At 48.2% G+C, this 55866-nt stretch carries 60 protein-coding genes, 1 tRNA gene and 1 riboswitch (1 of these 62 cut by a window edge); of the genes, 38 read left to right on the top strand and 23 right to left on the bottom strand.

Annotated features, from left to right (window positions below; genetic code table 11):
- The first annotated feature begins 976 nt into the window (after positions 1-976).
- Positions 977-2092 carry a YibE/F family protein gene (locus FAY32_RS01050; RefSeq protein WP_143461473.1) on the top strand — a complete coding sequence of 372 codons (1116 nt, stop codon included), beginning with the start codon at positions 977-979 and terminating at the stop codon, positions 2090-2092.
- Complete coding sequence (locus FAY32_RS01055; RefSeq protein WP_143461474.1) at positions 2089-2859, top strand: YibE/F family protein; 771 nt, start codon at positions 2089-2091, stop codon at positions 2857-2859. Before FAY32_RS01050 ends, FAY32_RS01055 begins: the two co-directional genes overlap by 4 nt.
- Before the next feature lie 524 nt (positions 2860-3383).
- Here the strand turns inward: FAY32_RS01055 and FAY32_RS01060 are convergent.
- From FAY32_RS01060 to FAY32_RS01070, 3 genes are all read right to left on the bottom strand, one after another.
- Entirely contained in the window at positions 3384-3566 is a 183-nt protein-coding gene (locus FAY32_RS01060) for a PspC domain-containing protein (RefSeq protein WP_143461475.1), read from the bottom strand.
- 230 nt (positions 3567-3796) lie between these two features.
- Positions 3797-4888, bottom strand: a complete 1092-nt coding sequence (locus tag FAY32_RS01065; RefSeq protein ID WP_143461476.1) for a peptidoglycan recognition protein family protein — start codon at positions 4886-4888, stop codon at positions 3797-3799.
- 771 nt (positions 4889-5659) lie between these two features.
- Positions 5660-6148, bottom strand: coding sequence for a Fur family transcriptional regulator (locus FAY32_RS01070; RefSeq protein ID WP_143461477.1), 489 nt, complete (start codon positions 6146-6148; stop codon positions 5660-5662).
- 289 nt (positions 6149-6437) lie between these two features.
- Here FAY32_RS01070 and FAY32_RS01075 point away from each other — a divergent pair, with 289 nt between their 5' ends.
- From FAY32_RS01075 to FAY32_RS14845, 5 genes are all read left to right on the top strand, one after another.
- The gene (locus tag FAY32_RS01075; protein WP_143461478.1) at positions 6438-7124 is read left to right on the top strand and encodes a VIT1/CCC1 transporter family protein; all 687 of its coding nucleotides are present in this window, start codon (positions 6438-6440) and stop codon (positions 7122-7124) included.
- Positions 7125-7137: 13 nt separating this feature from the next.
- The gene (locus tag FAY32_RS01080; RefSeq protein ID WP_143461479.1) at positions 7138-7842 is read left to right on the top strand and encodes a VIT1/CCC1 transporter family protein; all 705 of its coding nucleotides are present in this window, start codon (positions 7138-7140) and stop codon (positions 7840-7842) included.
- 176 nt (positions 7843-8018) lie between these two features.
- Positions 8019-9596, top strand: a complete 1578-nt coding sequence (locus FAY32_RS01085) for an APC family permease (protein ID WP_225428268.1) — start codon at positions 8019-8021, stop codon at positions 9594-9596.
- Positions 9597-9758: 162 nt separating this feature from the next.
- Entirely contained in the window at positions 9759-10664 is a 906-nt protein-coding gene (locus tag FAY32_RS14840; RefSeq protein ID WP_225428262.1) for a hypothetical protein, read from the top strand.
- A 290-nt stretch (positions 10665-10954) separates the two neighbouring features.
- On the top strand, positions 10955-11767 hold the full coding sequence (locus tag FAY32_RS14845; protein WP_225428263.1) for a hypothetical protein: 813 nt from the start codon (positions 10955-10957) through the stop codon (positions 11765-11767).
- A gap of 67 nt (positions 11768-11834) precedes the next feature.
- On the opposite strand, the gene FAY32_RS01100 is transcribed toward FAY32_RS14845, so the two are convergent.
- Positions 11835-12284, bottom strand: coding sequence for a GNAT family N-acetyltransferase (locus FAY32_RS01100; protein WP_143461481.1), 450 nt, complete (start codon positions 12282-12284; stop codon positions 11835-11837).
- A 139-nt stretch (positions 12285-12423) separates the two neighbouring features.
- Between FAY32_RS01100 and FAY32_RS01105 the strand changes: the two genes are divergently transcribed.
- Positions 12424-13464 carry a lactonase family protein gene (locus FAY32_RS01105; RefSeq protein WP_143461482.1) on the top strand — a complete coding sequence of 347 codons (1041 nt, stop codon included), beginning with the start codon at positions 12424-12426 and terminating at the stop codon, positions 13462-13464.
- A 258-nt stretch (positions 13465-13722) separates the two neighbouring features.
- Here FAY32_RS01105 and FAY32_RS01110 read toward each other — a convergent pair whose 3' ends face one another.
- From FAY32_RS01110 to FAY32_RS01120, 3 genes are read right to left on the bottom strand one after another with little or no spacing between them, the layout of a single operon-like run.
- Positions 13723-14640 (bottom strand): sce7725 family protein, encoded by a 918-nt coding sequence (locus tag FAY32_RS01110; protein ID WP_143461483.1) that lies wholly within the window; start codon positions 14638-14640, stop codon positions 13723-13725.
- A complete protein-coding gene (locus tag FAY32_RS01115) occupies positions 14637-15329 on the bottom strand; it encodes a hypothetical protein (RefSeq protein ID WP_143461484.1) in 693 nt (230 codons plus the stop codon). Before FAY32_RS01115 ends, FAY32_RS01110 begins: the two co-directional genes overlap by 4 nt.
- A complete protein-coding gene (locus FAY32_RS01120) occupies positions 15326-17689 on the bottom strand; it encodes an ATP-dependent DNA helicase (RefSeq protein ID WP_143461485.1) in 2364 nt (787 codons plus the stop codon). Before FAY32_RS01120 ends, FAY32_RS01115 begins: the two co-directional genes overlap by 4 nt.
- 219 nt (positions 17690-17908) lie before the next feature.
- On the opposite strand from FAY32_RS01120, the gene FAY32_RS01125 reads away from it, so the two are divergent.
- A complete protein-coding gene (locus FAY32_RS01125) occupies positions 17909-18172 on the top strand; it encodes a PTS sugar transporter (RefSeq protein ID WP_143461486.1) in 264 nt (87 codons plus the stop codon).
- A 742-nt stretch (positions 18173-18914) separates the two neighbouring features.
- Positions 18915-19118, top strand: a complete 204-nt coding sequence (locus FAY32_RS01130) for a hypothetical protein (protein WP_143461487.1) — start codon at positions 18915-18917, stop codon at positions 19116-19118.
- A gap of 134 nt (positions 19119-19252) precedes the next feature.
- Here FAY32_RS01130 and FAY32_RS01135 read toward each other — a convergent pair whose 3' ends face one another.
- Positions 19253-19603, bottom strand: coding sequence for a hypothetical protein (locus FAY32_RS01135; RefSeq protein ID WP_143461488.1), 351 nt, complete (start codon positions 19601-19603; stop codon positions 19253-19255).
- A 281-nt stretch (positions 19604-19884) separates the two neighbouring features.
- On the opposite strand from FAY32_RS01135, the gene FAY32_RS01140 reads away from it, so the two are divergent.
- The 4 genes from FAY32_RS01140 to pstB all read left to right on the top strand — a co-directional run bounded on the left by FAY32_RS01140 (position 19885) and on the right by pstB (position 23506).
- Entirely contained in the window at positions 19885-20778 is an 894-nt protein-coding gene (locus tag FAY32_RS01140) for a phosphate ABC transporter substrate-binding protein PstS family protein (protein WP_143461489.1), read from the top strand.
- Between the two features lie 79 nt (positions 20779-20857).
- Positions 20858-21811, top strand: a complete 954-nt coding sequence (gene pstC, locus FAY32_RS01145) for a phosphate ABC transporter permease subunit PstC (RefSeq protein ID WP_143461490.1) — start codon at positions 20858-20860, stop codon at positions 21809-21811.
- Positions 21801-22688, top strand: a complete 888-nt coding sequence (pstA, locus tag FAY32_RS01150) for a phosphate ABC transporter permease PstA (protein WP_143461491.1) — start codon at positions 21801-21803, stop codon at positions 22686-22688. Before pstC ends, pstA begins: the two co-directional genes overlap by 11 nt.
- A 14-nt stretch (positions 22689-22702) precedes the next feature.
- Positions 22703-23506 carry a phosphate ABC transporter ATP-binding protein PstB gene (pstB, locus tag FAY32_RS01155; protein WP_143461492.1) on the top strand — a complete coding sequence of 268 codons (804 nt, stop codon included), beginning with the start codon at positions 22703-22705 and terminating at the stop codon, positions 23504-23506.
- A 198-nt stretch (positions 23507-23704) separates the two neighbouring features.
- Here the strand turns inward: pstB and FAY32_RS01160 are convergent, their stop codons facing one another.
- The 4 genes from FAY32_RS01160 to FAY32_RS01175 are packed head-to-tail and all read right to left on the bottom strand — an operon-like array spanning position 23705 to position 27486.
- On the bottom strand, positions 23705-24775 hold the full coding sequence (locus tag FAY32_RS01160) for an ABC transporter substrate-binding protein (RefSeq protein WP_143461493.1): 1071 nt from the start codon (positions 24773-24775) through the stop codon (positions 23705-23707).
- On the bottom strand, positions 24772-25575 hold the full coding sequence (locus tag FAY32_RS01165; RefSeq protein ID WP_143461495.1) for an ABC transporter permease: 804 nt from the start codon (positions 25573-25575) through the stop codon (positions 24772-24774). The genes FAY32_RS01160 and FAY32_RS01165 overlap by 4 nt, the downstream gene beginning before the upstream one ends.
- The gene (locus FAY32_RS01170) at positions 25572-26396 is read right to left on the bottom strand and encodes an ABC transporter permease (RefSeq protein WP_048735050.1); all 825 of its coding nucleotides are present in this window, start codon (positions 26394-26396) and stop codon (positions 25572-25574) included. Before FAY32_RS01170 ends, FAY32_RS01165 begins: the two co-directional genes overlap by 4 nt.
- On the bottom strand, positions 26374-27486 hold the full coding sequence (locus FAY32_RS01175) for an ABC transporter ATP-binding protein (protein WP_143461498.1): 1113 nt from the start codon (positions 27484-27486) through the stop codon (positions 26374-26376). The genes FAY32_RS01170 and FAY32_RS01175 overlap by 23 nt, the downstream gene beginning before the upstream one ends.
- A 466-nt stretch (positions 27487-27952) precedes the next feature.
- On the opposite strand from FAY32_RS01175, the gene FAY32_RS01180 reads away from it, so the two are divergent.
- Both FAY32_RS01180 and FAY32_RS01185 read left to right on the top strand, forming a co-directional pair.
- Positions 27953-28516, top strand: coding sequence for an AAA family ATPase (locus FAY32_RS01180; protein ID WP_143461500.1), 564 nt, complete (start codon positions 27953-27955; stop codon positions 28514-28516).
- On the top strand, positions 28485-28814 hold the full coding sequence (locus tag FAY32_RS01185) for an ASCH domain-containing protein (protein WP_191988124.1): 330 nt from the start codon (positions 28485-28487) through the stop codon (positions 28812-28814). Before FAY32_RS01180 ends, FAY32_RS01185 begins: the two co-directional genes overlap by 32 nt.
- A 58-nt stretch (positions 28815-28872) precedes the next feature.
- On the opposite strand, the gene FAY32_RS01190 is transcribed toward FAY32_RS01185, so the two are convergent.
- Complete coding sequence (locus FAY32_RS01190; protein WP_143461501.1) at positions 28873-29595, bottom strand: MIP/aquaporin family protein; 723 nt, start codon at positions 29593-29595, stop codon at positions 28873-28875.
- A gap of 209 nt (positions 29596-29804) precedes the next feature.
- Positions 29805-30224 carry a GNAT family N-acetyltransferase gene (locus FAY32_RS01195; protein ID WP_143461503.1) on the bottom strand — a complete coding sequence of 140 codons (420 nt, stop codon included), beginning with the start codon at positions 30222-30224 and terminating at the stop codon, positions 29805-29807.
- Positions 30225-31077: 853 nt separating this feature from the next.
- Here FAY32_RS01195 and FAY32_RS01200 point away from each other — a divergent pair.
- From FAY32_RS01200 to FAY32_RS01235, 8 genes are all read left to right on the top strand, one after another.
- Positions 31078-31659, top strand: a complete 582-nt coding sequence (locus tag FAY32_RS01200) for a flavodoxin family protein (RefSeq protein WP_143461505.1) — start codon at positions 31078-31080, stop codon at positions 31657-31659.
- A gap of 2 nt (positions 31660-31661) precedes the next feature.
- Complete coding sequence (locus tag FAY32_RS01205) at positions 31662-32315, top strand: NAD(P)H-binding protein (protein WP_143461507.1); 654 nt, start codon at positions 31662-31664, stop codon at positions 32313-32315.
- A gap of 20 nt (positions 32316-32335) precedes the next feature.
- Positions 32336-32764, top strand: coding sequence for a MerR family transcriptional regulator (locus tag FAY32_RS01210; protein WP_057735207.1), 429 nt, complete (start codon positions 32336-32338; stop codon positions 32762-32764).
- 152 nt (positions 32765-32916) lie between these two features.
- Positions 32917-33399, top strand: a complete 483-nt coding sequence (locus FAY32_RS01215) for a flavodoxin family protein (RefSeq protein WP_143461509.1) — start codon at positions 32917-32919, stop codon at positions 33397-33399.
- A gap of 14 nt (positions 33400-33413) precedes the next feature.
- On the top strand, positions 33414-34457 hold the full coding sequence (locus tag FAY32_RS01220; protein WP_143461511.1) for a zinc-dependent alcohol dehydrogenase family protein: 1044 nt from the start codon (positions 33414-33416) through the stop codon (positions 34455-34457).
- A 169-nt stretch (positions 34458-34626) separates the two neighbouring features.
- Positions 34627-35967: an MFS transporter gene (locus tag FAY32_RS01225; RefSeq protein ID WP_143461513.1), complete on the top strand. Its 1341-nt coding sequence runs from the start codon at positions 34627-34629 to the stop codon at positions 35965-35967.
- Positions 35968-36049: 82 nt separating this feature from the next.
- A complete protein-coding gene (locus tag FAY32_RS01230; protein WP_143461515.1) occupies positions 36050-36652 on the top strand; it encodes an NAD(P)H-binding protein in 603 nt (200 codons plus the stop codon).
- Between the two features lie 35 nt (positions 36653-36687).
- Positions 36688-37050 carry a nuclear transport factor 2 family protein gene (locus FAY32_RS01235; RefSeq protein WP_057735211.1) on the top strand — a complete coding sequence of 121 codons (363 nt, stop codon included), beginning with the start codon at positions 36688-36690 and terminating at the stop codon, positions 37048-37050.
- A gap of 925 nt (positions 37051-37975) precedes the next feature.
- On the opposite strand, the gene FAY32_RS01240 is transcribed toward FAY32_RS01235, so the two are convergent.
- Together FAY32_RS01240 and FAY32_RS01245 are read right to left on the bottom strand one after the other, a co-directional pair.
- Positions 37976-39127, bottom strand: a complete 1152-nt coding sequence (locus FAY32_RS01240; protein ID WP_143461517.1) for a site-specific integrase — start codon at positions 39125-39127, stop codon at positions 37976-37978.
- A gap of 59 nt (positions 39128-39186) precedes the next feature.
- Complete coding sequence (locus FAY32_RS01245; protein WP_143461519.1) at positions 39187-39771, bottom strand: helix-turn-helix domain-containing protein; 585 nt, start codon at positions 39769-39771, stop codon at positions 39187-39189.
- A gap of 146 nt (positions 39772-39917) precedes the next feature.
- Between FAY32_RS01245 and FAY32_RS01250 the strand changes: the two genes are divergently transcribed.
- From FAY32_RS01250 to FAY32_RS15045, 9 genes are all read left to right on the top strand, one after another.
- Complete coding sequence (locus FAY32_RS01250) at positions 39918-40106, top strand: helix-turn-helix domain-containing protein (protein ID WP_143461521.1); 189 nt, start codon at positions 39918-39920, stop codon at positions 40104-40106.
- A 15-nt stretch (positions 40107-40121) separates the two neighbouring features.
- On the top strand, positions 40122-40355 hold the full coding sequence (locus FAY32_RS01255; RefSeq protein WP_143461523.1) for a hypothetical protein: 234 nt from the start codon (positions 40122-40124) through the stop codon (positions 40353-40355).
- 17 nt (positions 40356-40372) lie between these two features.
- Positions 40373-41182 (top strand): DUF3102 domain-containing protein, encoded by an 810-nt coding sequence (locus FAY32_RS01260; protein ID WP_143461525.1) that lies wholly within the window; start codon positions 40373-40375, stop codon positions 41180-41182.
- 148 nt (positions 41183-41330) lie between these two features.
- Positions 41331-41618 (top strand): helix-turn-helix domain-containing protein, encoded by a 288-nt coding sequence (locus FAY32_RS01265; RefSeq protein WP_143461526.1) that lies wholly within the window; start codon positions 41331-41333, stop codon positions 41616-41618.
- Positions 41619-42007: 389 nt separating this feature from the next.
- Positions 42008-42268: a hypothetical protein gene (locus tag FAY32_RS01270; protein ID WP_143461528.1), complete on the top strand. Its 261-nt coding sequence runs from the start codon at positions 42008-42010 to the stop codon at positions 42266-42268.
- 16 nt (positions 42269-42284) lie between these two features.
- On the top strand, positions 42285-42740 hold the full coding sequence (locus FAY32_RS01275; protein WP_143461530.1) for a hypothetical protein: 456 nt from the start codon (positions 42285-42287) through the stop codon (positions 42738-42740).
- Positions 42741-43379: 639 nt separating this feature from the next.
- Positions 43380-43514 carry a hypothetical protein gene (locus FAY32_RS14960; protein ID WP_263862536.1) on the top strand — a complete coding sequence of 45 codons (135 nt, stop codon included), beginning with the start codon at positions 43380-43382 and terminating at the stop codon, positions 43512-43514.
- A 1118-nt stretch (positions 43515-44632) separates the two neighbouring features.
- Positions 44633-44998 carry a hypothetical protein gene (locus tag FAY32_RS01280; protein WP_143461532.1) on the top strand — a complete coding sequence of 122 codons (366 nt, stop codon included), beginning with the start codon at positions 44633-44635 and terminating at the stop codon, positions 44996-44998.
- Positions 44999-45629: 631 nt separating this feature from the next.
- On the top strand, positions 45630-45716 hold the full coding sequence (locus FAY32_RS15045) for a type I toxin-antitoxin system Fst family toxin (RefSeq protein ID WP_143461901.1): 87 nt from the start codon (positions 45630-45632) through the stop codon (positions 45714-45716).
- A 355-nt stretch (positions 45717-46071) separates the two neighbouring features.
- Here FAY32_RS15045 and FAY32_RS01290 read toward each other — a convergent pair.
- The 4 genes from FAY32_RS01290 to FAY32_RS01305 all read right to left on the bottom strand — a co-directional run bounded on the left by FAY32_RS01290 (position 46072) and on the right by FAY32_RS01305 (position 49960).
- A tRNA-Ala gene (locus FAY32_RS01290) sits at positions 46072-46144 on the bottom strand.
- 60 nt (positions 46145-46204) lie between these two features.
- Complete coding sequence (locus tag FAY32_RS01295) at positions 46205-47425, bottom strand: ABC transporter permease (RefSeq protein ID WP_143461534.1); 1221 nt, start codon at positions 47423-47425, stop codon at positions 46205-46207.
- Positions 47418-48314: an ABC transporter ATP-binding protein gene (locus FAY32_RS01300; RefSeq protein ID WP_143461536.1), complete on the bottom strand. Its 897-nt coding sequence runs from the start codon at positions 48312-48314 to the stop codon at positions 47418-47420. The genes FAY32_RS01295 and FAY32_RS01300 overlap by 8 nt, the downstream gene beginning before the upstream one ends.
- 329 nt (positions 48315-48643) lie before the next feature.
- A complete protein-coding gene (locus FAY32_RS01305; protein ID WP_143461902.1) occupies positions 48644-49960 on the bottom strand; it encodes a nucleobase:cation symporter-2 family protein in 1317 nt (438 codons plus the stop codon).
- A gap of 187 nt (positions 49961-50147) precedes the next feature.
- Positions 50148-50246, bottom strand: a riboswitch (purine riboswitch).
- 471 nt (positions 50247-50717) lie between these two features.
- Between FAY32_RS01305 and FAY32_RS01310 the strand changes: the two genes are divergently transcribed.
- The 5 genes from FAY32_RS01310 (at position 50718) to FAY32_RS01330 (ending at position 54116) form a co-directional block, all read left to right on the top strand.
- Positions 50718-51695, top strand: a complete 978-nt coding sequence (locus FAY32_RS01310; protein WP_318635481.1) for an asparaginase — start codon at positions 50718-50720, stop codon at positions 51693-51695.
- Positions 51696-51773: 78 nt separating this feature from the next.
- Positions 51774-52937 (top strand): hypothetical protein, encoded by a 1164-nt coding sequence (locus FAY32_RS01315; RefSeq protein WP_143461540.1) that lies wholly within the window; start codon positions 51774-51776, stop codon positions 52935-52937.
- Between the two features lie 54 nt (positions 52938-52991).
- The gene (locus FAY32_RS01320; RefSeq protein ID WP_143461542.1) at positions 52992-53333 is read left to right on the top strand and encodes a hypothetical protein; all 342 of its coding nucleotides are present in this window, start codon (positions 52992-52994) and stop codon (positions 53331-53333) included.
- Between the two features lie 11 nt (positions 53334-53344).
- On the top strand, positions 53345-53596 hold the full coding sequence (locus tag FAY32_RS01325) for a zinc ribbon domain-containing protein (RefSeq protein WP_143461543.1): 252 nt from the start codon (positions 53345-53347) through the stop codon (positions 53594-53596).
- 4 nt (positions 53597-53600) lie between these two features.
- Positions 53601-54116: an O-acetyl-ADP-ribose deacetylase gene (locus FAY32_RS01330; RefSeq protein ID WP_143461545.1), complete on the top strand. Its 516-nt coding sequence runs from the start codon at positions 53601-53603 to the stop codon at positions 54114-54116.
- 77 nt (positions 54117-54193) lie between these two features.
- Here FAY32_RS01330 and FAY32_RS01335 read toward each other — a convergent pair whose 3' ends face one another.
- The 3 genes from FAY32_RS01335 to tenA all read right to left on the bottom strand — a co-directional run.
- Positions 54194-54385: an LBP_cg2779 family protein gene (locus FAY32_RS01335; protein WP_125687897.1), complete on the bottom strand. Its 192-nt coding sequence runs from the start codon at positions 54383-54385 to the stop codon at positions 54194-54196.
- Between the two features lie 739 nt (positions 54386-55124).
- On the bottom strand, positions 55125-55487 hold the full coding sequence (locus tag FAY32_RS01340; protein ID WP_143461547.1) for a hypothetical protein: 363 nt from the start codon (positions 55485-55487) through the stop codon (positions 55125-55127).
- Between the two features lie 44 nt (positions 55488-55531).
- On the bottom strand, positions 55532-55866 hold the final stretch of the coding sequence (tenA, locus tag FAY32_RS01345) for a thiaminase II (protein WP_143461549.1). The gene runs 355 nt beyond the window's last position; the window shows 335 of its 690 coding nt (coding positions 356-690); its start codon lies beyond the right edge, outside the window; it ends in the stop codon at positions 55532-55534.

A 55866-nucleotide genomic window follows, 5' to 3' on the forward strand; every position in this document is an offset into this window, starting at 1 on the left:
TTCACAAGTAGGTTGGAGCGCAATGCTTTGACGACTGCATTATTGTTAAGGATGAACGTCATTTGAGGCGGCTGGTGACGATTGTATTCGAATCAGCTTGGACTATATTTAGTGGGGGGCTAACACCGGCTTGGCAGAGTCGGTAGACGTGTTCAGCTCAAAATAAGCATAAAAAAACACACCGACAGTATCGGTGTGTTTTCAGTCATGGTTTCAGCTTACTTCTTGTTCTTTAACCAACGTTGTAAGTCTGAAATTTCGTCGCGGCGCTTCCGGTCCTTTTTACGGTTAACCTTCCGACGGCCTTGGACGCCATTTGGATGTGCTTTTCTCATTGTAAAAACCCTCGCTTAATTAAAATAACAATCGACTGTAAGTTTACTGGTTTTCCTAGCAAAATGCAAGCTCTATACAGGATTAACTAATTTTAAACCACCCGGAAGCGTTGACAGGGCAACGTTTACTGTGATTTGTTTAAAATTTTTATGGGTCCCCGACCAACCTGTCAGAAAGTGGTATATTGGAATCAATTCGCTAAACGGGCCAACAGCCTGTTGCCTCCTAGTGGTGTCGCTTGCGTCAGTTAACCGGGGCAGTGTGGCACCATTAACCGCAATCTAACGCGGTTAGGACGTGTATCGGGGACGACTCGGAAATGGGTGACCATCGTCATGGTGGGGAAGCTGGTTTCTTGTAAAAACCACGTTCTGTTTTGAATCACCCGATTATCAATTTTAGTGCCAATAGTTTTACATAGGCTTTAGTGCAACCAAACGAAATGTGCGGTATTGAACCCCATTGTGACTTAATATTTAGCTAGGGTCAATGGGGTGTGGTTAGTGACGGAACATCGTTGTTAGCGAGGGCTGACGTGGCGCGTCATTATTGGTTAGTCGCAAGGGCGTGAGGTACGGCTGAATGTTACGTGAATCTAAGGCGCAACTGAATTTAGTATCCAAGGAAAGGGACGGCGGGAATGCAAGTGTTAAAGACGAAACGCGGGTTGCTCTGGGCGTGGCTCATCGCCATGGTCGTGGGGGGCATTTTGGTATGGGGGACCGCGCACGATGCGGCGCTGTACCGTGACCCCATCATGCAGGTGACCCGTGTCAAGACGGGCAAGGCGTCTAAGGAGACCGATGATTTTCACAATGTCGATTACCAGACGAAACAGGTCCTCTCCGGAAAAATTTTAAATGGTAAATATCAAGGGCAACGCCTGACCGTCAGCAATGTGTACTCTTACTCCCAGGCGATGGATCAGAAGTATCATGTGGGAAGCCAACTCTTTGTGGTCGTGCACGACCACGATGGACAACGAGTGACCGCAACAGCTAAGGATAGTAAGCGCGACACCGCGTTAGTCTTTATGGTGTGGTTGGTCGTGGCCCTACTCCTGTTGATCATGCAATTCAGTGGCTTCATGGCCTTCCTGAGTGTGGCGGCGAATGGGGTACTTTTCTTTCTGGCCATCGTGCTCAACGGCTCGACTCAGGGCGCCCAGGTTTTGTGGATCTTCGGCAGTCTCGCCGTGGTCTTTGCGGCGCTAACACTGTGGCTGGTGATTGGGGCCAATCGGCAAATGCTGATCACGCTAGCGACTACGCTGGGAGGGACCGCATTTTCCATCGTCGTGGCGTTATTGGTCTTTCACCTGACGCATGAGCGCGGCATGTATTACGAGTCCATGCAGTACGTGACGCAATTGCCGCGCCCATTATTTCTAGCGGAGACGCTCTTGGGCTCGTTGGGGGCGGTCATGGACGAGTCGACGGACATTATTTCGTCCCTGTTTGCCTTGAAACGGGAGCGGCCGGAGCTGTCGGCCAATCAGGTCTTTAAGTCGGGCCGGCAGATTGGGTCGACCATCATGGGCCCACTGATCAACGTCTTATTTTTCATCTTCGTAGCGGATACGTTCCCGATGGCCATGCTGTACTTAAAGAATGGCAATAGTTGGGGCTACACGTTCTCGATGAACATGTCGATGGGCGTGGTTCAGAGCCTGATCAGTGGCATTGGAATCGTTTTGGCTGTTCCCCTCGCGAGTTTTCTGGCGAGTCGCTTCATGGATAAGAAGGTGACCGCATGAGTACGATTACGGTATTAGGATTGGTTTTGCTGGTCCTCATGGTTTTGGTCGGTGGTAAGGCTGGCGCGCAGTCATTTCTGGCGTTGATTCTAAACTTTGGTCTGCTATATTTGGCCATTGTCCTGGTCGCCTTCCACTTCTCACCGTTGATTGTGACGTTGGTCGTGGGGATGCTGGTGTTGGCCTTGACCATCTTCATGAGCAGTGGTGACGACCTCTCCAGCACCGTGGCGTTCATTGCTTCTGCGGTGGTGCTGGTGGTTCTGGTCCTGCTGATTGTGCCGGTGGAAAATTGGGCGTTGGTCCAGGGCTTCGGTCCCGAAGATAGTGAGGACTTGGAAGGCCTGTCGGTGCTGGTTGGGATAAAATTTGTGCAAGTCACGACCGCCACAGCCATTCTGAGTACGCTAGGGGCCATTGCGGAGGCCGCTATGGCCATTTCGGCCGGCCTCAGTGAGATTCTCGAGCAACACCCACAGGTGAGCACGACCGCCCTGTTAGGGGACGGTATCGACGTGGGCAAGCAGATCATTGGAACGACATTTAACACGTTGTTCTTTGGTTTCTTCGGTGGTTTCTTGGCCCTGTTCATCTGGTTTACGGGTGTCCACTACTCGTTTGGTGAGATTTTAAACGATAAGATATTTGTGTCGGAAATTCTGATGATTCTCTTCGCCATGGTCAGCGTGATCCTGACGGTGCCGATTACCACGTGGGTCATGACGCGGGCGGTAGCTGGGCAACGAAAACGGGTGGGCAAACAATAAATTGGCTCAACTGCCGCCTTACAGTTCGCCAAATTTGGACCGGAACGCGGTGGGGAGGACGGCCAAAGTGCCGGCTATGCCTGTTGTAGCAACAATTAGGCAACATAGTAGTTGCGTCGCCTTACCGGCCGGCAGATATGAGCTGGAACGGTGCGAACACAACTTGAAGCCTCGAAAGAGCCGAGTCTACAAGCTTGGTTTTCTACTAAGCCAGCAAGCAGTTCACTTACTGACTAAGTAGAACGACGCGCCTGAGCTCATATCTGCCGGCCTCTCGGCTTACATTGTGTTCTCGGTCGGCACTGAGAATGTCTGTAAACGTCGTTATCAAGTGCCCCCCAAAAACGTTAGATAATCGTGGACTGATAGTTGTAGCACGCCCGTAGACGGCAACTATAATGGAAGAGGTCTGCAGGTAGTGTTGCCAACTGGTTAAGGGGTAACCATCACTGTAAGGGATATCAGGACGATAATTTATTTTGCTAGTATTTGAGTGACACATTAGCATAGTAGGTTCAACGAAGTTAATTTAAAAAGTTTTCATTATCCCATGGTAGCGTTAGCGCAAGAATCAGATACAACCATTCCAGCCCACCACAGAAGAATATCAAACGAACAACATAGTTGGGAATTGAAAAGTAATGGGCAATGCCACTGCAGACACCGGCGATCACGGCGTCTTGACTGGAACGCGTTAAACTACTCATGGGGAGGACCTCTTTCTGTAAAGTGGTGTTTCCTGATGGTCCAAGTATATCATCGGGGAGCTGGTTCATGTGATAACTAGGCATTTATGTTGGCCTTGAGCGCGTAAGTTATCTGTGGCGCGAGGATAAACGATTGTTGTCAGTCTTAGTCAGAGCGGTAGCGCAACCATCATTAAAGCAAAAAAAACGGCTCCCCATACAATTATGGGCAAGCCGTTTTACATTAAAGCTTAGTTGCTACTGCTAGCACTGCTGGTACTGGTTGAACTTTCAACGGCACTGCTACTGGCACTCGCAACGCTGGAAGAATCAGCTGCGGATTCACTAGAGGCGCTGGTGCTCGTGGCGGTAGCGGTCACAGTATCCTTGATGTTGGTCAAGTTACCAGAGTAGACCCAGTAACGCTTGGCACTAGTCTTGGATGGGCGAATCCGGTACCACATGGAGCCGTTACTCTTCTTAGCGGTCATGTCGATGTCGTAAGTCTTGCCAACCTTAGGCGCAATCTTAGACCAACTCTGACGCTTGGCGTTCTTGTGAGAACCCTTGACGTGGTTGTACAGGTAGTACTTCTTGTACGTGCTGCTCAACTGGGCCTGTTGGTTGACGGCGGTGTAAGTTGCGGACATTAACTTCGTGTGGCTTAAATCAAGATTGTTGTAGTACTTCTTGACCATTTGGTAGAACATCGCCATGGTGTATTTTTGACCGAAGTACTTGCTCCCGGCGCTAGCGTAGTAGCCAACGGGATCGGTATGACTTGAACCGCCAAGGAATTTTGCAACGGAACCATGGGACCAAACCGTTCCCTTACCATCGTAAGCGGCATCGTTAGGCTTCAAGTTGTATTCGTTTAACAGGTAAGCGGTATACCAGGCAGCGTTCGCGATTTCGTGGGCGAAGGCAGACTTGCTGTGAACTTCGACCTGTTCAAATTGCACGAACCGCGCGTTACCTGGATAGCCGACACCCCAAGCTAAGTAGTCGGTGTTGGCGATGTTGATGATGTTGGAAGCATCGACGAAACTGTGAACGAAGGCGTTGTTGTAGTTACGCTTCATGTAGGCAATTTCGTTGTAAATGGTTGAAGACGGGTTGGCCGTTTCGTGAATGACGACCCCTTCAGGCTTAGCTTTACCATTTCGATACGCGTTTTTAGGAAAGCCACCCCAAATTGATTTTGTGACTTTCGCCGGTGTAATTCCCTGACTATTAATATAATCATTGACGTTGGAGCTGGCAGCTGAAGCCGTGGTCGTTGACAGGCCGAAGATTCCGGCTGCCCCCAGTGTGGCCAGTGCAGTTAAAACTACTTTATGCATTTTCACCCTGATCATCCCTCATATCTTTCTTCTAGTTTAATTACGACAGCCGTGCTAGCGGTTGCTCAGTCGATAATATCCGTTATCAACTATATACATGATTGCTGCTCCCGACAACCGCCATATTGGGCTTTTTGCGTAATATTACGGTGTCAATAACGAGTGCTATAGGCTTTGCTGGCGGTGTTTTCAAATAGATTAAATGTTGGTGTCCCCTGTAACTTATCTGTAATATTAAGTGTTCGGTTTTATACATTTCGACCGAGTTAGTTGTTTCCCTGACGATGAATTTGCCGTTAACATTGATATGGCGCCGCTTTCAGCTGGTTTGTGCAGACCTCAAAACAGCCCAGCCCACCCTGAAAAAGTGGGACAATATATCATCCGGCAATCTATTCAGTGTAGCAAATATTTAGTGGAAGCCCGCCAGCGACTTGCGATTGGCAGTTCCGTGAGTCGAGACCCTCTACTGAAAAGGGTAACACCTCACGGCACTGGATTAAAAAATTTTGCTTTGTTGTGCAACCAACCTGACTAACAAGCGACAACATAAAAAGCGTGCACCTACTAGGTTTAGTAGGGCACGCTTTTTGGATAAGTGCTAACGGTTAGTGCCTGTGAAACGCATGTTACTAACTACGAGGTTGCAAGATGAAATTCAGGTTTCATCTCAGTATGGGTCGGTCAACAGTCATCACACCGTCAAATTAGGCTAACTTGTGTGTACTCCGGCTGCCAGGGATTCCGCCTGATGTGGGGACGCTGTCGATGTTATTCCGCAGTCGCCCAGTTCTGTCGCTTCCGGTCAATGTGTAGTTTCTGCTGACATTCGGGACAGAGACCATAAACCTCAACGTGATTGCTCGTTACCAAGTAACCGGTTTGCGCGCTGGCCTGATGGTTCAGTTCCTGTTCGATTTCATCGAAGTCGGGGGCGAAGACGTCGGTAATCTTACCGCAGTTTTCACAGATAACGTGGTAGTGGGGGCGCCCATAGAAATCATAGCGAATACCGCCGTTGTCGTTCGGCAATTCAATGACGATACCCAGGTCCACTAAGAGGTTAAGCGTGTTATAAACGGTCGCCATGCTAAGGTTAGGGAGCTGGTCGGATAAGGCGTTAAAAATGGTGTCGACCGCCGGATGGTTATGGTGCGTCACCAAGTAAGTCAAAATAATCTGCCGTTGCGGGGTCACCCGGACGTGATGTGCCTTCAGCGTCTTCAAGGCTTGATTGAGAAGTTGTTGCTGACTAGCCATTGGGAATCCCTCCTTTAATTTATAATCAGTCTAGTTTGACTCTATTAAACCACATTTTGACGACACGTCCAGCATTCCGCTCCACTTTAGAATAAATCGTGATTAAAAATTAAAATTTACCAGATTGGCGTTTACTTTTTCGTGGATAGTGAGTACAATGGATTCGTTAGCAGATAATAATCATTCTAAACTGGTTAAGATTAATTAGATACACCTAACTTTTGTTTCTAACTAGTGTTAAACTAAAATATGATTGAATGATCGGAAATCTTTTGGGGGCGAAGTAGTTATGAAAAAAGCAAAGAAGCAAGCGACGTTAGCACAACGGATCAACGTGCTCCGTGCGAGTGTGATGGGGGCTAACGACGGGATCTTATCCGTTGCCGGAATCGTTATTGGTGTTGCCGGGGCGGCCACCAGTAGTTATGCCATCTTTATCTCGGGAATCGCTGGGATGATTGCGGGGACGGTGTCCATGGCCATGGGCGAGTATGTCTCGGTCAACACGCAAAAGGACGCGCAACGTAAGGCCATTGAAACCCAAACAGTCGCATTAGATGACAATTACGATGACGAGTTTTCTTTTGTCCGTGACAAGTACGTAGCGACTGGCATCAAACCAGAATTAGCAGCGCAGGCCACGAAGGAAATGATGGCCGAAGATCCCATTAAGACCACCGTCCGTGAACGGTTTGGCTTTAACGTTGGTGAGTATACCAATCCGTTTTCCGCAGCGATTGCATCGATGATTTCTTTCCCCACGGGGTCGATTTTACCCTTGCTGTCGATTACCTTACTGCCAGCTAAGTGGCGCATCCTGGGGACCTTCTTGGCCGTAGTCGTGGCGTTATCAATTACCGGTTACGTGGCGGCCTTGCTGGGAAATGCAAACCGTCGGAACGGGACGATGCGGAACGTCATCGCCGGAATTTTAACGATGCTGGTCACATACGGCATCGGTAGCTTATTTGCCTAGGGGAGGCTCAACTATGGTTGCAAATCAAGAATTGAAAAAAACGAAAAAGCAACACCAAACGATGGAAGAAAAACTTAACACGTTGCGGGCTGGTGTTCTGGGATCTAATGATGGTATTCTGACCGTCGTCGGGGTGCTGTTCAGTGTTGCCGCCGCAACGAATAATCAATTCACCATTTTTATCGCCGGCCTATCCGACTTACTCGCCTGCGCCTTTTCCATGGCGTCGGGTGAATACGCTTCTGTCAGCACGCAGAAGGATACCGAAAAGGCGGCCGTGGACAAGGAAGAACGGTTACTGGCCACGGACTACGCGGGTCAATTAAAGGCCGTGCAACAATTTTACCTAGACCGGGGTGTCAGTGAGGCGACATCGCTGGCCATCGCCAAGGACTTGATGAGTAAGGATGCGTTGGGCACCGTTGTGAACGTTAAGGAAGACATTCAACTCGGCCACTACATGAACCCGTGGGACGCGGCCTTTTCTTCACTGTTTGCGGCGGCCCTCGGTGGTACTTTCCCGTTGATTGCGATGACTATCTTTCCGGCCGCAACGCAGTGGCCAGCAACCATTGTGGCGGTGCTATTGTCGGTAACTTTAACGGGTTTTCTGAGTGCTAAATTAGGACATGGGCTAGTGAAGACAGCCATTATTCGTAACGTGATTGTCGGGATTATTACCATGTTCATTCACTACTATGTCGGGCAATTCTTCTAAGCGGATTATTCCCACTTTCTTATTGCATTGCCAGAGAGCAAGTGTACAATGGGTCGAATACGTTAGATAGCGATCACTAGACGGCTTGATGACCATATACTGGTCAGCATAGCTAGTCCAGGACACTAGCTGGCGGATTATCTTTTGAAAGTGAGGAATTTGGCTTGAAGCGCAAGATGAGTTTATTCTCTTTAGTCATGTTAACGCTGAGTGCCATCATTGGTTCGGGTTGGCTATTTGGGGCAGGAATGGCTGCCCAAATCGCTGGCCCAGCCGCAGTTTTATCATGGATTTTAGGGGCCGTTGTCATTGGCCTGATTGCATTAAATTACATTGAATTGGGAACGATGTTTCCCACGAGTGGCGGGATGAGTCAGTACGCCGCGTTCTCCCACGGTCCGTTGTTGGGGTTCGTCGCGGGCTGGTCGAACTGGTTGTCGCTCTTAACGATTATTCCCATCGAAGCGGTGGCGGCGGTTCAGTACATGAGTTCCTGGCCGTGGGCTTGGGCCAACTGGACCCGGGGCTTTCTGAAGGACGGCAACATCACCAACGAAGGGTTAGTGATTGTCTTCCTGTTCATTCTGGCCTTTACCCTCCTGAACTTCTGGTCGGTAAAGTTGTTGACCAGATTTACGAGTTTTATTTCGATCTTTAAATTGGCGATTCCCACGTTGACCATCATCGTCTTGATCTGGACGGGGTTTGAACCGCAAAACTTTGCGCACACCGCTGGCTTCATGCCGGCCGGGAGTGCATCGATCTTCTCGGCAACAACGGCAGCGGGGATTATCTTCTCCTACAATGCGTTTCAGACGACCATTAACATGGGTAATGAGATCGAACACCCGGAACGTAACATTTTCTGGGGAATCGTGATTGCGTTTAGTATCAGTACCGTGATCTATACCATGTTGCAGATTGCCTTTATTGGCGCGGTGCCTACGGGAATGCTGCAACATGGCTGGCAGGGCGTTAACTTCCAGTCGCCATTTGCTGATATTGCCATCCTGTTGAACTTGGGGTGGTTATCAACATTGCTGTACTTGGACGCATTCGTGTCACCGTTTGGCACCGGGGTTTCCTTCGTCGCAACGACCAGTCGGGCACTGGCCGCGATGACGGGAACCAAGCACATTCCCACGCGGTTAGGCGAAATCAATCGCAAGTATCAGACGCCGCGGCGGGCGATGGTCGTCAACATGGTGTTGGGCGTCGTCTTGGTCGCGGGCTTCCGCAATTGGAGTACGTTGTCCAACGTGATTTCGACATCGACGTTGATCGCCTATTTGACGGGGCCGGTGACGGTGACGGCATTGCGGCGGCAAGGGCCGAAGTTTGTCCGGCCGTTTCGCTTGCACGGCGTTCATTGGTGGGCGCCACTGGCTTACGTGTTGGCTAGTCTAGCCATCTACTGGGCCAAGTGGCCGACGACAATTGAAGTCTTTGGGGTGATTGCCCTAGGGCTGATCTGCTACGTCTACTATGAAGTCAGAAAACCGGCGGGGTGGCATGCTTTACGTGCGAGCCTCAAGGGCAGTCGTTGGTTGTTAGCCGAGATGGTTTGGCTGACCATCATGTCCTTGATTGGAAGTACGGAGTTTGGCGGTCTGGGGACACTCCCCTATCCACTGGATTTCGTCTTCGTAGCCGGGGGGAGCTTGGCCTGCTATTACTTGGGCGTGCATGATGCCTATTACAGCGAATCATTTAGTATTGCTGAAGAATTGAATCAACGCGTTACTGAAGAGTAGGATGTTATGGGAGTTTCTGACCAGTTGCTGGTGGGAACTCCTTTTTATTTACAGAGTAATTGAGTCCCGAACCTTTACAATCGGTTAGATCAGATGGCGGTTATGTGGCCGAAAAATATCCTTTTGACTAAACTGAGGCTAATTAAGGGAGAGGGATGTGTGATGAAAAATGTTGTTAAAGGCATTGTTGCTATGGGAGTGGGTGTGAGCCTCTTAGGCGGTACACTAACGGCATCAGCTAGCTCACAATACTCCGCTAGTCGGTCCAACTCAGTTAGGTTAGTCTGGCGGGCAAGTATGGGGAGACATGCACTGGTAGCGAGTCAAGGCGCACGCTACTCGGAACACTTAGGCATTCGCTATGACTACAACAGTGACACACCAGATATGGTTTGGTATACAAATGCCCATGAAGAGCTGTATGACGTGGACTCTGGCAACTATTTAATTTACTATCACGTGAATAGTGCGGATGGCCAGCACGGTGGCTGGATTTGGCGGGGGTACTTGAAGGATGCTAGTTCCGTTAAAAAGACTAAGACGAGTGCACCAGCCACAACGCCATCGACGAGCACGGATGGGAATGGTTCGACGGATTCGAATACGTCAACGGATAGTACTACACCGGCTACAACGTCGACGATGGATTGGACACCGTATATTCAAGTGGATGCTCTTGAGCCAGCAGATATTAACTTGATGAAACAATTTCCAAATTCGTTTTATAGTGAACAGGCCGCTGGAGCTGCAAATGACTTTCTAGAAACTGGAACTGGTAGAGATATTTTAGATCAAGGTAGGACAACTGAACTTCTGCATCAAGAGTATAGTGATTTCTTGGCTGGATGGGGATTAAAAACAAATAGTTTCCAAGTGATTTTGTTTAATGTGAGTGATCCTAATAGTAGTAGTGAAGTGGCTCAGGCATTGACCGATGCAGGATATGATACTGGTGTCAGGGATAATCAATATAAAGGTTGGTATGTTGGTGGTCAGATTGAGCCAGCAGATGCAGAAAGTGAGACGACTCCGGCCGGAGAAGGTATACTTTTCCTAGTAAAAGAGTAGAATAATAAAAATATAGAAAAATTGGTTTATGAAATCTAAAGAGACTTCATAGACCAATTTTATCGTGAGAATTATTAGGTGGATGATGTGATTTATCTTGACGTTAGAGCGATAGTATTATTGGTGGATGACTGAAGACATTTTCCTAAAATAATTTTTGAAGAATGAATTAGTCATATTTAATGGCAACCAGCAAAAACTTTCTTAACATTAGGAAACGTTTTAGGGAATTAAGTAGTTTTCAACACAGGTTCTGACTAAACTAAATGTATAACTGGGGAGGTTAGAACATGAAACAAGTTGTTAAGGGAATTATTGCGTTGGGTGTTGGTGTCAGTTTACTAGGCAGTTTGGGAACGACAGCGTCAGCGAACTCGCAGTACTCGGCTAGTCGGTCCAATTCGGTTCGGTTAGTTTGGCGGGCTAAGATGGGCCGGCACGCCATGACCGCGGTTAAGGGGAGTCGTTACTCGAAACACTTGGGTACCTGGTATGGCTATAATAGTAGCCTGTCAGACGTGACGTGGTATACCAATGCGCATGAAAAATTGTATGATGTGGCGACGGGCAAATACTTAATTTATTACCATGTGAACAGCGCTGACGGTCAGCATGGGGGTTGGATCTGGCGCGGTTACTTAAAGTCGGCGGCTACGACTCCCGCCACGCCAACCACGTCAAGCATGAACTGGACGGCGGCAACGCAGGCAGAGCAGTTACGACCCGCAGATATCAAACTGATGCAGTTGTTCCCCCATGCCGCGTACGACGGTGCGTTGATGGCAGTGGTCAATCAAGTCTTTGCGTCGCCCACCAATCAACCGATTTTAACGGAGGAAGATAGCGGGGCTAACAATGACTTTGACCAGTTATTAACGAAAAATAACGCGTTATACAGTGCCTTCTACCTGGTCCGGTTTAAAGTTGACGACCCGAATAGCTTAGCGGAAGTAAAACAGGCTGTGAATGACAAACTCACTGCGGGTCAACGAGCTGACCTTCAACGGTGGCGGATTGCGGGTAAAATAGCGCCTAGTGATTCGTCCAACCAGTCGCCCTATTTGAAGAGTGGCATGGGACTCTTGGTTTTTGCGGCTAAATAACTAAAAACACATTTCTGGACCGAATGACTCGGCACACAGAAATGTGTTTTTTTACGATCTAAAGTGGTTAATGCCGCAGCGTCCAACGCCACTGGTCATCAGTTTTTATAAAGCCCGCCGCAGTTAGGACGGCATCGTCCAGCAGGGTGGTATCTGGTAAGGTCAGTTTGGTCAATTGAAGTTCCTCACGGCCGAAACTAACTAAGCGGTCGACGATTTCTTGCTGTTCGGCGACGGGGAGGCGTTTGCCGGTTAGGCAAGCCTGGCCCTTGTGCGCGCTGAGGTCTAAGTTGGTGAAGCCCCCCCAGCCAATTAACTTGTGCGTCTGCCGCCGTTCAATTCCCCAAGTCAGTGCGGTACGGGCCATGGTGTTGCGCATGGTGCCGTTGACCCAGTCAGCCGTTTCGCCGAGGTCTTGATTAGTCAGGTCGGCAACGTTCTTTAATTTAAAGCGGGTGAGCCAATCGAAACGAAAAGTAGGGGTTAATAGGGGATGATACCCTTCGAAGCTAGACATGTGCGGTGATTCCTTTCTGAATCCGTTTAGCCCCATTGTACCGGTAAATGCAACTGAACGCTAGTGACTTCCTCGGTGTTAATCGTTCAGCTGTGCTATACTTGAAAGTGATATTGGCAAGTTGAAAGGGGTAGCACACATGACGGAAGATTTTTATATTGGAACTTACACCAAGCGGATTAGTCGCGGCATCTACCGGGTCAGCGTGGACACCAAGGCACCGAAGTTAACGGATTGTGAATGGTTAGCATCAGCTGGGAGCCCAACCTACATTGCAAAGGCCAAGGCTAAGCGGCTGTACGTCATCAACAAGAAGGAAACTGATGGTGAAACGCATGGTGGATTGATCATCTACGATATGAGCGAAGACAAGCCACGGGCCATTCAACAGGTCTTGGCAACGGGTTCTTCACCAGCATATGTCGCAGTTGACGAAGCGCGTCAGCTGGTCTACACGGCGAACTACCATACCGCTGCGGTTCAGGTCTACGCCATCGCTGCTGACGGAACGTTGACGGAAACGGACAAAGTGATCGACCAAGATCCAGTTGGTCCAGCACCCGAACAAGCCGACGGTCCCCACCCCCATTTTGCTGACTTGACCCCAGATAACCGGTTAGTCGTTTGTGACTTGGGTTCAGATAAAGTTTATCTGTACGACGTGTCCGACGCCGGCAAATTGACCCCCGTTAGCCACGTGGACTTACCCGCTGGCTACGGGCCACGGCACATCGTCTTTGACGCCAAAAAGGGTGTTGCGTACTTAGTTGGTGAATTAAGCAGTAACGTGGCCACTTTGGCTTACGATGCGGCTGCCGGCAAGTTCACGGTAAAGTCGATTATCTCGACGATTCCGGACGACTGGACGGCGCACAACGGTTCCGCTGCGATTCGGTTGAGTAGTGATGGTCGGTTCGTTTACGTGTCCAACCGGGGCAACAACTCGATTACGGTCTTCGCGACCGCAGAAGACGGCACGTTGACGACGGTGCAACGCATCTCCACGGAAGGTGACTTCCCACGGGACTTCAACTGGACTGCTGATCAAAGCCTAGTCTTAGTGGTCAACCAGAACTCCGACAATGCTAGTCTGTATCAACGCGATGCGCAGAGCGGTAAGCTGACCTTGGTTCAAAAAGACTTCATGGTACCGGAAGGCGTTAGCGTTTTACCGGCTTAAAGAAGAGCGTGAGGCTAAAGGTGATTAGCTGATGCGCATTAAAGCGGATGGTTCAATAATCCTGGGCTTGGATTGTTGGGCTATTAGGTTTAAACGGAGCCGGCTGCCTTTTGGCACACATTTTAGCAAGATAAAATAAAGAATAGCGTTTGGAAGGCTGTCAATTCAGCCATTCCAAACGCTATTTTAGTCTCTAATTGAAAGCTGAAAGCCACGCCTCAGCCTAGTATTGGCAAGCGTCTAGACTGTCATTAGACCTTAATCAGGATAATGGGTCTTAAAATACGCTGCCATGGTCTGCAAATGGTGTTCCAGACTGAGCCGCTTGACGACGCCTAGGCCGGGAAAATGCTGCGTCACGTGATAATCGGCGAGTGCTAGGGCGGCCGGTGTCTGGACTGCCGCCGATTGCTCCGGCAACCAAGCCGCTAGTTTGGCGACCGCTTGAAAGAACTTTTCCTTCGGGTGGCGGTAGTCGTCACGGTCATCGGATACGAAGCGGTGAATCCGTAACTGGTCGCCAGCGAAGTAGGTCAGATGGAGGGTGACGGCCCGTGACGGATAACCATGCTCGCTGTAGTGAGCGCCGCCAATCGTGTAGTCGCTGACGCTAGTATAACCGTCTAGGGGAGCCGTTTGCCAGTCCTCACTGAAGAAACCGTCCTCGATGTCGGCGTAGCTCCGATCGTGTTCGGGAATCCAGGCATGGTCGTACAGACTACCGGTTGAGCGGCTGAGCAACTGGCGAATTCGCGCTTCCGGCGGGACCAAGAGGTAGGTTGGTGCCGTTAACCACCCGGCGTGTTGGGCAGCGACTAACTCGTCGTATTGCCGCGCGACCAACAGCGTTTGTTGGGTTGCTGAGGGCTGGAGGTCACGTGGAATAGTGGTGGGGGTCAAGATGTGACCGATGATAAGATTGGAATTTTCAGCGTAGGGGCGCCAATCGTAGAGCTTCTGCTGGGTCAAGGCGTAATCACTGACGGTGGGGTTGGCGATGACCACAAGGGGTTGGTCGTGTTCCACGAAGGCGGCCACGGTCTGTGGCAACGCGCGAATATCGCGAACCGGTTCAATAATTGGAATAATGTTTCGCGGCAAAACGTGTTGTTGGGCAATGTTTTTCAGCGCCAGCAGGTCGTATTGGCGACCCCGAAAGTAAGGAAAGTAGATCATGGGCGTTGCTCCCTGAGCTTCTCTTGTAGCTCGTGGCGTTCCAAGTTGAGAGCGTCAATCTCACTTTGAAGGGCCGTGACCGCGGCAGATTGGGTGTCATCGATGAATTGGTCATAAAAATTGGCCGCGGGATCGTAAATGTCATAGTGTTGATGGCGCTTTTTCAGCTCCTGATAGAGACGCTCGGTGCTGTATTGTTTGAGGCCGGTGGCCATCTGTTTGGCCTTACCGACCTCGCGCGCCTGCGAGGCGATGAAGCGGGTGGTCAGTTCCGATGCGGGAACCTGCAACTCCTGGTGGCGTGGGGGCCGGGTAATGGTCAAATAGCCCGGTGTGGTGGGCGCCTCGGTCGCTGTGGCCAACATTTCTGGGTCGAATGGCCGGTAGATCAACACCCCAATGTGCGCGGGAATCTCGTCGGCGACCGCTTGGTACAGCTTTAATGGCAGAACGAAGTAATTGTAATGGCCAACGAAGGAGAGCTTGGCCTTGGAGTGAAAGTCGCTCTTGGTGACCTTCAGCTCGTAGCAGCGCCACTCGATGGACTTGTCCGCTAATTCCTGATAGCTGAGCGTGTCGACGATGCCGGCGTCGGCGGGCATCGTGACCTCTTCCACGGCAAAGGCCCCGGCTTCTCTGCAGTAGGCATAAAGGGTGGCTTCCATGGCTAACGTTAATTTGGTTTTCATTGTGAGACCTCCTGGTGCCAAAAGTTCTGAACGGCGGTCGGCAATTGTTCCGGACGGTAGAGACGACGGAAATGTTGCCAGTGACGAGGATAGAGTTGCGTGTAGCGGGGACTGGCGAAGCGTTGGTCCATCAATAAAATAATGCCAACGTCATGGGATCCGCGAATCAACCGGCCCGCTGCCTGAAAGACGTTATTCAAGCCGGGCAGCTGATAAGCGTACGCGAAACCGTTATGCGAGTCTTGATCAAAGTAGTCGCGAATCAGGTCGGTCTCGGGATTGATTCCCGGCAGGCCAACGCTGACAATCCCGACACCGATCAAGCGGTCAGCTTTTAAGTCGATTCCTTCAGCGAAGATGCCGCCCAGGAGAGCGAAGCCGACCAGCGTTGTAGTGGGATTGGCCTTGAAATTAGCGAGAAATGCCGTCCGGTCCGCTTCGGCCATTTGGGCTTGTTGACTGACGGTGTGAATGTGGGGATAGGCCATGGCGAAGGCTTGACTGACATCGAGGAGGTAGTGATAGGACGGCAGAAAAATCAGGTAGTTCCCGGTCTTGCCGTCGACCAGCGTTTTAATGGCCAGCAGGATGTTTGCAAGATTGGCGTCACGCTGTTTGTAAGTAGTTTGGATGTAGGTCGTGACCAGGATTTCTTGGTGCTGCGGCTCAAATGGCGAGTCGAGACGGTAGGCCAGACTGTCCTGATCACCCCCCAGCACCGTTTGGTAGTAGTCCATGGGAGACAGGGTCGCGGAGAACAGGACGGCGCCGTGGCCGAGGGCGAGACTGTTGGCGAGAAAGGCGCTGGGATCCAAACAGAGTTCCTTCAAGGTGATGTTGCCATCGGCGATTTCTAAGCGCATGCGGTAGGTGTCATCGTAGTAGTCACCGATGCGCTGATAGCTGATGGCGGCAAAGTAGTAGTCAAGGATGGCCTGGGTGAAGGGCGTCTGTGGTTGATCGACCAACCAGTCGTGAATGGCTTCGACCAGGCGGCCAAGATCGTGTTCAAAGTTTTCCGGCGGCGTCAGAAAGGTGCTATCGGTGCGACCATCCGCGAGCAGTGGCGCACAAATGTCGTCAAAGGTCGCCCGTAGATCAGCCAATCGGCGGTGCAATTTCTTGCTGGCTTGGGGCAGGTCGCGGCTCATCTCAACCAGGTGGTCGAGGGGCTGACTGCTGATTGCTGCGGAGTACATGTCCCGCGAACGGCTGACCAGGTTGTGAGCCTCGTCAATCAGGAAAAAGTTGTCGGGATCCTCGGTCGCAAAGAAACGCTGCAGGTGAACTTGCGGGTCGAACAGGTAGTTGTAGTCACCGATGATGACATCACAAAAGAGACTGGCGTCGAGTTGAAATTCAAACGGGTCCAGCGTGTGTTTGCGCGCATATTCTTCGATGACCGGGCGGGTAAGCTGGTCGTTATTTTCAAGCAGATCTAGCAGTGCCGGTTTGAGACGGTCGTAATAGCCCAGCATGTAGGGATTCTCCTCGGGCAACAGATCGGCCTCTTCAGGAAAGGCAATTTTGGCCTTGGCGGTGAGCGTGATGCTCTTCAACTTGAGCCCCTGACTGGCCATGAGGGTGATGGCTTCTTCGGCGACACGGCGGGTGCTTTGCTTGGCGGTGAGGTAAAAAATTCGTTGAATGACACCTTCACCGACAGCTTTAATGGTAGGAAAGAGGGTGGAGATCGTCTTCCCCGTTCCGGTTGGTGCCTCGGCAAAGAGTCGTTTGCTGGTGAGGATAGTCTTGTAAACGGCTACTGCCAGTTCACGTTGACCGGGCCGGTAGTGGTCGAAGGGAAAGGTCAGCTGTTTAATAGTTGGGTCGCGCCGGTCACGCAGGTCAGAACGAAATTTGAGCCAAGTGACGTATTCGGTGATGACAGTATCGAAGAAGTCTTGCGCTTCAGCCCGGGTGATGGTTTGGTCGGTTTGCGTGGTGGTCTCGGTGTTGGTCTGAAAATAGGTCAGGGTGAGGGTCACGGCATCGAGATCCGTTTCCTTTGCCATCAAAAGGTAGGCGTAGATCTTGACCTGTGCCCAGTAGAGGGTCAGGGTGTTATCGCTGAGCTGGTCGAAAACGGTCTCTGAGGTCTTGATTTCCTCGATGGTGGCGCCGTCTTTGGTCAGGGTGACGCCATCGGCTCGACCGTGGAGCAGGTAGTCGTTTCCATTTAGCGTTAAGTTTTTATCGAGATAATATTCCTTTTGGTAGTCGGCTCCCCGCTGCTTTTGTAAGCGTCGGTGAATCTGAGCACCAAGTAGGGCCGTGTTCTGACTCCCAGAAGTGCTGCTGAGGTCACCAGTTCGTAAGGTGAACTCCACCAACTCACGCACGCCTAATTTAATGGTCATGACCCGTCACCTCACTTTCATTACGAAGTTTTAACTTACTGTTGAGGGGAGCAACGCAATCCGGCGCCTCCCGTCGATGTGATACACACAACCGGTATCATACCATAGATTTCGGTAAGTTTGAACGCGCGTTCGGCTGGAATGACTTATTGTGAATTTTTTATAAAAGTATTGGCAACGGTCATGTAATCGCTTACAATAGAACCAGAGGTGATCACGATGAAAACAATTGGCTTTCCTTTATATGAAGTAACGCCCCCGGTCGACGAAGCAGCCGCGCTGCAGCAAATCTGCTCACGCTACACGGGTACGGCAACGATCAAGGTTCGCGATGTCGAACTGAATCCGCAGCTCCAGCATGAAGTGGCCCAGTTATCAAAGTACGGTGGTAAGTTCATTCAAGTGGTTGCAGATGGTCCGGACGAAGCCCAGTTAGCGGCAGCAATTCATCAGCAGTTGGCAAAGGATCAATTCTGTTATTAAAGGTTGAAGGATCCAAGCCTGTTTTACCAACAACAATGGTCCTAAAACTAGGCAACTTGGTGGTCTGGTCGCCTTACCGGCCGGCAGATATGAGCTGGAACGGTGCGAACACAACTTGAAGCCTCGTAAATCACGAGTCTACAAGGTTGGTTTTCTACTAAGCCAGTAAGAAAAACACTTACTGACTAAGTAGAACGACGCGCCTGAGCTCATATCTGCCGACCTCTCGGCTTACATTGTGCACTCAGGCGACTTTGAGAATAACCGTAACGGACGTTATCAATTGACTCCACAATGCCAGGTAGCTGTGGGCTATAGCCGTTGTCTTGATAAAACACCGTCAGCGTCGGAGGGGGCCGGGGATGGAGCCAGCCGTGAAAGTGGTCTTAGCTGGTTACGAATTTTCAGCCAGCTTACAACCCGGGCGACTTTGGAGACACGCGATTTTCGTGGCTTCAAAGCGAGCGAGAAGACTGGTGGTCTGTCAGTCTGAAGCGTCCCCACAGCAGGCGGAATCCCTGGCAGCCGGAGTGCGCCCAATTTAGCCTAATTTAACGGTGCGACTGCTTACCAATACTGAGATGAGACCTGAATTTTATTTTTCAACCTTTAGTTTTGTTATTAAAGAGATTGTGTTAGAGGGCTAGGTCAATTCCTAACTCTTTTTTAGTTAGTGATTGCTTGACGAGTGGTGAGGGATTCGCTAAGCTCAATTTAGATTGTGTGAAGGGAGTCACCACATTTGGACGAAGCAAAAATTGCACGGCTGTGTCAGATTGCCCCCAAGTACGGGCTGACGTTGGCCCATGAGGGATTGGTCATTACCGCGGTCAATGGCAAGGCCACGAGTTTGGATACGACCAAGTACATGCCAGACCAATTTATCGACCTGTTGGCACAGATTATTGCGACCAATATGAAAGCCGATTTATGGCAGTGGCAGTAACGACAAGTGGGGGTCATTTTAACACGGTAAGTTACGGTGGCCCACAACTAAAAATACGAGAGAAAATTTGGGGTCACCGCGATGGCGATTAGAAATTTTCTCTCGTATTTATTTTGGTTTTGATTAGATGAACGTTAGGCTTCTTCCCAACGGTCGAAGTCCTGGGCGTGGTTAGCCAAGTAAGCAATGGCTTCGTTGCCCAACGTTTCGCTGGCGGCCGTGAAGTCGTGTTGCTGGTTGTCCTCATCGGCATCTGCTTCATCGCGTAAAAATCCGGCGGCTAGGTCGAGATACTTGGTGCGGCGCCCAACCCCGTCGTCCTTAAATAGTCGATCCAAACCGGTTAAGTCGGATTTGGCTGCCGCTGCGACCTTCTGGGCCAAATCGGGTTGCTTTCCCAATTTTTCAGCTGCATAATCCATCAGAAAGTCATTCATATCAACGATAATAGCGTGCCGTTCTGCGCGTTCATTTTTGTTTGCCACTTCTGGTCACCTCTTAATTCTAATTCTAGTCATTTACCGGGTAAGACGCAATTAATCCCCCATAGTTGTTGGAAAAATCGTGTTTGGGGGTTAACTATCTGAAATATCGAAAATAAATCAGAAATCCGGCAACATTTACCGAAAATTTACACGAATGCGACCAATAATATATATTCATCGCTTAGAATCAAGGTTGTAAGTTAAGGGGAGGCACCACGAAGATGCTTAGCTTACGAAGTGGTGGTTCTACTATACTTAAAAAAAGACATGGAGTGACAGAGATGAATAAGGGATCAAAGTTAGCAATGGGGATTGCAGCAATTAGTTTACTATTAGTGGGTTGTGGCAAGGCCACGAGCTCATCCAGTAGCAAGGGCAGTAGCAGCGAAGCACTATCCGGCAAGGTGACAGCGGTTGGCTCAACTGCCTTACAACCATTGGCAGCAAAGGCCGGCGCCAACTTCACCGCTAAGAACAGCAAGGTGACTTTGACGGTTCAAGGTGGTGGTTCCGGGACTGGGTTGAGCCAAGTTCAAGCTGGTGCCGTTTCTATCGGGGACTCTGATATTTTCGCTGAAGAAAAAGATGGTATCAAAGCTGACAAATTAACGGACCACAAGGTTGCCGTTGTGGGGATGGCCCCAGTTGTCAACAAAGACGCCGGTATCAAGAACCTGAAGATGGCGCAATTAAAGCAAATCTTTACGGGTAAGATCACTAACTGGAAAGAAGTCGGTGGTAAGGACCAAAAGATCGTCATCATCAACCGGGCCCAAGGTAGTGGGACGCGAGCAACCTTTGAGAATGCTGTCCTGAAGGGGACGGACGCTGTGAAGTCTCAAGAACAAGACTCTAACGGTGCTGTTCAAAAGATCGTTGGCTCAACGCCAGGTGCAGTGAGCTACTTAGCCTTCTCCTACTTCACGAACAAGTTACAAGCCGTTTCCATTGATGGCGTAACGCCAACGGACAACAATGTTGAAACGAACAAGTGGAAGATCTGGTCTTACGAACACATGTACACGAAGGGCACGCCTGACAAGGCCACGACTGCCTTCTTGAAGTACATGGACTCTAAAGATGTTCAAGACAGCTTGGTTAAGGACATGGGTTACATCAGTATCCACGACATGAAGGTCGCTAAGGATGCTAAGGGTACCGTTACGCAAAACTAATTTTTAAAAGCAGTTGTTTGTCACATGGGTGGAGGTGCGGTCGTAGCACCTTCATCTTTTTTTAAGGGGGAGTCAACTTATGGAACAAACCAATTTTCAATTGAAAAAACAAGACGCCCAATCCCACGAATGGGATGTCCGCCTGCACCGGGCAACCCGCGCAACCCGTGAAGATTGGCTTGGGCGCGGCATCAGCTACCTCTGTATTGGCGTGATTATCTTGGTGGTCGCGTCCATGCTGTGGTTTATTACTTCTAAAGGAATCGCCACGTTCACTCAGAATCATGTGAGCCTGTGGAAGTTCCTGTCGGGAACCAACTGGGCACCTGATCAAGGCAATATTGGGGCCTTACCCATGATTGTGGGGTCGTTTGCCGTGACCTTTGCCGCGGCCATCGTGGCAACACCATTTGCGGTCGGGACCGCCATCTTCATGACGGAAATTTCACCCAACAAGGGGCGTAAAGTGCTCCAACCCGTGATTGAGTTACTGGTGGGAATTCCATCAGTTGTGTATGGGTTTATTGGGTTGGCCGTTGTGGTGCCCTTCATGCGGCATTTAGTTGGTGGATCTGGTTTCGGAATCATCTCGGCTACCTTTGTGCTCTTCGTCATGGTGTTACCGACGATTACCACGATGACGGTCGACAGTTTACGTGCCGTTCCCCGGCACTATAAAGAAGCCTCATTGGCCTTAGGCGCCACGCGTTGGCAAACCGTTTCCCGAGTAATCTTACGTTCCGCAACGCCCGGAATCTTGACTGCGGTCATCTTCGGGATGGCGCGAGCTTTCGGTGAAGCCTTGGCCGTTCAAATGGTTATCGGGAATGCAGCCATTATGCCCAAGAACTTGATTTCACCAGCCTCGACCTTGACCAGCCAGTTAACGACTGGAATTGGGGATACTATCGATGGAACGTTACCGAACAACGCCTTGTGGTCCTTAGCGTTGATTCTATTACTGATGTCATTATTCTTTAACGCACTGGTTCGGTTCATCGCAAAGAGGGGGCAATTAAAGAATGGGCGCTAAACGAACAGACTTTATCGCGACGGTCATCATTAATTTGATTGTGGCTGCGGTGGTTGGTATCTTGATCTTCTTATTGGCCTACATCTTGATTGCCGGATTACCCCATGTGAGCTGGTCCTTCTTAACCGGAACGACCGATGCCTTCAGTGGTGCCGGTGGTATCGGCGTGCAACTCTTCAACTCCTTTTACCTATTAGTGCTGACAATGTTGATTTCCATCCCGATTTCCTTAGGGGCAGGGATTTACTTGGCGGAGTACGCGAAGGACAATTGGCGGACGAGCTTGATCCGTTCAGCAATTGAAGTTCTGAGCTCATTGCCGTCCGTTGTCGTTGGGCTATTTGGTTTCCTGCTGTTTGTCGTGAAGTTCAAGATTGGTTTTTCCGTTATCTCTGGGGCGATTGCGTTAACCTTCTTCAACTTGCCCCTGTTGACGCGAAATATTGAAGAGTCATTGAGTGCCGTTCCCCGTAATCAGCGGGAGGCAGGGCTGTCATTGGGCTTATCCAAATGGAAGACTGAAATTGGGATTATCTTACCCGTGGCATTGCCAGGAATCGTGACTGGAATCGTGCTAAGTGCCGGTCGGGTCTTCGGTGAAGCCGCTGCCTTGATTTACACGGCTGGTCAGAGTGCCCCCGTCACGAACTTTGCGGATTGGAATCCAATGGACGCAGCCAGCCCATTGAATCCGTTCCGACCAGCAGAGACGTTGGCTGTCCACATTTGGAAGGTCAACACGGAGGGACTAGCTAGCAATGCATCGCAGCTGTCCGCTGCTGCTTCGGCCGTCCTGATTATTGCCGTGCTATTGTTCAACTTAGGTGCCCGGGTATTGGGGAACTTCCTCTACCGGCGCGTCACGGCTAGCAAGTAAGAGGAGGAGCTGCAATGTTAAAACAGTATTCATTTGAAAAAACGGCGGTGCAGACCTTCGCCGGCAACGTGTCCTTGGCGATGCGAACGGAAAACTTGCAGGTCTTCTATGGCGCCAACCACGCCATGCATGATGCGGACCTGGGCTTTCCTAAGAACCAAATTACAGCGCTGATTGGGGCTTCAGGCTCTGGAAAGTCGACGTACCTGCGTTCGTTGAACCGGATGAACGATGGGATTGCGACCGTGACTGGTAAAATCTGGTATCACGATGTTGATATCAACGAGCCTAACGTGAACATTTACGAAATTCGCCGCCATATCGGCATGGTCTTTCAACGGCCTAACCCCTTTGCAAAGTCGATTCGTGAAAATATCGTTTACGCGTTGAAGGCCAACGGAATTAAAGGAAAAGCAGAATTAGAAGAACGCGTCGAGACGAGTTTAAAGGGTGCCGCTCTGTGGGATGAAGTCAAGGATAGCTTGGACAAGAGTGCCTTGGCGCTATCTGGGGGGCAACAACAGCGGTTATGTATTGCCCGCTCGATTGCCATGGAACCCGATGTGCTGCTACTGGACGAACCTTGTAGCGCGTTAGATCCGATTTCAACGGTTAAGGTTGAAGAGACGCTACTGCAATTGCAGAAAAAGTATTCAATTATCATCGTGACCCACAACATGCAACAAGCTGCGCGGGTCAGCAGCCAGTGTGCGTTCTTCCATCTCGGTCACGTGATGGAGTACACGCCAACGGCCACGATGTTTAGTAACCCTCAGATTCCGGCCACTCAGGATTACATTTCCGGAAGCTTTGGGTAAATGGTTTAGAAGTAAGTGACCAGAGGGCCTGAGGCGAAAGTCTCAGGCCCTCTTTGACCGCCCCCAACAGCGAGCCGTCGCTCAGCGGGGACACACCAACTGATTAACTTAACAGATTATAAAAATGACACTGACAACATCTGAAAATGAGATGTTATCAGTGCCATTTGATTTGTCATGAGGACGATGCAGCTTAAGTTAATGGTGCATCTTAAATTCTAAGTAGCGGTCATTATAGAGCTCGACGATGCTTGGTGACAAGTCGCGATAGACCTGCAGATGGTCGATGGTCTTCTGATCAGGGTAGAATTCTCGGTCATGACGCACAGCCTTGGGTAACAGGGCCTTGGCTTTCTTATTCGGTGTCGCGTAGCCGATGTAGTTTGCGTTTTGCGCGGCATTCTTCGGCTCACTCATGAAGTTGAGAAAGGCGTAAATGGCATTGTAGTGTTGGGCCGTTTTGGGAATGACTAGATTGTCGAACCACAAGTTACTCCCTTCGCTAGGGACAACGTAGTGCAGATGCCGATTTCCAGCCAGCATTTCTGACGCTTCACCCGACCAGTCCACAGCTAGCGGAGCTTCATCTTGAATCATGTACATCTTGATTTCGTCGGCAACTACTGCTTTGACGTTGGGCGCTAACGTGTTCAGACGCTTTTCAGCGGCCAGCAACGTTTGGGGATCGGTTGCGTTCATCGACTTGTGGAGCGTGACCAGCGACATACCCATGATATCTCTGGCCGAATCAATCAGCATGATCTTGTCACGGAACTTGGGTGACCATAAGTCATCCCAATGTTGAACGTCACTGGCTTTGACCATTTTATCGTTGTACACGATTCCCAGCGTCCCCCAGAAGTAAGGCATGGAGTAACGGTTACCGCGGTCGAACGACTGATTGAGAAATTGCTGGTCGAAGTTGCCCCAGCCAGTTAGGCGACTTTTGTCCAATGGCTGTAAGAGGTGCGCGCGCTTCATTTTCGACACCATGTAATCACTAGGGACAGCTAAGTCGTAGTGCGTGCCCCCCTGATTGATTTTGGTATACATGGCTTCGTTACTGTCGAAGGTCTCGACGTTCACGTGATAACCCGTTTCTTTCTGAAATTTGGTCAAGAGGGTGGGGTCAATATAGTCGCCCCAGTTGTATAGATTGAGGACCTTACTGCCGGTACTCCCACTGGATTTTTCCAGCGATTGACTCGTGTAGGCCAGCAATCCACAGACAGCGAGCAAGCCCACGATTAAACTGAGTAAACGTTTCATGAGGCCACCTCCCGCTTGTGGTGCTTACGTTTCTGACTGGCCTGTTGAATCCAATAATAACCACCGACCAGTAACAGTGAGAAGAGGAACATGACGCCGGACAAGGCATTGATCTCTAGGTTGATACCCTGACGTGCTCGGGAGTAAATTTCCACGGACAGTGTAGAGAAGCCGTTCCCAGTGACGAAGAACGTGACCGCAAAGTCATCTAACGAGTAGGTCAACGCCATGAAAAAGCCCGCGAAAATTCCGGGTGAAATGAAGGGGATGATGACCTGAGTCAAGAGTTGCCGGGTCGTTGCCCCCAAGTCCTCTGCGGCGTCTAGCAGTGAAGACGACATTTCTCGTAGCCGGGGGAGGACCATCAGGACCACGATGGGAATCTCGAAGGCAATGTGGCTCATCAGAACCGATCCAAAGCCCAAAGGAATCTTTAACATCGTGAAGAAAATCAAGAAACTAGCCCCAATGATGACATCGGGTGAGACCATCAGGACGTTATTGAGCGTCAAAAGAGATTCACGGGTGACCCGTTTGGTGGTGCGGTTGATTCCCAGCGCCCCTAGCGTGCCAATCAGGGTTGCAATCAACGATGACAGTAAGGCAACCAGCAACGTGTTGGCAACGATGGCGAGCATGCGGGCATCGCTGAACAGTGTTTGATAATGGCGCCACGTGAAGCCGTGGTAATTGGTCATCGTTTCACCTTGACTGAAGGAGTACACAATCAGAAAGACAATGGGCGCGTACAAGACGGCAAAGACCAAAATTAGGTAGAGATTCGCTAATTTTTTACTCATCGTGGTGCGCCTCCTTTCGGCTTCTTATCGCCGGTCAAGGTCATGACGATGATCATCGCGACAATCAGGATGACCCCAATCGTGGAGCCCATCCCCCAGTTCATAGTCGTTAAGAAATGTTCCTCGATCGCAGTCCCCAGTGTAATGACCTTGTTGCCACCAATCAGGCGGGTCAACATGAAGAGGGAGAGCGAGGGAATGAAGACGGCTTGTACGCCGGCCTTGACGCCAGGAAGGGTCAACGGGAAAATGACTCGGCGGAACGTCTGCCAGTTGCTGGCACCGAGGTCACGACTGGCATTGACAAAGGCGGGATTCAAATCATCGATCGAATTATAGATCGGTAGGATCATGAATGGAATCTGAATGTAGGTCGCCACGAAGATGAAGCTGGCGTTGGTGAACAGAATTTGCTGGGGACCAATACCAATGAAGGTCAAAAATTGGTTGGCCAGGCCGGCCTGACTAAAGATACCGATGAAGGCGTAGGCCTTGAGCAAAATGTTGATCCACGTGGGTAAAATGACCAGCAGTAACCAGAATTGGCGATGCTTGAGCTGGTGTAGGAAATAGGCCGTGGGGTAACTGATGAGGCCAGTGAAGAGGGTGATCAGAAAAGCGTACCACACGGAATTCAGCGTCATTTTAAGATAGGTGGCCGATTGAAAATAAGTGCTGTAATTTCCCAGGGTGAAGTGATGGCCGAGGTCAAAGAATGATTGGTAAATGATCAGTGCGACCGGGGCGATGACAAATAATGCCAGCCACAGGCCATAAGGAATGAAGTACAGCCAAGTTCTACGTTTCGTCACTGCTCTCATCCTCCTCCCCCTCGTAGGTTTCTAGGCGGGCGTCGAATTCGGCTTCTTTTTCGCCGAAACGCATGACGTGGAGGTCTTGTGGCCGGAAGGTGATCCCGACACTCTGACCATCTTCAGCCGGGTTGACGGAATGAATCAACCAATCGTTGCCCAGGTCGTCAGTTGCGGCGATTTCATAGTAGTCACCGCGGAATAGTTGGGTGTCGATGGTCACAACGAGCTTGGCGTTGGCGGGGTCGGTCAAGGTCAGATCTTCGGGACGAATCACAATTTCAACGGCTTCATTGGCGGGAATCCCGGCATCGGCACATTCAAATTGGCGACCGCCAAAGGCGACTTGGAAGTCGTCGAGCATTTTACCGGGCAAAATGTTGCTTTCACCAATGAAGTCCGCAACAAAATGGTTGATGGGCTCATCATAAATATCAACGGGGGTGCCACTTTGCAGGACTTCTCCCTGATTCATGACGAAGATTTCATCGCTCATCGCCAAGGCTTCTTCCTGGTCGTGGGTCACGAATAAAAAGGTAATCCCGAGGCGTTGCTGCAGGTCACGTAATTCGTATTGCATTTCTCGCCGCAATTTGGCATCCAGTGCAGAAAGGGGTTCATCAAGAAGTAGCACTTTTGGTTGCATGACGATGGCGCGGGCAATGGCGATTCGCTGTTGTTGCCCCCCGGATAACGCACTGATTTCGCGGTCGCCGTAGTCGGCGAGTTGGACCAATTTGAGCGCGTTAGCAACGCGAGTCGTGATTTCTTTTTTTGGTGTCTTTTTGAGCGTCAGACCAAAGGCAACGTTTTCCGCCACGGTCAGGTGGGGGAACAGCGCATAGTCTTGGAAGACGGTGTTCACGTTACGTTTGTTGGCGGGTACGTCGTTGATGCGCTTGCCAGCGAACAGAACGTCGCCCGCGGTCGCATCAGTAAAGCCGGCGATGGTTCGCAAGATGGTCGTTTTACCGCAGCCTGACGGTCCGAGCAGCGTGTAAAATTTGCCGGACTCTAGCGTAAGGTCAATATTCTTTAAAATGGTCGCGTCACCGTAACGCTTGGTGACGTGGTGAAGCGCAATGATGGGTTGAGTCATCAGGCTACCTCCTCTGAGTAATAAATTTGGTTGCAGATTAAAGTGGTCGCATGGTAGCTAATAGAAATTCTACGGGTATAGACTAAAACGTAGGCCGATTTGATCTCTAGAATCCGAAAAATAGGGCTCAATTTTCGTCTTTTATAAATGCGACAGGACTTGTTGCAACTCCATTGATTATAGCGGGTTTAGCGGCAAAAAGAAATGAAAAAAGATGACGAACAGCGCAGATGATTAAGGCAGGAAATTAACTGTGAAAGGTTAGAAAATTAACTACGCTAAGAGTGGGCGATTTCCCCCAAAAAGGATTGACCTTTGAGTTCTGAAGATTAAAATTAAATTAGCTTTTTTATTTATATTTAATTTTGCATGTGAATCAATACAGATTGAAGGGCGACAACGATTATGGCTTTGGGGCATGAGCGTTTACATACCACAAAGAGTTCAGCAGGATAGGTGGGATGACATGAAAAAAAGCAAAGTTATCGTCGTTAGTGGGGTGACTGGTAGTGGTAAGACAACACTAGTTTCAGCGCTAGCGCAGACCTTGCCAGATAGTGCGGTAATTTCCTTTGATGATTACGATATTGACGCCTTGCCGTCAGCACCAGCGATCGATACCCCGGTTGCGGAAGCCGTGAATCAATATGACATTAGTTTGCTAATGGCGGACTTTTTACGGGTATACGGCCAGTATGCGACCGTCATCGTTGACTTCCCGTTTGGCCGTGAACATCAACGCTTGGCGCCCTACATTGATACGGTGATTTATGTAAAAACGCCGTTGGACGTTTGTTTTGCTCGACAACTGTTGCGCGATTATCAGCAGCAGTCAGCTCAGGATATCTTGAAATGGGCGCGGACTTACCTTGATTTTGCGCGCCCAATCTTTGTCGATCATGAACAGGTGGTGGGTGCCACTGCGGATATGATTGTGGATGGCACGCTGACGGTTTCACAAGAGGTTGCTGAAGTTTTGACAGAAGTGGGGGATTCGCTTGGAAATGGGAGTGAATCCGGATCAATTTGACTTGATTCGCGCGGGCAGTAAGACCATTGAGATTCGATTAAACGATGAAAAACGCCGTCGCCTGCATGTCGGTGACGTGATCTGTTTTCGCAACGTGGCGGATGAGACCCAGCGGCTGGATAGACGGGTGAAGAAGCTCCGTCGGTTTACGACCTTCGCTGAGCTTTACGGGCGCTATTCGCCGGTTAGTGTGGGGAGTGCGCCAACCGATGATATTGCCCAGATGGTCGCCGATACGTATACCATTTACACGCCAGCGCAGGAACAGCGATGGGGTGTGGTGGCGATTGAGATTTAGAAAAATAGCCATGAAAAAAGCCATGTTCAGCGCGAACATGGCTTTTGTAGACGTTAGATTAACTGAAAACGTATTTCCATAAAACGGTGGCCGCAATGGCACCAGCAATCGGTGCGACGATCGGCACCCAGGCATAACCGAATTGCGAGCTGCCCTTGTGTTCGAAGGGCCAGATAGCGTGGAGAATCCGGGGCGCGATATCCCGGGCAGGGTTCAACGCAGGACCAGTGGCGCCACCTAGGGAGACCACTAAACACATGACCAGGAATCCCAGTCCGATAAAATCGGCACGAGAGTCGACTTTGTCGGCGGTCATGGCAACCGCACCCAGAACCAATAGGAAGGTCCCCAGGAACTCGTTGACGAACCCGTTGAAACTACTACCGGCAGCGTCAATCGTGGAAAAGGTTCCCAGAATGGCTTCGGCATCAGTCGTCCGGTCGTAGTAAGGCTTGTAGGCAATTACGACGGCTAGTTGACCGACGAAGGCGCCCAGTAGTTGGGCGATTATGTAAGGCAGAACTTCTTGCCAGGGGAAATTCCCGACAACGGCCGCGCCAATCGTCATGGCCGGATTAATCTGTGCACCAGAGATGGTGGCGAACATCAAGGCGGGAATCATGACCCCAATGCCGTACCCAAACCCGATAAGAACCCAGCCACCGTGATAGCCTTTGGTTCCCTTTAGTTCAACGTTGGCAACGGAACCGTTACCGAGGCCAACCATAATGGCTGTCCCCACAAATTCGGCAATACACCGAATGAATAATGAATAATGCATGCTTTCAACTCCACTATAATTTCTGCTATTGTTAGTTTAGCCCACCGACAACTGGCAGGTCTAAAAAACAACAGTATTACAATCATACGCCACTCACAGCTTGTTTTCAGCAGTATTTTCAATTTAAGACATAATTGATGGAAACTATCAGAAAATGCTTCCAAATAAAAGAGCCCGCTAAGATTCGGCGGACTCAGTAAAATTTGTGTTTAGAAGCGTCGTTCTAAGACGAATGCGCGGCCATAAGTTTGGGGCGTAATCTGCAGAAAGTCGAGTGACTCATAAAACTTACGGGTCCGTTCCTCAGAATCAGTGATCAGGACCGTTTGGCCAACGTTTTGGTAGTGCGCTAGCATCTTTTTCATGAGGGTGGTCCCCACACGTTGTTTTTGATAAGTTGGGTCCACAAGTAAATCTTGGACGTATAAAATAGTGTGGCCATCCGTCACGCCACGAATCAAGCCAATCAGTTGCCCGTCTACCGTCGCCCAAAGGACGGTAGAATTAGCGATAGCGGCAAGTGTGTTTTGGGGATGTTGCAGGTAAGCTAGCCATTTAACACTGCGATATAGATTCAAGATTTGCTGCTCAGTAATTTGCGAATTGCGAGTGAAGCTGTAATCTGTCATGGGCGCTCTCCTTAAAATTAGATGGAATTTGAGGTGAGTCGCCGGGACCAACGTTTGACCATCTGAATGCCCCCCTGGTGACTAATGTTTTCGGTTAAGCAACGACGAGATTGTCACGCTAAAAGTGATTATACGCCAAATTAAGCACAGCTGGTGAGACTTAGAGAATGGTTCGGCAAATAATTTTAGAAACTTTACGTGAAAATTTAACGGTGAAATTAAACTTATTTGCGCCTATTAAAGTTAGCCCGTTTAAGGAATTTTATTGGTAAATCAAATCAAACTGCTAGTCAATCAACTAACAGCTCTAACCCCCATCACCTGGGGTTATTAATCTGTGCGATAACTTTGGCTACCTTTTTTGAATCTGTACGTGATGTTTCAAAAATCTAAGAGGCTGTGACATAAGTCTCCAAAATGAAAACTGGTTGAGGAAAAGAAAAAATAGCCCAGTCAGTGGTTGTTTACCATTGACTGGACTATTTTTATGGGACTAATGAGGTGCATCTTGAAGCGTGGTCGGCCATTGTTGCCGAATGTCACTGATTAATGAAGATAGTCTCTCCTTCTGGGAAAGTAAGCAACTCGCGTGGATGGACGTCTGAGCACTGTTGTTACTGATTGGCACGGTTACGCGCTCTGTATCAGCGTTCAAGTTCTCTATACTATCTACAAGTAATAAATATTGTTTACAGATAGTTTTTTTATCCGACAAAATAGAGTTGCTGAATAGCCCACTATTCGATGGTTTACATGCAAATATTGAATGTTTTTTTATTTTTCACTTGCCTTGAAGTACACATCAAGGTTTAACCTAAGATCATTCAAGTAAGTAGAAGGAAGGTAGTGAATAATGACAAAACAGTTACCAAAAGGCCGTGGGGCCCGTTCTGATGGACAAGATACCAATCGAAACGAACAGCCAAACCGACATTTAACGCCAATGGCTAAGACCCTGATTATTTACTTCTCCCGGAGCGGCAATACCGAAGCTCAGGCAGAATTAGCACAGCGCTATCTACAAGCTGACAGTTATGAATTAGTGGTCGCACAACCATATCCTAGTGATTATCAAGCGAGTGTTACGCAGGCAACGGCGGAACGTGAGCAACAAGTTTGGCCAGCATTAAAGGTAGCCGACTTGCCTGATTTAAATCAGTATAACTTGATTTTATTGGGTCACCCAATCTGGGCAATGACCCCAGCTAATCCGATGCGCCAATTTTTGATCCAGTTTGGTAAGCAGTTAGCCGGTAAACGAGTCGCGTCATTCTCAACTAACGCCGGGTATGGATCGGGTGATACACAGCAGGTATTAGAATGTCTAACGCCGAACAGCACAACGATTCTACCCAACTATAGTATTCACGATGTGCAGTTAGAACACACGACCAGTGATTTTAAGCACTGGTTAACACAGACAAAGGAGTCTTAATCATGACAAGAAAAGTAATGATTTTAGCAGCAAATGGCCAGATTGCAAGAATTGTTGAACAACGGATTTTAACGGAAGACCGATTTGCTGATGTGTCGTTAACCCTCTTTCTCAGAGATACTGGGCGGCTGGCCGATTTACAATCAGATCCACGGGTGACGCTGGTGGACGGGGATATTACCGATCCAGAGGCCGTGCGGACGGCAATGGCCGATCAAGATTTAGTGTTTGTTGCCGTCGTCGATCATGATCGCCAGAATCGGTTGACGAAGAATGTCATTGCGGGAATGCGAGCCAATCAAGTATCTCGCGTCATCTTTACGAATGTTTTGGGCCTATATGATGAAGTTGGCGGTGAGTTCGGTCGGTGGAACCTTGACATGATTGGTGCTGGCATGGCACCAGCGCGAAAGTCCGATCAGTTATTGGCTGATTCAGGTTTAGACTACACGACACTACGGTTGCCTTGGCTCAATGATCGAGCCGTCAACTATACCGTTACGACCCGCAATCAGCTCTATGACGGGGTTTCAGGGTCCCGCCAAAGTATCGCAGATGTTGTGTTAACCATTATTGCTGACCCTAGCAAGTACAGTCGTGATAGTATTGGGATAGCAGATCCTGATACTGAGGGACAAACGCGACCAGTCTATTAATTTATAGGGAGTGATGCGAAATGAACATTAAAGAAGCCAGTGAAAAGACAGGGGTGTCCTCGGCTGCCATTCGTTACTACGAGAAGGAATCCTTGATTCCGCCAATCGATCGAACTGAGGTGGGTAATCGTGATATCGATGCCCGGATTATCCGACGAATTAAGTTTGTGACACAGATGCGGGCTGCCGGAATGAGTATTGAAAATTTACGACGCTACATCGAGTTGTTCGATGCGCAAGAGGACAACACCAAAGAACAAAAAGCATTGCTGCAAGAACAGTTGGCCGTGATGGAAGAAAAGCGAGATGACCTGCAAGCCGCCATTGACCATTTGAACTATAAGCTTAACCATTTCTATGATCATATGCAGGAAACGGAAGAGGAACTCCGTGAGCTGGAGAAACAACATGTAGCGAAGGTTGAACGGGAAAATAATGAAGCTGACTAATGGATTTCATGATTAATCGCCAATTCTAATATATATTTGGCGTCAAATAAGCACCTGAGTTTTGTTTCAGTGGTTTTATTTTGAAGAATGCTTGCCTTAAAGTCCACTTCAAGGTCTAGACTGGAGCGTAGTTAAACTTAGGAGGAGTCGACATGACAAATAACTTTCTAATTGTGGATTATTCATGGTCTGGTAATACGGCAAAACTAGCAACAATCATCCAACAGGAAACTAGTGCAGATCGGCTGGATTTAACCGTGGCGGCAGGCACGTTTCCAGACGACATGTATGCGACCGCCGATGTGGCGAATCAACAATTGGCGACTGGTCAGCTCCCCATGCTGACCAATGAGCAATCGCGATTAGATCAGTACCAGTTACTGCTGGTTGGTGGTCCAGTTTGGTCGGGTAAGGTGGCAACGCCGGTCCGGTCTTTCTTGCTACAGTTGCAGGGATATCAGGGCACGGTGGCGCCGTTCTATACAGATGCGGGCACACCCGGTGACTATGAGACTGATTTTGCTAAGTTAGTCCCAAGTCTCTCGGTAGCGACAGGATTAGGTGTTGCAACTAGTGAACTGGCGCAGTCGAATCAGAGAGTGGTCAATTGGTTGCAGAAATTAACGGTTAAATAGTGGAGGCTAACGAAATGAAAACAGCAGTATTTATTGAGCCAGGAAAAGTTGAAGCGCAAGAATTACCTAAACCAACGGTCAAGAATCCAACAGATGCCGTATTAAAGATTGTCCGCGCCTGTGTTTGCGGCTCTGACTTGTGGTGGTATCGCGGTATCAATGATCGACAGAAAAATACGCCAGTTGGGCACGAAGCCATTGGCATTGTTGAGAGTGTAGGTCGTGACGTTACCAACGTGAAACCCGGTGACTTTGTGATTGCGCCATTTACTCACGGTTGCGGTCACTGTGCGGCTTGTTTGGCAGGCTTTGATGGAAATTGTGAAAATGCTCGGACTGATGATGAAATTGTCGGTTATCAAGGCGAATACTTACGGTTTAAGAACGCTGACTGGGCGCTGGTTAAGGTTCCCGGCCAACCTAGTGATTACTCAGATGCGCAACTCAACGACCTGTTGACCCTGGCCGATGTGATGGCTACTGGTTACCATGCTGCGGCAACTGCCGAAGTCAAAGACGGTGATACGGTTGTTGTGATGGGTGACGGTGCAGTTGGCCTTTGTGGCGTCATTGCAGCTAAACTCCGTGGTGCCAAACGAATCATTGCGATGAGCCGGCATGCGGATCGTCAGGCATTGGCTAAGGAATTTGGTGCGACAGATATTGTTGCTGAACGTGGCGACGAAGCTGTTCAACGTGTGATGGACTTAACAGCTGGCGCTGGTGCAGATGCTGTGTTGGAATGTGTGGGGACGGCTCAGTCTGTAGATACGGCTGTTAAAGTTGGCCGGGCTGGCGCAGTTGTTGGTCGCGTGGGTGTTCCCCAGAAAGCTGAAATGAATACGAACAATCTTTTCTGGAAGAATATTGGGCTCCGTGGCGGTATCGCTTCGGTCACCACTTATGATCGTGATGTGTTATTGGCTGCCGTTTTAAAAGGTGATATTCACCCAGGGAAAGTCTTCACACAGCGTTTTGACTTGGATCACGTGGCCGATGCGTATGCTGCAATGGACCAGCGGAAAGCGATTAAGTCATTATTGGTGATCGATCAATAAATTTAAAAATAACGAGGATGTTTGCATTGAGCAGGCATCCTTTTTTGCTAGTAATAAATTCTAGTTATGAAAAAATATTTTTGAAAAAAACAAAATTATGGCTTGCCTTGAAGTACAGGTGAAGGTCTAAACTGCTAATCATTCACTTGAAAGAACGAGGGGTAATGACATGAAACAACGCAAAGGTTTTGATTGGATTTTACTGGTTATTTTAATGAGCTACTTTATGATTCTCCTAGACAACTCGATTATTTTTACGGGAACGGTTAAGATTGCCCACGACTTAGCGCTTAACCAAGCAACCCTATCCTGGGTTAGCAGTGCGTATTCGTTAACCTTTGGTGGGTTTCTACTATTGGGTGGTCGTGCCGGCGACTTGTTCGGTCGACGCCGTGTCTTTCAACTAGGCTTGATAATCTTTGGATTAGGATCACTGCTAGTGGGGCTGGCAATCAATGCACCCATGATCATCGCGGCACGAGCTTTTCAAGGAATTGGCTCAGCCATTCTAGCACCAACAACATTAGCGATTTTGATGGATACCTATGAGGGGGCCGAGCGCGTCAAGGCAATTGCTTATTATGGGGCCATGGCCGGTATTGGTGCTAGCGTTAGTTTGGTCATTGGTGGCGTCTTTGCTAGTCTACTGACTTGGCGGGTAGGTTTCTTCATGAACGTGCCAATTAGCATTTGGATGTTTTATTTGGCCGTTAAGCACTTACGGTTGGATCATGGTCAGGGTGGTCGCTTAGACTGGTGGGGTACATTAAGTTCCTTGGTAGGAATGAGTGCCTTAGTTTACAGCATTATTGCCGATCAGGCGCGGTTGCTGGCCTTAGTGGTGGCCGTGATTAGCTTGGCTAGTTTTATCTACCAAGAATATCGAACGGCACAACCTATCATGCCACTGCGCTTATTTGTCGATCGTGAACGAATCGGCGCCTATGTCGGTCGGTTTCTGTATCTGGGAGCCATGATGGGATTCTGGTTCATTACACCGCAGCTGATGCAAAATCAATTAGGGTTTAGCGCGTTGATGTCGGGTGTGGCCTTCTTCCCCTTAACCATTGTTAACTTTATTGTAGCGTTACAGGTAGCAAGACTGACTGCTAAATGGGGCAATGGTGGCTTGTTGGTAGCAGGGATTGCGTTAACCGCAGCGGGCATGTTGTGGTTAAGCTGGTTTACGTCCTCTACTGGCTACTGGTGGGGAATTGCCGCACCAATGGTCGTCATTGGGATTGGTCAGGGATTATCATTGAGTCCCTTTACCGCGGCTGGTGTGGCCCATACTCAAGGAACTGACGCCGGGGCTGCTTCTGGCGTGGTTAACGTCATGCATCAGATTGGGGGCTCAGTCGGACTGTCAATTCTGGTGATGACACAAGATTTATTTGGTGGTCATATTGAAGGTTTTCAGCACGCAATTCTAGTAGGGGCAGGTTTACTGCTAGTTGCGCTGGTTGCGGCTGTCGTGTTGATTGTGCCGGGTGAGCGGCAATCAAAATAAAAAAGTTTTAAATAAGGTTTGCCTTGCAGTTACTACAAGGGACTACACTAATCTTATTCATAAATGAACGGAGGAATTGATGATGACAAACGTTTTAATCATTGGGGCAACTGGTTCTATTGGGAGTGTTACCCGGCAATATTTCTTGGATCATACGGATGATCACCTAACTTTAATGGCACGGAATACCAATCGCTTGGGTCAACTGTCCAATCGCGAACAGGCAGTTGCTGGCAGTGTCACCGATGCAGCAACACTACGGACAGCATTGCGTGGGCAAGACGTCGTTTTTGCGGCGTTGAGTGGCAATTTATCTAATATGGCTAGGAGTTTAGTTGCTGCTATGGATACAGTAGGAGTTCAGCGCTTGGTATTTATCACATCAATGGGAATTTATAATGAAATTCCGGCGAGTGTAGGGGCTAGTGGTAATCTTCGCAGCAACCCCATGTTACAAGGTTATCGTGCGGCTGCCGATGTTGTTGAGGCGTCTGACCTTAATTATACGATTATTCGTCCGGGATGGTTTGACAATGGTAATGATACGGATTATCAAGTGACTAAGAAGGGAGAACCTTTCGGCGGCCATGATGTTTCACGCAAGAGTATTGCAGATCTTGTCGTTCGGTTAGCTCATGATGAGATGCTCGGTACTCGTGATAGTTTAGGGATTAACCGAAACTGACAAGGCGAATGATGATTTGAAAGGAAGTCTCATGGATGAACGATGATATTTTAAACTTATATCGGACCTTCAATATAACGATGGCAGCTAATGACACAGTAGCTTTAGATCAGTTGCTGGCACCAAACTTTACATTGACGCATATGACGGGGTACGTTCAGCCTCGAAGAGAATGGTTGCATGAGATACAACAGGGCACGATGCACTATTTCTCATCGGTTGAAGATCATGTCACGATGGTCGCAACGGCGACTGGCTGGCAAGTCACTGGTCAAAATCGAGTGGTGGCTAGTATTCATGGAAGCCGTCAGCATGAGTGGCCGTTAAATACAGTGATGACAGTTGAACAGGTTGCTGGAAGTTGGCAAGTCGCGGCGGCCGTTGTGACTACCTATTAGGGTGAAACATAATTGATTTTGGATATTGCATATTTAGTCACAACGTCAAGCAACGTTTAGCCATTGATAATTTGTGCGTTCAGTTCGTTGATGGTGACTTAGAGGACAAAGAGAAGTTAGTAGCGTCTTTAAGTGGTCAAGACCTGGTGTTTCTTAGTGTCCTGCTGCCCTCGACATGCAGAAATCAGCCTTCTTTGATCACCGTGATCCTAAGATGGTGAAAGCATTAGGCGGTCGTCAAGATTAATCAATTAATTTTAAATATGGCAGGTAAGAATTTAATTTTTAAATCCTTACCTGTTTTTTGATACCATCCATAATGAACCACAATTTATTCTTGAGGAATAGGAATGTGGAAAAGTAGTATTTAAATTCCAAAAAATGTTTTTGAGTTGTATTCCGTATTCGCTGTACTCTATGGGGGACAAGGGATTGTCAAAGTGAAAATGGGGCCTTGTTATTTGAATACGTATTTTATATAGCTGAATTTTGGAAGGCAATTAGATAGTCTACTTTTGTTGCCGATTGCTGACATTATCAGGACGATTGTTGAAACCTTTATTAAAAAGGTTCAATGATATTGAGGTCAAAAAGTGATGCTCAGTTGGTGTCATTGGTGCGAAATGAAAAATAGAGAGTGAACTAATTTCTCAGCTCACTCTCTATTCATATCTATCACTATCGATTAATTTAGTTCAGAATTAAATGCCATTTAATGCCATTAGATGATTCTATATGTGATGTTTCAAAAACAAGAACCCTGTAACAACAATACTTTGACGCTCATTACATTCCACTGAAACCTATCCAATGGACCCTACCGGGATTGAACTCTTGTTTCAGGGGATGCCAGTAATATCAATGTTTATACGGGGTTTCAGCTAATTATTTAAATTAGGGGTTACCATAAAGGTTACCATTTCGCCTAAAATCCCATATAGGTTGCTAGCTTTTCAGTTGTCTTTTTACGCTGCTTTTCGGAAACGTGAGCGTAAATGTTCATGATAGTATCAACGTCAGCATCCCCTAAACGGTCTTGAACTTCCTTGATGTTGGCACCGGCCTCAAAGAGCAATGTAGCATGAGTATGCCGGAACTTGTGGATGGTAATCTGAGGTAACTCTGGCTTATCATCCATAATTGCGTGCAACCACTTACTAGGGGTATTTAAAGACTTCATGCCGTTCTTAGTGTTGGCAAAAATGAGTTGACCGGGCTTCATAGTGTTGTAGCCCAATACCAGATAATCACGCCGTTGCTGTGAACGCCAATGCTTTAGGTGGCCTAATGTAACCTTGTCTAATGTGATAGTGCGCTTACCAGTACGCGTCTTTGGCGGCTGAATAATCTGCTTGCCACCGGTACCTTGCGCAATAGACTTGTTGACGGATAGTGTGCCTTGACGAAAATTAATGTCATTCCACGTTAGGGCTAAACACTCACCGCGCCGGATGCCTGTGAAAGCCAAAACCCGAAATAAAGTGTATTTTTCAGCCTCTTCAATGGGATCAATGAAAGTAAAGAAATGCTCCAATTGTTCTTTAGTCCAGAACTTATTGGGATCGCGTTGCCAGTTGTCAGTACGCCTAGGCATGGTAACCATGGCTGCTGGATTGGTGGTGATGTAGCCTTGTCTCATAGCGTATTTAAATACCATGTTGGCAAAGTTATACCATCGCTTATAGTTTACCTTGACCTCTTTAAACCATCTGTTAAGCGTTGACTGAACGTCTGAGAGGGTAATGGTTCGGATGCGTTTCTTACCGAAAGCTGGTAGAATATGGTTATCGAATATCCCCGAAACTCTAGCGGTGGTGCTCTCGCGAACGGTATTTACATAAGACTCATACCATTCCTGATAAACTTCTTTAAACAGAATATTGTTGTTTTTTTGTAGGCCGCCCTGGTCAAGTTCCAGCTCTAATCTGGAAGCTGCTAGGGTGGCCTCTTTTTGCGTTCTAAAGCCTTTACGGTGAATACGCTTAGGTTTACCCGTTTGGGGGTTAATACCGGCGTAGAGCTGAATGCTATAGCGCTTGTCACCGCTCTTAGTGGTGTAACTCTTAATACTAGCCATAATGCTTTTCCTCCATAACGTACCATGCAGGGCGGTGTTATGTAGGGGATGAGAAGAGATTACTTAGTATCGAAAGAGATCTTAATATCTAAATCAATATCAATGTTCTTATCATTGTAGTTAACGGCAGACTTAACTTGCTGTTTCATGTAAGCGGCAATATTGATCTTAACGTCAGTGATGAAAGAGGGCGATAGTTGGTCTATATAAGGCTTGATTATTTTTTGATTGTCATCCCCATTAACGTGAAATGAGGCCCCATACAGAGCTGTCTGAATGTCAGACAATCCCTCGTTTTCGATAAAACCATTAAGCTCAACGGTTGAAACGCGAGTGCCATTTTCAGAAATGTTGATATACAGCGGCGAGGTGTAGGTGTACATGTGGTTTTCATTCCAGATATTTTCATCATAGTCACCTAGTTCGTAATAATAATCGAAGTCAAAAGGAAGAAATTCGAATAGTTCAGAGGGACTAGATTCAAGGTAAGTACATATCGTATTGATAGTTCCCATTTGAATCATCTTATTGGTGTTTTGAGAGAGTGCAGTTAATGTGGTTCGAGATATGCCAGTATCATTGGCCATTTTTGAAATTTTAATTTGTTTTTCTGTCAAAAGAACAGCTAAGTTACTTCTAATCATGTTGACACCTCCGTTACTTTCTAATAATAATTGTACGGATAATTGAACAAAATGCAACTTTTTATTGAAAAAAGATAATTTGTGGGTTAAGATGTTCATGTTAAATCGTTCAAATAGCTGAACAAAATATGATGGAGTGATGATTAATGATTGAGAACGAAACACGTATTTTTTCCTTGAAACAGACAATGGATTACATGGGGATTAAGTCATACAACACCCTCTACCGAATGATTGATAACGGATTGCCTGTTATTCATGTTGGAAATATAAAACGTGTCGATCGGGATAAGTTGGATGAGTTCCTTGCACAAAGCACTGAGGTTAAGAAATAGGGAAGGTGGGCAACCATGACTAACCAACAGGGATTGGTAACAAGTGTTCGTTGCGGTCTTGATACATTAGAGAATCAGGTGTTAGACGTTGAGAACATCTTGCTAACGCAGGCTACTTTAACGGCTGATATGGAAGAGTTGCAACCAGTCTTGAAGAAGTGTCAAGCAGCCAACCGGACGCTGTTACAGCTCAAAGGACAGGCTGATACGCTAGAACAGCAGGTAGGGGACATCCCCGCTGTGGATTAAGAGAGGAGAACTAGTATATGCAAGAAATAGCTTTATCAGACAACTTGACCCAACTTACCACTGAGATTAAGAGCTATCAGTCGATTGGGGGGCAGGCAATCTTTGAGATTGGCCGTCGATTGAAATGGGTTAAGGAACACGACTTAGCACATGGTGAATTTGGCAAGTGGTTGGAATCCATAAAGATTAATGATCGTATGGCACGTCAATTTATCAAGATTGCGGCAGAACTTGATGAGCGGAGGACGTCCTCCGATTTGGGAATGCAGGCTCTCTATGAGATTGCTACCATGCCTGAGTCCGAGCGCGATAAGCCACAGCACTTACCATCTGGTGAAGTTAAGAAGCCTGATGAGATGACGGTGCGGGAGTTACGTGAGACTAAGAAACAGCTAAAAAATAGTAATGAGGAGTTAGAAAAGCTTCGGAACCAGCCACCTAGGGTAATTGAAAAAGAACTGCATGTCGAAACGGTTCCTGAGGATTATGACATGTTAAAAGGCATGGTTGATAACCAAAAGGCCACACTTGATAGATATATTAAGGACGACGCTGAACTCCGAAAGGAATTAGATGGTGCTCAGGAACAAATAAAGAATCTTACGCAAAAGGAACCAGTGTCTTTTAACAATTTGCTCGTAGAGTTTATTGGCAGAGCATTGCCAATGGCTGACACTGAGAACGTTCGCAAACAAATCACAAATCCAAAAGAATCGGAATCGGTATTTATGAATATTTCTACCATTCGGAAATGGTGTGAAGAAATGGAGGAGAGCTCAGCGGGGTCAACGATTATTGAGGGTGAGTTTCATGATACGGTCTCGTAATCTGGTGACCAAAAGACAAGTGAAGGATGTGCTGATAGAAGGCCATATAGCCATGATGTGAAGACTTTATCTGGATATGATGTGATTATTCAATTAACTATCAAAGTGTCTGAGAAAGTGAATATGGATGCTTAAGGAGGCATACAGAATGGATAGCAATGCAGGATTAGGGCTAGGTCTGGTTCTACCAGACTCAGAGTTGAAGCGAATGCGAAATGTTATGTATGAAATGGCGACAGACGCCTATAAACAGGCAGGTAAGGGCCAACAGTTCGGTGAGTATCTTAATAAGTCGGAGGCCGCTAAATACCTCCACGTATCGAATGCAACGCTGACACAGTTTATCAGTGAAGGTTTACCTATCATCGTTATTGGGAACATTCAACGTATTTCAAAAAAGGCTTGCGACGAATTTTATCAGCAACATCAGCTATAAAAAGCCATGCAGGGCGGTGTAGTCAGCAAGCATGATGATCGTTACTAAAGACGCTAACAGAAAGCGGTGAGTAGACATGAATATATTCAACGTGATTCTATTGGGGATGATAGCTAGTTATGTGTTAGGGGCCGTTACCATAGTTGTTGCAATGAGGTTTAAAGACTAGTAGAGCTGATTTCCCTGTTGAATGCGCAGGGGGTCGCGATTTGCGCCTCCCTCACAGAGGCTAATTCTTTGCACTAAAGTAGATTGTTGGAGAGTAACTCATGAATGAGAGTATAAAAAAATCCACGCTATAACTTTGCCGAGTTAGCGTGGACGTGAAAGAAGCATATTCGATTGCTTTTTCTGTACCCTCATTCTAACACAGAATGGAGATTAATATAGTGGATTTAGAAGACGTTAGAGCCAATGTAATTGAGAGTCAGAACTTGAATTTTGCTCAGTTTGAAATGCTGGGGCAGTTAGAAACCATTGTTGCTAGTTATGATCGGGGCGAATGCAGTGGCGATGATCTTGCCAGCGAATTTAGTAGGATGTTCAACAGCATTTATTGGCTTGGTGTGACCGTTAAAGGCGATTTAGAGAGCGTTGACCAACAGTTAGACACGTTGACGTGGCGCAATGCCAGAGGATTGAAGATATGAGCATAGGAGGTGAAATATGGCAGGAGTTGGTTGGTTTGCTATTCATCGTAAAATTTTGAAGTCAGAGGTCTATTTACATCCGGGAAAATTAAAGCTATGGATAACCTTATTATCAATGACGAGTTATAAGAAAAGCAGTTTTCCATTTAACGGAATCATGGTAAATCTACATTCAGGGCAGTTGGTAACCGGGAGAAATAAACTAGCCGAAATCTATAACTGGGGATCACCCCCCAAAGATCAGGTGACACCTAAAACCATTTGGTCATGGGTAAAGAGGTTTGAAGATATGGGGATGGTTTCGGTTAAGTCAAAGACCCGGTACAGTATCATAACTATAACTAACTGGGAAGAGTATCAGAGCAAGCCGAAAGAGAAATCTGACTGGCAGCGTGAACCGGAAGATGAGGAACGACAAGGTGAAAATGAGGGTGCAGGCAATTGGAATGATTTTGACGAACCGCCCTTCTAAAACGTGCATCAGATTTGCCGCTGTTATTGCTTTAATGACGGGACTTCTAAGATGTGCCTGTTTAGATAATGTTCAACTAAGGTGCATCGCCCTTCCATTGAGAGGTTCACATTCAATAAGGTTCTAAACAAGTAACTAAACAAGTCGAGCATTTCAGAGGGAGTGTTGGCCTAAATTCAATAACGATTTGTTATCGAGTTAGATCAACGATAGTAACGAGAACGATGTATACAGTTGTCAACTTAACGGAAGGTAGGTGGCCAGTGGATGCAGACAATCACAGTAAAGGGAGGAGAACCTCTGAACCACTGGTTCTAAGAAAAAGAGAAAGGTTCCGCGCGAAAGAGAATGCTGAGTCGGTATATTACCGAGTGAGGTGTGTGCCTAGAACTACACAGCAAGTTAATGGCGAACCCAATAACGTTTTGTTATTGAGAATATGGCGTAGTGTAACCCGCGGTACCATCCCAGTACCTCAGCCTATCTGATTGCGTAATTGAGAGTACTGTCTGTAGGGTGTAGTTGAGAGTACTCCCTTGAACGAACGTAACTAGAGCTACTGTCATTGCCATAAAAACAAGCGTAGTTCCAACTTTGAATCAACAGACCGAACAACAGAGGTAAGGAGTGCTGTAACGTGTGTCAGTTAAGGGAGATGGGTGGACACTTACCCACGCAACAACAGACTACTTAACAGATGGGCAACAGACCAATGAACGTATGGAACATGATACCTCAGCTGTTAGCTGGGGCTTTGTTTTGGACGTGTGGTGACTACTTTCTGCTACCTTAACTGCATTGCATTAAAAGCCCTAGAATGTCGCGTTATGTGGGGATAAAATTTCAACTCTAATGTTGATGGACAACCAGTGGCACAACTACCCCGGATTGCAGTTTGAACGCTAGTATGGCACTTATTAAGCGGGTATACCATCAATGACTTAACTACCTACGGAGACGACATGCTAGCTTTCTCCACTTGTGGTGAATAGCTCTCTAAGTTTAACTTAGGGTGTCAGCTTCCAATACCTGATTAATAAGACAATTTCGCGGTCGAAAGGTTGGCTGCCGGAGTATCAAACTGCAATCCGCGATAAGTGGACAGGGGTGCATCCCCTATGAGTACCGGTGTAATAGGTATTGAAAGGTATGCCGTTAACTAAAGTGATACAGCAAGTGATACAGCAAGTGATACAGCAAGTGAACACTATCAGAACGCCTATAATCCCTCTGTATAGGTGACTAACAGAACACGTTAGGTATTAAGCAGAACAGCAACCGAACACCCACAACGGATACAGAAAGTTGTCCAGCGACTGTTCAGCAGTAATGGGGTGTGCTTAATTTTATGTAGATATTCTCAGTGTCAAGCGTTATGACAAACCATTAACAGGTTATCAATGCTGGTTAGACGGCGTTTATAGATGATAGGCGTGTGCGGTGTGACAATCTACTGACAATCCAAGGAGCGACTGCTAACGCCGTTGTATAAGTATCTGCTATGAGTTGGTATGGGTAACGTGTCAAACGCGTTGGCGATGGTTACGCGTCCCCAATTTGGGTATACAGCTTATCTCGTTCCCTTGCTTAGTGCTAATCATGGTTGAATGTATCCAACGGCCAACGAAGGGCCATCAAAAGGCCAACAAGTGGCAAGCAAACTAATAATGAAACAAGTTGGTATATAAGACTTGGGGCCGGCTAATGATTGTTGAGTGGCAATCAGACGGCAATCAAGTGGCCAGCGTTTATGGTAATAAAAAAGGGATGCAACGAGTTAACGTCACATCTCTTGAAAAAAGCGTCCCAGAGCTGATATACCGAATGGTTTAATATCCTAACGGGAACTATTGTATCACGAATGATAGCATAAATGAATTGGAGGCAGAGCAATGGCAGATAGCGGTATTGGTAGCCATGAATTGTTGAGTGAATATTTGGACGTTTCAGAACGTTCGCAGTTTCTGAAATGGCAGCAGCGTAAATATAACCGTGAGGGAAACACGGTAGCAATGGAATCAGTGGCCAATGAATTGAGAGCTTGTCAGAAACAGAATGATATGGCATTGTCACTGATAGGCTTGTTCAATGGTTATGAATCTACACTGCTAAGGTTACGGTATGTAGAGGGGATGAGCGTAAGAGAGATTGCAGACAGCTCAGAGCTTCCATACGGATATGATTGGATCAGTCATAAGCTTAGTGAGGAACGACGCTCGTTGGAGTTGTTAGACCGTTGGAAAGCGGCACAAGCATAAGAGGTAGCAGGCATAGGCCGTATACAGTTCAGAGAGGCTGTGTGTGGCCTTTTTGATTTGGGTATGATTATTTACCCCCGCCCGGTCATTAGCACGCTTAGAGCGCACACATTACCGTTGTCTTGTATCACAGCAGTATTTTTGAAAGCTTTTAGGGGTGGGGGTGAGTGAAGGCCAGTTGGCATTGGAAATAGTCGGGAATGCCGGTAATAGCAGGTAGGCGGCTACCCACGCCTGGCTAATGATTTACGGCGATTGTACCGGATTAGTATACTTTTTAGACGTGGTTGAAGGTGCATCCCCATGCGTGGAATTTACTTGGGAATACTGAGGATATAACCCTTGCAATTGCCAATGTATTTATGCACTGTGATAACTGATAAATACTTACATGAAAGGGTTTATATGGTCATTTAAGGCATACGAAAAAGGTGCAACTTGTCAATTTAGGGGTGCACCTAAAGTTGCAGCTATTTTGGGATGGTTCTTTTGGCTAAGAGAACTGAAACGACAGTCCAGCTTTCGGACGTTTGTACCACTTTCACTGCAAAGCATTGCAATCTTAATTGCCATACCTGATAATAGAGAAGTTGCCTAACCCACACTAGCAACAGTGGGGAGGTGAGTCCTTATGATTCAAACTTTTTTTGCGCCACTTGTTGTTGGCATCCTAGTCGCCTTGTTTACGGACTGGTTAGACCGTAGGCGGCACAGGTAGTTTTAGGTAACTACTAACCCACCCGTTTATTGTGCTATACATAGACGTATAAAAAAGGCCCTGACTACTTGCGATAGTCGGGGCCTTTGGTGAGTCCAATGATACAAACTTTTTTTGTACTGTCAGTATAACATAATATATGCCAGCTGGCATATACGACACTTTCAGAGAAAAAAACTGCTAGCCAATTAAGCTAACAGTTCCCACCGCCCTTGCATGATGATTCTTGTGTGCCGGTTACCAAAAAGGTTACCATCGGTTACCATATTGTGGTTACCAGTGAAAATTGATAAATTCAAGAATGCCTTAACACCGGTGCTTATGAGCTGTATTCTAATCTCTGAAACCTTATCAATGGACCCTACCGGATTTGAACCGACGACCTCCTGCATGCGAAGCAGGCGCTCTCCCAACTGAGCTAAGGGCCCGAAACCTACCCATTAATTATAGCACGTTCCTACAAAATGTTAATGGGTAAGTTGGTTGGCTTACGAACGACGTTTGCTGTGAATCAGGTGTTGCCAGATACTTTCGCTGTCTGTTTGGAGCATGAGCCGTTGGTACTGGCGGCCAATGTAGAGGGCGAATAGGCCAATTGCTGCTAGCAGAATCACCAATGACCCAATCTGTTCGCCCCAACCGGCCGTGCCATTGATGATACGCATCGGCATAAAGTATGACGAGAAGAAGGGCACGTAGGACAAAATCTTCACGATCACAGCGTCCAAATTGTTTTGGAAGGGGATGGCAATGAAGAAGCCGGCCATGCTTAACATGACGACTGGTTGGGCAGCCTTGGAGGCGTCCTCGGCTTTCGCCACCAGTGCGCCACTATAAGCGGCTAGAATCGTGTAAATGACGACACCTAGCAGAACGTAGAGCAGGTTTAGATTAAATAGATTGTGGAAGATTCCCTTTACTAAGTCTTGATTGGCCAGCACTAGTTTTTTAATACCCGAGTTTTGCATAGCGATAGTATAGCCCAGCCAACCACCGAGAATATAGATGACGATTTGCGTCACGATGACCAGCAGGATTCCCATGACTTTGCCGACGAAGTAGCTGATTGCCGTGGTACTCGAGAAAATGATTTCCATAATCTTGGTCCCCTTGTCTGAGGCAATCTCTTGTGCCGTGATCGAGGAGTAGGTGATTAAGATAATGTAGATCATGGTAATGAGTACCCAAAAGGAGATGAGTTTGACAGAGTTACTGGTTCCAGTCTTGGCCGCAATGTGCTGCTTAAGGACCGGTGTCTGGGCGAGTGCACGTTGCTGCTTGGGCGTTAGTTTGGCTGTCTGGTAATTTTTGAGCTGTTGATATTGCACCAAAAAGTTTTGAACTTGCGCCTTGAGGCCACTGTTCATGGCGGTACTACCGTGGTAGTCACCGCGAAGTTGGGCGCCGCTGGCCTCCAAGGTGAGGTAGCCAGCAAGATGGTTGGCCTTCATCGCCTTTTTAGCTTTGGCCGTGGTGGTGATCTTGGAATTGATTCCTGATTTATGCTGCTGGAGGTAGCTCTTACGCAGCACTGCTGAGTCACTGATGACGGCGACCTGACGACTACTGCTACTGCTGTTGGCACTGATGTAGCTAATACCTACAGTCAAGGCAATCATCAGGAACGGTCCCAGTACCATGAACAGGAAACTCCAGGATTTGATTTGCCGCAAGTAGGTTTCAAAAGTAACGATCCAAGTCTTAGACATGGGCTTCACCCACTTTCAAACGGAAGATTTCATCCAGGGTCGGCGGCTGTTGGCTGAATTCTTCGATGTAGTGACCCTGAGTGAGGGCATCGAAAATGGCCGGACCGGCACTGGCATCGGTCAAATGAAGAACGTAACGGTGCTGGTGACGAGCAGTCACCCGACCAACACCAGGCAAGGTTTGGAGGCGTTCCGTCGACCAATCGGTAGTGACGAAGAGCTCTGTTTTTCCAAATTGGTCACGCACGTCGTCGAGGCTACCGTGGAGGACCACGTCACCCTTACGCAGCATCACGAGTTGGTCGCACAATGCTGTGACGTGCTCCATGTCGTGGCTGGAGAAAATAATGGCGGCGCCACGATCCTTGGCTGCGAGCACGGCCTGTTTTAAGAGGTCGGCGTTGACGGGATCGAGACCGCTAAATGGTTCGTCCAGGATTAGCAGGTCAGGCTGATGAATCAGGGTACAGATGAGTTGGACCTTTTGCTGATTTCCTTTAGAAAGGTCATTGATCTTACTTTTCCGAGTGCCCTTAACGGCAAAACGTTCCAGCCAATCGTCTATCTGGGGGCGAATGACTTTCGCCGGTTGCCCCTTTAGGCGGGCTAAATAAATAATCTGCTGTTCAATGGTCAATTTTGTCATCAGGCTACGTTCTTCAGGCAGATACCCGATATGGTCAAAATCAGCGGCAGATAGGGTGTGTCCCTGCCACTGAATGCGGCCACCGTAGTCGATAAAATTTAAAATACTGTGGAAGGTCGTGGACTTACCAGCCCCATTTTGGCCGATCAAGCCCATAATCTGGCCATTAGGCACGTCAAAACTAACATCATTTAGCGCCTTAACGGGGCCAAATGCCTTACTGATATGCTGAATGCTTAGCATGGCAAATCTCCTATCACGTTAATATCCTCATTATACGTGAACCGAGGTGTGAAACTAAAGCTACCGGGGCACTTTGTAAGGTTAATGTCATCTTTAAGGCTAGGTTTGGTCGTGCTATGAGAAAGTTACCAAATACGGGCCATACCAGTTCTAGCAACAACCGTGGACCTAAGACTTGGCAACATAGTGGTTGTGTCACCTGACCGGCTGGCAGATATGAGCTGGAAACGGTGCAAACACTTGGCTGGCACCTGAATTTTAGTTTTTAGTTACGGAAGACGAAAACTACCGGTCAAGGCAAAGGGGCCTGATCGGTAGTCGGATTATTTTTAATTCTTAGATTGTGTTTGGGCGTCACTGTTGACCTGTGCTTGGACCTGGCTAGTCCCACGACGCGGCCGCATATTGAAGACGATATTGAGGAGTACGGCGGAGAAGCTGCCAATGACGACCCCGTTATTCATCACGATTTGAACGGACTGAGGCAGGGCTTGGAAAATCTGAGGGTAGACCGTCACCCCTAAACCCAGGCCGATGGAGATGGCGGAAACTAACAGATTGTTGTTGTCCTTGAAGTCGACCTGTTGGAGCATTCGAATGCCTTGAACGCCGACCATCCCGAACATGACAATCATGGCACCACCTAAGACGGCGTTGGGGATGACCGTGGCCAGTGCCCCAATTTTTGGCAACAGTCCCAGCAGCATTAAGAACAGCGCCGAGAAATAGAGAGGCTTGCGCGTCTTCACTCCGGAAAGCTGAACGACCCCAACGTTTTCGGAGAAGGTGGAGTAGGGGAACGTGTTGAACAGGCCGCCTAAAATTACGGCGATGCCCTCTGCTCGGTAGCCGCGTTTCAAATCCTGGGCTTCAATCTTGTGGCCGGTAATTTCTCCTAGGGCGAAGAAGACCCCGGTCGACTCGACCATGGTGGTCAGTGAGACCAGAATCATGGTCAGAATGGACGACCATTCAAATTTGGGCGTGCCAAAGTAGAAGAATTGGGGCAGATGAAACCAGCTGGCCTGGCCAACGGCTTTTAACGAAACCATGCCCAGCGCACTAGCAATCAGTGTGCCAATCAAAATACCGGCTAGAATGGCCAGCGACTTCAAGAAGCCCTTGGCAAAGGCGTTGAGACCGAGAATGATACCCATGGTCAAGAATCCCACCAGCAGCATTTTGGGATCGCCGAAATTCTTCGCCGTTGCGTCACCACCGCCGAGATCCTGAAAACCGACGGGAATCAGGGTGAACCCAATAATCGTGATGAGCGACCCGGTCACGACTGGTGGGAAGAAGTGTTTGATCTTCGAGAACCAGCCAGAGATGAGAAAAACAAAGATTCCGGCACTAATAATGGCGCCGTACATGACGCCGACTCCGTATTGATTTCCGATAGCACTCAGCGGGGTCACCGCCTGGACGGCACACCCAAGAACGACGGGCAGACCGATGCCAGTCAGCGGGGTCCGTTTCAACTGTAGCAGGGTGGCAACCCCACACATAAAGATATCCGCACTGATCAAGTAGGCCATCTGCATGGCGTTAAAATGAAGAGCGCCCCCAATCAGTAAGGGGACAATGACATCACCAGAATACATGGCTAATAAATGCTGAAACCCGAGAATGGCCGCACGCCACATGGAAAGTGACGGCGTGTTATCTGATGATGAAGCTGATGTTGCGGACTTTGTGGACTGCAAGAAAAGGTCCTCCTTCTCGTGATGTCCATACGCCGCCAAGGTCATTTTTGAAAACAAAAAAGCTCCCTTTGCAAAAAGAGAGCTACTGAAACCTTTGCCGACGAACTCTTTTCATCGGCAAAAAGAGTTTCGTCCTCAATTTGCTTATAGTCCAGAGTTTACGGCTCTGGGTAGAAACTCGCCAACCTTATTTTGGCATTATATAGGCAATCACATATTTTTAATTGGAATGTCACTTACTTTACCACTGTGAAATGAAAATAACAACACGGGCGGTCATTTCCTGATTTTGTGCCAGAGCGATTTGCAAAGACCACTGAACCAGGTCAATAGCGGGCCCCAGTCAGCCAAACCACCCGATGAACTGTACTTCTTGGGATGGATGTGTGGCCCGGGAATATAGACTTTGTCGGAATCTTCCTTTTTTGACATTTCGTTTCATCCTCTCCGAATTCTAACTAAATTGTACCGCAACTTAGGGTACAATGTGGGTACCCAATTATTTTTTTAGTGGGGTCCTAAAGAGGTTGAAAGTTCCAAAGTACGCTAACAACAGTGGCCCTAAAACTAGGCAACACATTGATTAAGTCGCCTTACCGGTCGGCAGATATGGGCTGGATCAGTGCGAACACACCAGATTGTCTAAATCTCGACATAGCGTTAGAAAAAAATTTAAACCATGAAGGAAGCTGGATAGATCGTGAAGAAAATTTTAGCCATTCATACTGGCGGAACCATTTCGATGTCGCAAAATGATCAGGGAGAAGTTGTGCCCAACGCGAAGAACCCAATTGCCCAAGAAGAGACCATTTTAGCTGGGCGGGTACAGTTGATTACCGATGAGATGTTCAATCTCCCGTCGCCCCACATGACCCCAGTGGAAATGTTGAAGATCAAGCAACGCATCGACCAGGCAGAAAAGGACGGTATCGATGGCGTCGTCATCACTCACGGGACGGATACGCTGGAAGAAACGGCTTATTTTCTAGACCTGACACTGCCCAACACGATTCCAGTTGTCGTGACGGGGGCTATGCGCTCGTCTAACGAGGTGGGAACCGATGGCTTGTACAACTTCCGTTCCGCCATTGAAGTGGCCGCAGACGACGCCTCTCGTGGCAATGGCGCGATGGTCGTGATGAACGATGAGATTCACACGGCGCGTTACGTGACCAAGACGCATACGACTAACGTGGCAACGTTCCGCACGCCAACTTTTGGTCCGATTGGTATCGTTGCCAAGGATCACGCCGTTTACTTCCAAAAGTTGATCAATCAGGATACCTGTGATATTGACCATGTCATCGACCACGTTTATCTGATCAAGGCATATGCGGGGATGGATGGGAGTTTGTTCGATTTCCTCGATAACGACCAGACAGCAGGGGTCGTCATTGAAGGCTTGGGGGCGGGAAACTTGCCACCCAAAACGTTACCAGCAATTCAACGACTTTTAGACCGGCAGATTCCTTTAGTTCTGGTGTCGCGGTGTTATAATGGCGTCGCCGAAGACATTTATGACTATCAGGGCGGTGGTATCGAACTGCGCAAGATGGGGCTGATGCTGTGCCAGGGCTTGAACGGCCAAAAAGCGCGGATTAAGCTACTGGTTGGCCTCAGTGCCGGTCTGCAGGGCGATGACTTGAAACAGTTTTTAAGTACGGCTGTTTCTTAATGGGATGACAACTGCCTTGACGGGCTATTTCGGTCAATATATGGTAAGATTTTCAGATAAGATAAAGGGGGTCGTCATGTGAATTCAATTGTGAATGATTTAAACCGGGCATTGGCCCAGCAGTTACTGGTCAACGTTTACCAAACGAACCAAGAGGTCGTGTACACCGGCTACGTGACGACGGTCAGCGATACGGGGATTATCCTCGCCACGTATGATGATTATGGCTTGCCAGATGGCGCCGTTTTTCTCGCACTGGACGTGATCGATGAAGTCGAGTTCTCTAGTGATGATCTCGACAACATGACCTTTCGGATTCAGACGGCCAAGGAAGAGGCCTTTATCAAAGCGGGGGGCTTAACGCTTCACTTTGACGAACGGCGTGACTTACGGCGCCAAGTGCTGAGTCACGCTTGGGTCGATCATCTGGTCGTGATGTTGGTGGTTGCCAATGACGAGCATTTTTACGAAGGCTTAGTCACGGCGGTCGCAGCTGATCAGATTACCGTGCAGTTGTTAAACAAGTTTGATTATAGCGACCAACCTGAGCTGAAATTAAAGCCTGATGATATTCAGGTGCTTGAGTTTCAGGGCCAGGAATTAACGCTTCAAGGCATCGCGGCCACGCGCTTACAACGACTCAAGCACGTTGAACCAGTCAACGTTGAGGATCAGGCGCAGATTCCAGACACCTTGCGCCAGTTAGCGGGTAAAGATCCGTTGGTTGCCTTAGTGCCAGAACAGGATCAAGATCTGTTCTTCGTTGGCCGGATCAATGTGGTCACGGCGGATGCCGTCATCATGAATCTGGTCGACATGACCGGTCAATTTGGTGGGTACACGGTGATGCGGCTGTCTGAGATTCACGCGGTCGTCATTGAGTCAGATTACCTGCAAACGATGCGGTTGTTCTCACTGCTTAATCGTTCGCGGCAACATCAGATCCAACCCGTCTTGAACGATGAGCGGTTGTTCGACCCCACGGTGGACCAGTTTACCGCGCGGTTGACGCAGGCTGCCACGTTCCGGACGATTATTCGGCTGAAATTTCACGATGGGAGCAACCAGCTGGGATATCCCAGTCAGGTCGGTGGTGAACGGTTCATTTTCCACGAGGTCGAAGATAATCAATTGGATCAGGTCGGCCAGGTGTACCGAATTACTGACGTCGATGAGATCGCGTTTGGGTACTTGGACGCTTATCTCGTTGAACGCCAATTACGCGTTGAAGGCGACTTATAGTCGTTAACTTGGAACCCGGAAGTTACCGGGCTCCCTACATAAGGAGTTGACAAGATGCAGTGGCACAAGCTTCCGCGTTGGTTACGCGACACACTTTCTGTCGTGGGCGCGATGTCCGTTTTGTTGATCGTCTACGATGGTTTCTTTGACAAGCATCCCAATTGGGCCTTGGTGCCACTCCAGATTGTCTTAGCGCTGGTGGCCGTGGCCGCGTGGAGCTACTTTAGTTACCGCAGCCAGGCAAAACGTAAATTAGCTGAGCAGGCTAAAGCCGCCGCTGCAAAACAACGAGCCGTTGAACAGGAAAAACAGCGCATTGCGGCTGAGAAGCAGGCGGCAGCGACGCGTGAGAAAAACTTAGAACGAAATCAAACGCACCAACAACGGCGCAGATAGGAGGAAAACGGATGGCGACGAGTGAGTTGAAATTTTGTCCCCACTGTGGCGCAGCGGTCACACCCCGTGATACCGTTTGCCCCCAGTGCCAAACGGACTTGACGTCTTACCGTCAACCCAGTACGGTGGCCAAGTCTTCGCAGAAATTGAATTTATCTTCGTTGTACGCCAATCCGTACCGCGAGGGGATGAAACGGCTGCACGACCGTGATGGGGAGACAACTCCCAAGAAACGGTGGCACTGGCCGTGGTCAAAGGAGTAATCACATGGCAGAGTTTACAGTTTTGCGGGGTGACATCACCCTGAGTCAAGTTGACGCCATCGTTAATGCAGCCAACACGACACTTTTAGGTGGCGGGGGTGTTGACGGTGCAATTCATCGGGCAGCAGGTCCCGAATTGTTTGAGGCGTGTGTGCCGTTCAACGGCTGTCCAACGGGAGAGGCACGAATCACGCCGGGATTCAAGTTGCCCGCTAAATGGGTGATTCATACGCCGGGACCCGTTTGGCATGGCGGACAGGAGCACGAGGCCGAGCTACTGGCGAACTGTTACCGGAATAGTCTGCAGGTTGCGATGGCCCACGATTGCCGGACCGTTGACTTTCCGTCGATCAGTACCGGCGTGTATGGTTATCCATTGGATGAAGCGGCAGCCGTCGCGACACAGACGATTGCCACGGTCTTGGGGCACACGACGACACTGGAGCAGGTTCGCTTAGTGGCATTTGACGATGCCACGGCCACAGCCTACAGAACGGCGTGGGCGAACTTGGTAGATTAAGACACAAAAGAGGCCATGACGATGATGTCATGGCCTCCCAAAGGGCCTGGGAAGTTATTCTCAGGCCCCATTGTTCGTTAAGGCTTGGTGGAGATGTAGCTCTTCAGGGAACTTTGTTCGTCACTGGTGGGATCTAACTCACCAGTTTTGATCGCGTGAAACCGTTCAACGGAGATTCGCGACCCAAACGCCATTTCACCGTCAGTTTTGTCGTATTTCTTTTGGTAGGCGATGATTGCTTCAGCCAAATCACTTAATTCTTGACTCATTTAATATCCCTCCAAATGGTAAATCCTAATGACTGCTTAAGTTCATTATACTAAACTTTTTTAAAAGCGGTGAAATTAGTCCCGATATCTATAACTTTTTTCCGATTTTACTTGATGAACGGCGGAAAATTGCGTAAACTAATACCCAATATGATAATTGGCGCGCTGACTGTTAAATTTATTTATCGTAATTGTTAACACAACTTTTTATTTCTGTCACCGTTTTGTGATAGTAAACGATTAAGCTAGTTGTTAGATTTAGTCGTGAAGCTAATTAATGAGGTGACAGGATGAATTTAAAGCGCGTCATTGGGACTCTGACGACGGCCGTGATATTATTAGCAGTGATTAGTGGTCTCTCGTGGTTTACAATGGGGAAGAGAACAATCACCCAATCAACAACACAGCCACGAATCGTAAGGTCAGCGACTCATGTGCATCCGCAGCCAGCATCAGCGGAATAACTTGCGGAATTTATTTCCGCCCCGAAGTCGGGCAACCGGCTGTTTCACTTAAACGATGGTAATCATAATGATTACATGACTACAGTCACTTGTAGTTTATCAAGCAGGAAGTCAGGTCAGCCCTCGGGCTGGCCTGATTTTCTTTTATCGGTTATGTGGGACGACGTTTTAGCAGTATAAGGCAAAAACAAAATCGGCCTTTTCAGAACTTGATTCTGGAAAAGCCGATTTTGAGTTGTGTTCCATTTTTTCTGATACTTTGACCATTTAAACGATTAGAAATGAAACCATTCACTTTGATGCTTACGGATGTCACTGCGAATACCGAAGAAGTAGATGAGAAATGCTGCTACGGCAATTCCGATGATGATCGTCCACAACCATGCATGAGTATGAATGAACGTGAAGTAGGCAAAGCCCAACGTACTCAAGCCGATCATCCCGAGTGTGAATGGCAGGTGCTCACTGTGAATGAACGCCACGGCCAGTCCCAAGACGACGGCCCCACCGAACATGTCATCACCACTGCCCCGGGTTCCCAACCCGTTAAACAGGGCGTACAGCTCAATCAACATGCCTAGAATCAAGGCTAAGTAACCAAAAAATTGAACGAACGTTAATCGTCGTAAAGCTTTCATCAACGACACCACCTTCTCTTTTGCGGTGTCCTAATTATAGCGCATTAGTGCGAGGTTGAAAAACGCGACGATGCTGCTGTGTCAGGTAACGACCAATCCTCGTGATCCAAGGCCATTTGCCAAAAGTTGAGTTCATACCAACTACTCTTTTCGAAGGCCGCCAGCAGTTGCGGGGTGTTCTCTGGCGTTGCAACGTGATTCGCTAACGCCAGTTGATCCGTCATACTGTTGGTATAGTCTTCAGCATTGTAGGTGTCGATCCAAGCCTGATAAATAGGGACGGGTGATCCTTGATTGGCCAGTGACTGCCCAATCTCGGCATACAGCCAGTAACAAGGCAGGAGTCCGGCCACTGCACCAGCGGGGCCATGTGTCAGGA

This window comes from Levilactobacillus enshiensis (genome assembly GCF_007115095.1).
Lineage (GTDB): Bacteria > Bacillota > Bacilli > Lactobacillales > Lactobacillaceae > Levilactobacillus > Levilactobacillus enshiensis.

What these genes read in the sequence shown, in the direction of transcription:
- FAY32_RS01050 (WP_143461473.1), top strand. Translation starts at nt 977, where the DNA reads ATGCAAGTGTTAAAGACGAAACGCGGGTTGCTCTGGGCGTGGCTCATC.
- FAY32_RS01055 (WP_143461474.1), top strand. Translation starts at nt 2,089, where the DNA reads ATGAGTACGATTACGGTATTAGGATTGGTTTTGCTGGTCCTCATGGTT.
- FAY32_RS01060 (WP_143461475.1), bottom strand. Translation starts at nt 3,566, where the DNA reads ATGAGTAGTTTAACGCGTTCCAGTCAAGACGCCGTGATCGCCGGTGTC.
- FAY32_RS01065 (WP_143461476.1), bottom strand. Translation starts at nt 4,888, where the DNA reads ATGCATAAAGTAGTTTTAACTGCACTGGCCACACTGGGGGCAGCCGGA.
- FAY32_RS01070 (WP_143461477.1), bottom strand. Translation starts at nt 6,148, where the DNA reads ATGGCTAGTCAGCAACAACTTCTCAATCAAGCCTTGAAGACGCTGAAG.
- FAY32_RS01075 (WP_143461478.1), top strand. Translation starts at nt 6,438, where the DNA reads ATGAAAAAAGCAAAGAAGCAAGCGACGTTAGCACAACGGATCAACGTG.
- FAY32_RS01080 (WP_143461479.1), top strand. Translation starts at nt 7,138, where the DNA reads ATGGTTGCAAATCAAGAATTGAAAAAAACGAAAAAGCAACACCAAACG.
- FAY32_RS01085 (WP_225428268.1), top strand. Translation starts at nt 8,019, where the DNA reads ATGAGTTTATTCTCTTTAGTCATGTTAACGCTGAGTGCCATCATTGGT.
- FAY32_RS14840 (WP_225428262.1), top strand. Translation starts at nt 9,759, where the DNA reads ATGAAAAATGTTGTTAAAGGCATTGTTGCTATGGGAGTGGGTGTGAGC.
- FAY32_RS14845 (WP_225428263.1), top strand. Translation starts at nt 10,955, where the DNA reads ATGAAACAAGTTGTTAAGGGAATTATTGCGTTGGGTGTTGGTGTCAGT.
- FAY32_RS01100 (WP_143461481.1), bottom strand. Translation starts at nt 12,284, where the DNA reads ATGTCTAGCTTCGAAGGGTATCATCCCCTATTAACCCCTACTTTTCGT.
- FAY32_RS01105 (WP_143461482.1), top strand. Translation starts at nt 12,424, where the DNA reads ATGACGGAAGATTTTTATATTGGAACTTACACCAAGCGGATTAGTCGC.
- FAY32_RS01110 (WP_143461483.1), bottom strand. Translation starts at nt 14,640, where the DNA reads ATGATCTACTTTCCTTACTTTCGGGGTCGCCAATACGACCTGCTGGCG.
- FAY32_RS01115 (WP_143461484.1), bottom strand. Translation starts at nt 15,329, where the DNA reads ATGAAAACCAAATTAACGTTAGCCATGGAAGCCACCCTTTATGCCTAC.
- FAY32_RS01120 (WP_143461485.1), bottom strand. Translation starts at nt 17,689, where the DNA reads ATGACCATTAAATTAGGCGTGCGTGAGTTGGTGGAGTTCACCTTACGA.
- FAY32_RS01125 (WP_143461486.1), top strand. Translation starts at nt 17,909, where the DNA reads ATGAAAACAATTGGCTTTCCTTTATATGAAGTAACGCCCCCGGTCGAC.
- FAY32_RS01140 (WP_143461489.1), top strand. Translation starts at nt 19,885, where the DNA reads ATGAATAAGGGATCAAAGTTAGCAATGGGGATTGCAGCAATTAGTTTA.
- pstC (WP_143461490.1), top strand. Translation starts at nt 20,858, where the DNA reads ATGGAACAAACCAATTTTCAATTGAAAAAACAAGACGCCCAATCCCAC.
- pstA (WP_143461491.1), top strand. Translation starts at nt 21,801, where the DNA reads ATGGGCGCTAAACGAACAGACTTTATCGCGACGGTCATCATTAATTTG.
- pstB (WP_143461492.1), top strand. Translation starts at nt 22,703, where the DNA reads ATGTTAAAACAGTATTCATTTGAAAAAACGGCGGTGCAGACCTTCGCC.
- FAY32_RS01160 (WP_143461493.1), bottom strand. Translation starts at nt 24,775, where the DNA reads ATGAAACGTTTACTCAGTTTAATCGTGGGCTTGCTCGCTGTCTGTGGA.
- FAY32_RS01165 (WP_143461495.1), bottom strand. Translation starts at nt 25,575, where the DNA reads ATGAGTAAAAAATTAGCGAATCTCTACCTAATTTTGGTCTTTGCCGTC.
- FAY32_RS01170 (WP_048735050.1), bottom strand. Translation starts at nt 26,396, where the DNA reads ATGAGAGCAGTGACGAAACGTAGAACTTGGCTGTACTTCATTCCTTAT.
- FAY32_RS01175 (WP_143461498.1), bottom strand. Translation starts at nt 27,486, where the DNA reads ATGACTCAACCCATCATTGCGCTTCACCACGTCACCAAGCGTTACGGT.
- FAY32_RS01180 (WP_143461500.1), top strand. Translation starts at nt 27,953, where the DNA reads ATGAAAAAAAGCAAAGTTATCGTCGTTAGTGGGGTGACTGGTAGTGGT.
- FAY32_RS01190 (WP_143461501.1), bottom strand. Translation starts at nt 29,595, where the DNA reads ATGCATTATTCATTATTCATTCGGTGTATTGCCGAATTTGTGGGGACA.
- FAY32_RS01195 (WP_143461503.1), bottom strand. Translation starts at nt 30,224, where the DNA reads ATGACAGATTACAGCTTCACTCGCAATTCGCAAATTACTGAGCAGCAA.
- FAY32_RS01200 (WP_143461505.1), top strand. Translation starts at nt 31,078, where the DNA reads ATGACAAAACAGTTACCAAAAGGCCGTGGGGCCCGTTCTGATGGACAA.
- FAY32_RS01205 (WP_143461507.1), top strand. Translation starts at nt 31,662, where the DNA reads ATGACAAGAAAAGTAATGATTTTAGCAGCAAATGGCCAGATTGCAAGA.
- FAY32_RS01210 (WP_057735207.1), top strand. Translation starts at nt 32,336, where the DNA reads ATGAACATTAAAGAAGCCAGTGAAAAGACAGGGGTGTCCTCGGCTGCC.
- FAY32_RS01215 (WP_143461509.1), top strand. Translation starts at nt 32,917, where the DNA reads ATGACAAATAACTTTCTAATTGTGGATTATTCATGGTCTGGTAATACG.
- FAY32_RS01220 (WP_143461511.1), top strand. Translation starts at nt 33,414, where the DNA reads ATGAAAACAGCAGTATTTATTGAGCCAGGAAAAGTTGAAGCGCAAGAA.
- FAY32_RS01225 (WP_143461513.1), top strand. Translation starts at nt 34,627, where the DNA reads ATGAAACAACGCAAAGGTTTTGATTGGATTTTACTGGTTATTTTAATG.
- FAY32_RS01230 (WP_143461515.1), top strand. Translation starts at nt 36,050, where the DNA reads ATGACAAACGTTTTAATCATTGGGGCAACTGGTTCTATTGGGAGTGTT.
- FAY32_RS01235 (WP_057735211.1), top strand. Translation starts at nt 36,688, where the DNA reads ATGAACGATGATATTTTAAACTTATATCGGACCTTCAATATAACGATG.
- FAY32_RS01240 (WP_143461517.1), bottom strand. Translation starts at nt 39,127, where the DNA reads ATGGCTAGTATTAAGAGTTACACCACTAAGAGCGGTGACAAGCGCTAT.
- FAY32_RS01245 (WP_143461519.1), bottom strand. Translation starts at nt 39,771, where the DNA reads ATGATTAGAAGTAACTTAGCTGTTCTTTTGACAGAAAAACAAATTAAA.
- FAY32_RS01250 (WP_143461521.1), top strand. Translation starts at nt 39,918, where the DNA reads ATGATTGAGAACGAAACACGTATTTTTTCCTTGAAACAGACAATGGAT.
- FAY32_RS01255 (WP_143461523.1), top strand. Translation starts at nt 40,122, where the DNA reads ATGACTAACCAACAGGGATTGGTAACAAGTGTTCGTTGCGGTCTTGAT.
- FAY32_RS01260 (WP_143461525.1), top strand. Translation starts at nt 40,373, where the DNA reads ATGCAAGAAATAGCTTTATCAGACAACTTGACCCAACTTACCACTGAG.
- FAY32_RS01265 (WP_143461526.1), top strand. Translation starts at nt 41,331, where the DNA reads ATGGATAGCAATGCAGGATTAGGGCTAGGTCTGGTTCTACCAGACTCA.
- FAY32_RS01275 (WP_143461530.1), top strand. Translation starts at nt 42,285, where the DNA reads ATGGCAGGAGTTGGTTGGTTTGCTATTCATCGTAAAATTTTGAAGTCA.
- FAY32_RS01280 (WP_143461532.1), top strand. Translation starts at nt 44,633, where the DNA reads ATGGCAGATAGCGGTATTGGTAGCCATGAATTGTTGAGTGAATATTTG.
- FAY32_RS15045 (WP_143461901.1), top strand. Translation starts at nt 45,630, where the DNA reads ATGATTCAAACTTTTTTTGCGCCACTTGTTGTTGGCATCCTAGTCGCC.
- FAY32_RS01295 (WP_143461534.1), bottom strand. Translation starts at nt 47,425, where the DNA reads ATGTCTAAGACTTGGATCGTTACTTTTGAAACCTACTTGCGGCAAATC.
- FAY32_RS01300 (WP_143461536.1), bottom strand. Translation starts at nt 48,314, where the DNA reads ATGCTAAGCATTCAGCATATCAGTAAGGCATTTGGCCCCGTTAAGGCG.
- FAY32_RS01305 (WP_143461902.1), bottom strand. Translation starts at nt 49,960, where the DNA reads ATGTGGCGTGCGGCCATTCTCGGGTTTCAGCATTTATTAGCCATGTAT.
- FAY32_RS01320 (WP_143461542.1), top strand. Translation starts at nt 52,992, where the DNA reads ATGCAGTGGCACAAGCTTCCGCGTTGGTTACGCGACACACTTTCTGTC.
- FAY32_RS01325 (WP_143461543.1), top strand. Translation starts at nt 53,345, where the DNA reads ATGGCGACGAGTGAGTTGAAATTTTGTCCCCACTGTGGCGCAGCGGTC.
- FAY32_RS01330 (WP_143461545.1), top strand. Translation starts at nt 53,601, where the DNA reads ATGGCAGAGTTTACAGTTTTGCGGGGTGACATCACCCTGAGTCAAGTT.
- FAY32_RS01335 (WP_125687897.1), bottom strand. Translation starts at nt 54,385, where the DNA reads ATGAGTCAAGAATTAAGTGATTTGGCTGAAGCAATCATCGCCTACCAA.
- FAY32_RS01340 (WP_143461547.1), bottom strand. Translation starts at nt 55,487, where the DNA reads ATGAAAGCTTTACGACGATTAACGTTCGTTCAATTTTTTGGTTACTTA.